This is a genomic window from Halomonas sp. (genome assembly GCF_034520545.1).
Lineage (GTDB): Bacteria > Pseudomonadota > Gammaproteobacteria > Pseudomonadales > Halomonadaceae > Halomonas.
On the sequence record NZ_JAXHNN010000009.1, the window covers coordinates 1 to 57,243 of the forward strand.

Consider the following 57,243-nt stretch of genomic DNA (forward strand, 5'->3'; position numbering starts at 1 on the left):
ACACAAGGGTTTCAGGAGGTTCCATAAGACTTCAGAAACCGCATGAACAGGGGCCTCCGGGCCCCTTTCTTGTGTCTGCACGTTTCATAGCATTCCTTGACATGCCCCCTTCCAAGGGGGCATAAATGGGGGCACAGCGTCGAAGCCAACAGCCTGATGCCCCCAAATACGCTAGAACCCGCGCCAGCCGAGGCCTAGTTGATAGAATGCCCCCATCCTTGGGGGCATCCGGTACCGCCGGAAGGGGGCATGAGCATTACATCATGTCGAGGTGCCCCCATGAGCCGCCAGACCAACAAGCTCTCTGCCACCGCCGTAAAGATGGCCAAGCCCAAAGACAAGGTCTTCAAGATGACCGACGGTGGCGGCCTCTACCTAGAAGTTTCCCCTACCAGCAGCAAGTACTGGCGGATGAAGTACCGCCATGCCGGCAAGGAGAAGCGCCTGGCCATCGGCGTTTATCCCGAGATCTCGCTGGTGGCCGCCCGTGAAGCCCGCGACGAGGCCAGGCGCCAGCTTGCCCAGGGAATTGACCCCAGCACCGCCAAGCGCATCGCCCGCCAGCAGGGCGAGAAATCCGCTGCCAACACCTTCATGGCCGTAGCCGTCGAGTGGCTGGAGAAAGTTCACCAGCACGATGTCGTGCCCGCTCACTACCAGCGTAACAAGCGCCGTCTCGAGCGCGACGCTTTCCCCATCATCGGCAAGCGGCCCATCTCCGAGATCACACCGCCCGAACTACTCGGCTGCTTGCGCCGCATCGAGGAGCGCGGCCATATCGAGACCGCCCACCGAGTGAAGACGCTGTGTGGCCAGGTCTTCCGCTACGGCATATCCACAGGGCGCGTCGAGCGCGACCCGACTCCGGACCTGCGGGGCGCCCTTCGACCCAGCAAGACCAAGCACTACGCGGCTCTGACTGATCCAAAGGAAGTGGTCGGGCTCCTGCGTGCCATCGACGGCTACGGCGGCCAGCCCACCACCATCGCCGCCTTAAAGCTGGCGCCATTGGTCTTCACCCGCCCCGGCGAGCTTCGCCAGGCCAAGTGGGCCGATATCGACCTGGAAGAAGCCACATGGACCTTTGAAGCGAGCAAGACCGGCCAGCCCCTCATCGTTCCCCTCCCCCACCAGGCGGTGACGATCCTGCGAGATCTGCACGGGCTGACCGGGCGCACCGAGTTTGTTTTCCCCGGCATCCGCAGCAGCAAGCGCCCCATGAGCAACGCCACGATCAAGGCCGCACTGGACCGGATGGGCTTCAAGGGCGAGATGACCGCACACGGTTTCAGGGCCATGGCCCGCACGATCTTGGCCGAGAGACTGAATTACCCCGAGCAGTACATCGAGCAACAGTTGGCGCACGCGGTGAAGGACAGCAACGGTCGCGCCTACAACCGGACCTCACACCTGGAACAGCGCCGAGAGATGCTGCAGTCATGGGCCGACTACCTAGACGCCCTTCGAGATGGTGCTGACGAACGTGGTGCCGATCCACACCGGCACCTGAGCCACGCGGCGAACGCCGCCACCGTTGGCCTCGGTCAGAGCCGATCTGGCCGGATGCATGGCTGACATCCCGCCATGTCCCGCCAGCCTTCCTTCAGCTCACTGGAGTGCGTCGAGGAGTCGACGTAGATGGCTGATGAGGAACTTGGCAATTCGGATCGGGACCCGAGATAACGTCGCACGAGTACACCGACATTGCTGGCGCTATATGGAAAGGGTCATAATGAACTTGTTCAGCGGCTCAACGACGAGGTTGCCAGAGCCTTATACGACGAGGGCAGGCAGTTCTTCTGGAGATGCTGGAGCAGATAGGCGCCTGGAACCTGAAAGCGACAGTGCTCCGATGAGGCACTTGGACACGAGTCCGTTATGCGCTGACAGCTGGTGGGGCGCAGCCTGACTGCCGAGCACGAGGAAGCAAATCTCCATGATGACGAGGCCGAGCTGCGTTACTCCGAGGCATATGTATGCCGTGGCCGTACGGTCGGCAGCCATGAAAGCTGCCAAGCACTGTTCAGCACGACGACGTTGCATGTCTCTAATCGCCGGTCCATGCTCGTGGCCATGACGAGGGCAAAAAAATACAGCAGCAGGGCCGAAAGTGGTGAAACAGACAGCTGCTACCCAGATTTCCTGAAAGACCAGGCCCGTAAGGCGCGTCGGCGATGGAGCTTCAAGAAGTGAACGGGGACGCTAATAGGGATCAGCTGATCCGTCGCCATGAGACGGGCGATAGCCGGGCGATGAAAACGCTGGGGGTCTCGGCGGCGATATAACGTGGAGGGATATTCGAAAAATCAATTGTCGGTGTTAAAGGAGGCACCTTGAAGACTATGCGAAGAAGGGTGAGAACGACTACCAACCGAAATATTTTACGAAATCCGAATAAACTAGGCATGTACAGAATCCTAAAATTCTCCATTTTCCCACGATGCGTCATGACGATCCCCCTAGACACTAGGGCGTGGATTCAATTACCGCGAGGAATCATGGGAGCACGCTGGTTCACAGCCCAGCCCTCATCCGCCGCCCCGAGGTTCTGCGCCGCCGTGGCATCTCGAACTCGACCCCTGCACCGGCTCATCCATGCCGGCGACTCTCCGGCCCCGATCCAGCTTGGCCCCCGCGCCGTCGCGTGGGTCGAGTCGGAGGTCAATGGCTGGATCGGGCAGGCGAATTTATGAGAGCCATCGTGGTGCCCAACTGACCAAGTGGGAGGTGGAGTGATGAGCTATCTACGAACCGCTATCCGGATTCAGAGCCTCTCTCTGGCTTTCGATGTGGCCGCGCGGGAGGTCACCGCTGTGCCGATGGCATGGGCAGGGGCTTTACGTTGTGAGCTTCGGTGACGGAGGGCCCGGTGAGTGCGGCCGGCTTATTACCACCTGACCACGTTCTGGTGCCGTCGCGCGCGCTTGCGCCGCGCTTTGGAGTTGTTCTGGCCACCCCGGGCGTTGGTCCTAGCCTCCGTGAATCGATAGCCGAGGAGTTTGCCTGCAGCCCAGGGCCATGGAGGAAGGTCGGCTGACGCCGGCGGTGCGTGCGGCACTCGCACGAGCTGTTACAGCATGAACGTTGCCGGGTGCGATCCATCCACATCGCCAGAAAACAAACCACCGTCGGAGACTGACTGGAGGTAGAAATGATTGATCAACATCCCACTGGGCCTTTCCAGACCAGCAGTCATGGGCAAGATCCCTGCCTGAATTCTGAAGCCCATCCCTCTATTCCTGATCGCGCCTATCTGGATGGCCAGGGGGATCGGCGGGGCCCCTCTGAGACATGACCGGTGCCACCCTCATCAATCCGCTCTACTTCGTGGATGGGCAGATCAGCCTCGAGCACGCGCGAGGCTGGGGCCGATTCCACCCTGAATAAGGCGTCCCCTCGGTGGGAAAGGGCGTATCCGGCACAGTGTCGCTTATCCGACCAGTTGTCGGCAGCCGGTATCGTGTTGGTGGGGGTGCAGTATTCTGCAGGTGCTGCCGCCCACAAGACGACTGGGCTACCTGTCGTGATCGTCCCCAATCTGCGGGAACCTGCCGCCGGTCGCACAGCGGACTGCGAAAAGCTCTTCCGTCAGGAAGTTCTCGGTGGCCACTTTGGTCGAGGATGACAGCAGGGGGTATCACAATCCTGACATCACCAGCGCTGATTTCCTGCAGCCCACGCGCCGCCGCCATGCCACGCAAAACCCAGGAGCCGGAGCAGATCGAGCGCATCTGCTCCGCGGTCGGGTGCCATGGTCCGGCAACTGAGAGCAGATCAGCCGCCCACCGTCGACCATGACCATCGCCGTGAGGCGGAGGAGCAAGTGATCCATGCAGAACTCGGAAACGAAGACGCCCTCCCTCGCCAGAGGGCAGGCGCCGACACCTAATGCCGCGAATATTCGCTATCGGTTTGCCAGCCATCAAATAGCGGGCTGGCCGAGGGCACACCTTGGATTTGCGTCCGATAGTGCTTCATATTAAAGGTGGAGCCGACACCCGTGAAGAAAGAGAGGGAACCGAGGGGGCACAGGGAAGATGGTCCGGGGGTGAGGTCTGGTGCATGGCAAAACTAGTGCGGTTAGATGACACCTACCTTGCTCCCTCTTAGCGAGTGACTCTCAGAGGACGCTAAGGAACCAGCCGTCACCGCACCTGAGCGAGGAGATCGACGCGCGCCAGGAGGAGCCACTTCCTGCCAAAGGAGAAGCGACCCAGCTTCGCCACCCCGCTACGCCAGCTTCGTGCTGGAGGATGGAAAGCGGCGCCCTGCCGGCCTGTGGTGGCACGGGACCAAGCTGCAGGGCGGCGAGTTGGTCAATGTGGACGTGCGCATTGCCCGACCCCATTCGAGGTGGCCGGCCGGAATCAGGCCGCGATGAGCACGGCGGCAACTTTGGTCGGCAACTGCGCTTCGTCAATGCCGAGGGGCAGACCTGCAAGCGCATCTCGCCCATGCGCCTGCTCAGCGAGGGCGGGACCGATCTGCGCCGGCGAGCTTCTGGACATGGGGCAGACCCAGGCAGCCTGGAGCACCGGGCCGAGCTGGCCGAGTTCATCATGGAGAGCAGCCCGAAGGCTCGCATCGTCGCCGCCACCACCACCGGCTGGCACGACGACGTGCCGCGCCTTCGTGCTGCCCCACCCGGACGCTGAGGCGATCAGGATTACAGCTTCAGTGCCGAGGCGATGCGCGCCAGGCTGCTTCGAGAGCTGCGCGGCAGCTTGGACGGCTGGCAGGCGGGAGGTGGCCGGTCGCGCGCAGGGGCAACCCCATTCCGCTCACCTGCTTGCGCGCTGGCACTCGGCGGGGCCGCTGATCTGGCCGGCGAAGCAGCAGGCGGCAGGTGGACTCGGTCTTCACCCTGCGTGGCGCCTCCGGCGAGGGCAAGACCACCGGGCTGCAAGCGGCGGCCAGCGTCTGGGGAAGCCCGCAGTTCCTTCGACCCTGGAGTGCCACTGGCAACGGTATCGAGGCATTGGCCGCCAGCCAGAACGACACCTGCATGGTGCTCGACGAGCTGAGCCAGGCCAGCCCCTTCGAGGTCGGCGGCATGGTGCTACATGGTGGCCAATGGCGTCGGCAAGCAGCGGGCGGCTGCGCACTGGGAGGTGGTCGGTGACGCTCGACGGCTGGCGGCTGGACTGCTGCTGGTCCAGCGGCGAGCGCGCCCTGGCTTCTCACTTGAGCGAGGCCGGCAAGACGACCAAGGCGGGACAGGATGCGCGACTCCCTCGATATCCCCGCCACCGGGCGCCGCCACGGCGCGTTCGATGATCCGCACGGCATGGCCCAAGCGAGCTTCGCCAACGCGATCAAGACCGCGACGGCGGAGACACCTTCGGCCACGCCGGCATGGCCTTCATGGGCGTGCTTGCTGCGGTGCGGGACTGACCTACCCCGGAATCTACCGTGACCTGATGCCGAGACCCCGCCTTCAGCGCCGAGACCGATGGCGTGGCCAGTCGCGCTGCTGGCGCCTTCGGTCTGCTGGCGACGGCCGGCGAGCTGGCCACCGAGGCGGGTATCACCGGCTGGCAGGAGGGTGAGGCGCTGGAGGCAGTGAGCACCTGCTTCGCGCTGTGGAAGGCCGAGCGCGGCAGTCTGCCACCGGAAGATGCCGCGATCCTCAATGGCGTAAACGAGTTCATCCAGCGCCACGGCGAGGCCCGCTTCGCTCCCGTGCACTTCAGATGGCAGCGACCCCAGGCGTACCAATGACCGCGCCGGGTTCTGGTCTGACGCCCAGGACGGCCGCGTCTTTTACTTCTACAGCGGCGCTTTGCAGGAAGCCGTCAAGGGCTTCGACGTCAGAGCAGTCAGCGCCGCACCTCGACCGCAGCCGGGCTGGCTCTATGGGAGAAGAGGGGGCGGCCAGCGTTCGGTCGACAAGCGCGTTTCAGCGCAACACGCAACGTCTCGATGCCGTTTCGCCCCAGGAGGTAGAGTAACGAGTCTTCGAAACCTAGTGCCGGGGGCGGGAAGCGGAAGCCGTCTACCCCTCCTGCTCCCTCTACTTCATGCTCAGGGGGAACAGAAAAATTCTACGAAAATCAGGCGTGTTCCTCTTGTTCCTGATTTCTCGTGAATATGCCGAGGACAAGGTTCGCCCGTCGACAGAAACAGCTGTCAACGATACTGAGTCAGCCGGCCCACAGTCCCGAGCCCGAAGTCGACATCGAGCCAGCTTTTGGATCATGCTGCGTTTCGATGGCCCCGGTGGGAGAGCTCAGGGACGCTGTTGACGACGAGATCGTCGGAGCGGCCGCATGGCGCCCTCCTGCCGCTGGATAACCAGGCCCGCATCGAAGCTGATCAGGATACTCGACGACCTGCTGACGCAACCTGATGATGGTTACCGGGACGCGATCGCGCTCCTGCAGGAGCACGGTGAAATTCAAGAAGGAATGATGGCTGGGTAGATAGGTCCGACTGGATCGACTGGATAAAGCGGAAGTGTCCTTTAATCCTGATGATGTCATTTTCCTTCGAATGGGGCTCTGGGCCTCCTGGCGCGCTGCAAGCGAGCATGGCCTTGCGCTACGTGATGACTTGGTGGGCGGCCGCGAAAATGAGCCGAAGGTTGTCCGGCAAGGATACTGCCGGACGATGTGCTGCCAGTAAGATGCTGCCCCTGTAAAGAATGAGAGAGTCGAGGTGATGCGCAGTCTCAGGCAGCGCTCCCGCTACGGAAAAGTTTAACCCGATTCAGCCCGCTACCGCTGATAGCTCGCTTTAATAACGAGGCCTGGGGGCGAAGAGTGATGTGGTTTCAAGGTTGTCTTGGCGACATTCATTCCTCCCTCCGGGCTGAAGATCAGCCCTGAAAAGCCATCCGGGAGGATCGCACCATGAGCCCTGATGATGGGACGCTATTGAGCAGGACTATCGCGCCGGCCAACTTTCCATCCGCTCATCTCGCCGCCAGGCACGCGGGCATCCCCGAGTCGACCGTCCGCAGCAAGGCCAAGGCCTGAAGGGCTGGCAACGGGACCTGACCGGGAGGTGAGAGCGGCCACTCAAGCCGAAGTCGTCGCGCACCTCGCGCAGTGGAATCCGGCACGCCGATGACGCCGAGATCATCGACCAGGCGAGCAGCGAGGCCGTAGCCCTGGTCACCGAGCATCGCCATGCGGTGGCCCGTTGGCGGCGAATCGCAGACCGCCTGGCCGGGACCCTGGAGGCCCTGCCCATTCGCGAGGATAACGCTGACCGCTTCGCGCGAAGCCTCAACAGCGGCATTGACGCCCTGGCCAAGGCGATTCGCTCAGGCCAGGCCGACAGTATCGATGACGATAGCGGCCCGAAGAGCTCAAGAGCTTCACGGAGTCGATGGCGGAGGTGGCACCAGACCCTTCGTCCAATGAATCGGAGCGATGATGATGCTTTGCTCGGGAACAGCGACCGATGACCTCGGAAGCCAGGCCGACCGCCCATCGGGTCGACCAGCACATCGGTCCAACTGGCAGCCTTGTCGAAGTCGGTCCGAGAGAAAGCCATCCCTGGCAAGAGCAATCCCTGAAGGCCGAGGATGCCGCGAGCTACAGGACGGCCGTGGCCGAAGACTTCCGGCGACACCCTGACTCGTCAGCCTGGCGCACCGTCCGAGTAGCGCTGCTGTAGGATCGGCCGACATCGCCGGCAGTAGCCTGCGGCGCGATCTTGCCCTCCGGCCGACGACATAGCCGAGCTTGTCGCTGGCGCGCGATGTGACGCGTGGACCTTATTCTGCGGCTCAGGGCACATCACAGGGAGGAGTGGGCCATGGAGCAGAGCATCGATGCGTTTGGCACGGGACTGGGTTCGTTGGCTGGTGGATCATCGGGCTATTGGTGGTGCCTTGGATCGCCGTCATCGCCGCCGCCCACGATCAGCGGGAACTCGATGCTGGGGGCGGCCTTCATCGGGCTCTTCGGCACGCCGCTCGATCGGGCTGCTCTACGTCATCGCGCAACCGGTCAACCAGCCGGTGCTGGACGAGCGCGCCATCCGCAGCGGCAAGCTGCGCCGCTGCTCCAAGTGCATGAGCCCTAAGCATCCGTCGGCAGCCTTGTGTCCGCAGTGCGCAACCGGGGATCACCGTACTGATGCCCCCGTATGCGGTCACACCCACCCCAGGCTACACCCAGCTACCGCCCCCCCGCTGACCAGGCCGGCACCGGCCCCGTCAGGCGCTGAGCAAGCGACTCAGGCTCAAGCCGCATCGATGGCTCACATCCTCCAGCACCAGCCGGACCTGCTCGCTGGTCCGAGCCCCAGCAAGCACTGAGGCCGAGGAAGAGGACGAGCGCGCGGTCTCACGACTCCCCTCGACAGCGATCTACCTCACGGCATGACGGTGGACGAGGAGTACTTCGAGCGTGCCGAGACGGATACCTCGGCTGACCGACGAGTTCCGCCGCAAGATGGAACAGCGCCGCGACTAGCGAGATCGCCACAGCCCGTGGTGCCCGAAAGGCAGACTCGGTGATGAGCGGCGGGGTGCTCCTTGCCCCTCACTCGCGCTTCGCCGCGCATGATGGTCTGTCATCCATCCTCGTCGGCGCCAGACAGGCGGGGACGCATCGTGAACACGGAGAGTCACTCTCAGCTGGCGGCCTTCATCTGGTCCGTGGCGGATCTGCTGCGCGGCGATTTCAAGCAGTCCCAGTACGGCCGCATCATCCTGCCCTTCACCCTGCTGCGGCGCCTGGAGTGCGTGCTGGAGCCGACCAAGGCCGCGGTGCTCGACGCCGCCCAAGCCCACCAGGCCAAGCCCGAGGCGGTGCGCGAGAAGCTGCTGCTGCGCGCCGCCGACCAGCCCTTCTTCAACGCCTCGCCGCTGACGCTCGGCACGCTCTCGGACACCCAGACCGCCGACGACCTGATGAGCTACGTGCAGTCGTTCAGCCAGGACGCCCGGGAGATCTTCGAGCACTTCGAGTTCGAGGGCTTCGTCCAGCAGCTCGGCGCCGGCAACCTGCTCTACCAGGTGGTGCAGCGCTTCGCGTCCATCGACATGAGCCCGCAGCGGCTCACCAACTACGGCATGGGCCTGGTGTTCGAGGAGCTGATCCGCAAGTTCGCCGAGAGCTCCAACGAGACGGCCGGGGAGCACTTCACCCCGCGCGACATCGTCCACCTGACCACCTCGCTGGTGCTCACCGGCCAGGACGACAAGCTGCGCCCCCATGGCATCGTCACCGTCTACGACCCCACCGCGGGCACCGGCGGCTTCCTCTCCGAGAGCGACGAGTACATCCAGCAGGTCAGCCGCGACGTCACCGTCTCGCTGCACGGCCAGGAGCTCAACCCCGAGTCCTACGCCATCTGCAAGGCCGACATGCTGATCAAGGGCCAGGGCGTGGACCAGGTGAAGCTCGGCAACACCCTCTCCGACGACCAGCTGCCCGGTAACCACTTCGACTTCATGCTCTCCAATCCGCCCTTCGGCGTGGAGTGGAAGAAGGTGCAGAAGGCAATCACCGACGAGCACAACCACAAGGGCTATGACGGCCGCTTCGGCCCCGGCCTGCCGCGGGTCTCCGACGGCTCGCTGCTGTTCCTGATGCACCTGGTGAGCAAGATGCGCCCGCGCCAGGAGGGCGGCTCGCGCATCGGCATCATCCTCAACGGCTCGCCGCTGTTCACCGGCGGCGCCGGCAGCGGGGAGTCCGAGATCCGCCGCTACCTGCTGCAGCACGACCTGGTGGAGGCCATCGTCGGCCTGCCCACCGATCTGTTCTACAACACCGGCATCGCCACCTACGTGTGGATCCTCTCCAACCACAAGCCCGCCGAGCGCCGCGGCCAGGTGCAGCTGATCAACGCCACCGGCCGGGCCAGCAAGATGCGCAAGTCGCTGGGCAGCAAGCGCCAGTTCGTCGCCGACCGCGACATCGAGGAGATCGTGCGCCTCTACGGCGCCTGCCAGGAGAGCGAGGAGAGCAAGACTCTTCCCGGTGGAGGCCTTCGGCTACCGGCGCATCACCGTGGAGCGCCCGCTGCGCCTCAACTTCCAGGCCAGCCCCGAGCGCCTGGCCAAGCTCGATGACGAGAAGCCGCTCCAGAAGCTCGCTGAGGCCGAGCGCGAGGCGATCAAGGCCGCCTGCGCCACCCTGGACCCGGCAAAGCTCTATACCAACCGCGACGCCTTTACCAAGGCGCTGAAGGCCGCACTCAAGTCGGCAGGCATCAAGGTCGGCGCCCCGGTGCAGAAGGCCATTCTCAACGCGCTATCCGAGCGCGACCCCGAGGCCGACATCTGCCTCGACAAGAACCGCAACCCCGAGCCCGACACCGGCCTGCGCGACAACGAGAACGTGCCGCTGGACGAATCGGTGTTCGACTACTTCGAGCGCGAGGTGAAGCCCCACGTTCCCGACGCCTGGATCGACGAGGACAAGCGCGACCCGCTGGACGGCCGCATCGGCATCGTCGGCTTCGAGATCCCCTTCAACCGGCACTTCTACCAGTTCACCCCGCCGCGCCCGCTGGAGGAGATCGACGCCGACCTCAAGGCCTGCACCGACCGGATCAAGCAGATGATCGAGGAGCTGTCGGCATGAGACATGCGCTGCCGTTTTGTTGATGGAGCGTGAACTCCAGAGGTATTTTTGATTGATTAAAATCTGCCCATCGGCACCGTCAACAGCATCAGGAAGCAAGCCGGGCTGAAGTAGCCCTGCGCGCAGGGCTTCACCTCGGCAGGAGAGAGAACAATGCAATATCCCATCGCCATCGAATGGGGTGACGAACACACCGCCACCGGCATCCTGTTCCCGGATATTCCCGGAGCCATCACCGCCGGCGACACCGTCGAGCAGGCGTACGAGATGGCTGTCGAGGTCGCACACATCCAGTTGGAAGAGCGCGCTGCCGCTGGGGAGGCGATTCCCATGCCCGGCGATATCGCCGAGCACCGCCAGAACCCCGATTTCGCCGGCTGGGGCTGGGGGCTGGTCGAGATCGATATCACCCCCTATCTGGGCAAGACGGAGAAGGTCAACGTCACCCTGCCTGGCCGCGTGCGTGAAGCAGATCGATCAATACGTGACCCTACACGGCATCAAGAGCCGCTCGGCCTTCCTGACCCGAGCGGCCCTGCATGAGCTGGAGCGCAACGCCGAATGAGCTTTCCGAAATACCCCGAATACAAGGACTCCGGCGTCGAGTGGCTGGGGGAGGTGCCGGTGCACTGGCAGATCGTACCCCTGAAGTAGTTGCGACTTACAATGACGAGGTATTGCCGGAGAGCACGCCTGACGACTACCTCATCAAGTATGTCGAGATTTCAGATGTGGATGAGCAGCTCGGCATCACCGGCTGGTCCGAACATTCTCATGCATCAGGCGACCACGAGGTACGCGTCGAGTCCGAAGGATGGAGTTGTCACTGACTCAACGGTGGCAACTATCTGCGCGCTACTGCTCCGGTGGTAGAGCCACCTTGGATGTTGCTGGAAGTATCCACAGGGATTTTGCGATGTCAGCTGGCATGCACCAGTCGGCGATTACTGCCATTACTCGCATTGTCTGGGATATCACGCTTTCAGTGTCTGAGTCGAGTTCATGCATCAAGCTATCAATCGATCTGCGAGTTGGCGTTAGCTATCGAGCGATCAATGCGTGAGCATCTGGCAGTGTGCCTGCTCGCCAGTCCCTCCATGGAAAGAGCAGCAAACCATTGCGTCCTTCCTCGACCACGAAACCGCCCGCATCGACGCCTTGGTGGAGGAGCAGCAGCGCCTGATCGAGCTGCTCAAGGAGAAGCGCCAGGCGGTGATCTCCCATGCCGTCACCAAGGGGCTGGACCCCGATGTGCCGATGAAGGACTCCGGGGTGGAGTGGCTGGGCGAGGTGCCGGCGCATTGGGATGTAGTTGCCGGCTATCGTACGATATCCGCTATGGAGATGCAAGACGGGACTCTGGCATAGTGGACTGATATACCTGTGCAGATGTCCATACTTCTGAGTATTCCGATGTTCATGATGGGGGCTGATCAATGCACAGGGTCTGCCACTTATCGATCTTCGATCAAGTGATAAGTCAGACGGCAACGCTTTCAGCTCTCGGAAGACGGACTTGGTCATTAGTGAAGGTGGCAGCTATGTCGGGCGCTCTGCCATCTGGCGTGGTGAGCTGAGTGAGGTTGCATGACCAATAAAGCACTTATCAGGCTCCGGCCTCAGACTCCACACTGTGAATACAGAGATTATTCGTGCTTCTTTATCCGCTGATGCAGATGTCGACGCTCAAAGGTTGTATCTGTTGCAAGGCTGATCCGACGATCAACTATTGATCATCTCACAGCTGAGCAAGTCAGATGCCAAGGTTGCCTGTTGCCTCCTCTGGGTGAGCAGAAGGAAATAGCACGCTATTTGGAAAATGTCAGTATCAAACTGGAGCGTCTGACTGAAGAGGCTCAAGCGGCAATGATGCTCGCTGCAGGAGCGCCGCTCCGCCCTGATCTCCGCCGCCGTCACCGGCAAGATCGACGTCCGCGGCTGGCAACCGCCGGCAGGCTCATCAGTTTCCACTGAAACCAGCCAAGCGGAAGTGGTATGACCGAACTTTCACCGGATACGCAGGAAATGCTCGATAGCCTTCGTGCTGCCGTGACTGAAGAATTGGAGCGCAAACAGCGTATGGGACACTATGCCGTGTTCTGGCAGGACGGGAAGCCCGTCTTCATCGGTGAGGATGCACCGCACTATCCTGATGATACTGATAGCCAACCGCGCTGACGGAGCTTTCCCATGTGCGGCCGCTTCGCCCTCTACAGCGACTTCCCCAGCCTGGCAGCCTCCCTCAAGCTGCCGCTGGTCGAGGGCGAGCTGACGCCGCGCTATAACGTTGCGCCGGGCACCTGGATTGCGGCAGTACGTCGGCATGACGACAGCGGCCAGTTGAGCCTGGATGCGCTGTGGTGGGGCTATCGTCCCCACTGGGCCGATGACAAGGCCCCGCAGCCGATCAACGCCACCGTCGAGAAGGTCGCTACCTCTAATTACTTCCGCGGCGCCTTCGCCCACCATCGGTGCCTGGTGCCGGCAAGCGGCTGGTACGAATGGCAAACCGTCGATGGCCACAAGCAGCCTCACTACTTGACCCGCCGCGACGGCGAGCCGCTGTGGTTCGCCGGCATCTGGACGGAGCGGCCAGACGGCCAGCCCGGCTGCGCGATCCTCACCGAACCTGCTCGTGGTGTGGCGAAGGAAATCCACCCGCGCATGCCGCTGATACTGGACCAGCAGAGCCTCGAGCCCTGGCTCGATCCAGATCTGACCGAACGCGAGACGATTCGCCAATGCGTTCATCATCTGGACCACGAGCAACTTACCCACTGGCCGGTGAGCCCTCGGGTCAATAAGCCGGTGGAGGATGATCCGGCGTTGGTCAGAGGCTGTGTAAGGTTGGCGGTGGCTTTTGTGCGCTTGTCACCGACGGCGTAGGCTAAGGGAAACAAAGACCGATTCGCAGGGGATCGTATGGCGGACAGCAGGGAAGCCCGCTTCCAGCAGGACATCATCGAGGCCATGACGGCCCACGGCTGGAAGGCCGGCCCGGCCGAGCGGCTATGACCGCGCCTCGGCGCTCTACACCGAGGATCTGCTCGGCTATGTGCGCGAGGCCTGGCCGGAGCGCTGGGAGAAGTTCTGCAAGGCCAATCCCCAGGCGCCCGAGCAGGTGTTCGTGCAGAAGGTCGGTCCGCGAGCTGGAGCAAGCGCGGCACGCTGGAAGTGCTGCGCCACGGCTTCAAGGTGCCGGGTGTGAAGTTCGACCTCTGCAGCTTCCAGCCCGACCACGGCATGAACCCGGAGGCCCTGGCGCGCTACCGCGCCAACCGCCTGCGGGTGGTGCCGGAGGTGTCCTACTCGCCCCATGCGCGGCGCGGGGAGTACAACCCGCGTCTGGACCTGGTGCTGTTCGTCAACGGCATCCCCACCGCCACGCTGGAGCTCAAGAGCGCGTTCAAGCAGTCGGTGGAGAACGCCAAGCGCCAGTACCGCCACGACCGCCCGACCGAAGGATCCCATCACCCGCAAGCCCGAGCCGCTGCTGACCTTCCGGCGCGGCGCGCTGGTCCACTTCGCCGTGAGCCAGCAGGAGGTGGCGATGACCACCCGGCTGGCCGGCAAGGAGACCACCTTCCTGCCCTTCAACCAGGGCACCGAGGACGGCGGCGCCGGCAATCCCCCGCCCCCGGACGAGCAGAACTACGCCACCGCCTACCTGTGGGAAGAGGTCTTCGCCCCGGACGCCTGGCTGAAGGTGCTCGGCCGCTTCCTGCACCTGGAGAAGACGACCAGCGAGGACTTCCACGGCCGGCGCACCACCAAGGAGACGCTGATCTTCCCGCGCTACCACCAGTGGGACGTGGTCAACCGCCTGGTGCAGGCCACCGCGCGCCGAAGGGGCCGGGGCAGCGCTACCTGGTCCAGCACAGCGCCGGCTCGGGCAAGTCCAACTCCATCGCCTGGGTGGCCCACCAGCTCGCCATCGCTCTACGCCGACGACGGCGGCCAAGCTGTTCAACTCGGTGATCGTGGTCACCGACCGCACCGTGCTCGACAGCCAGCTCCAGGACACCATCTACCAGTTCGAGCACGCCCACGGCGTGGTGCGGCCCATCACCCGCGACATCGGCAACCAGAGCAAGTCGGAACAGCTCGCCGAGGCGCTGGCCAGCAACACCCGCATCATCATCGTCACCATCCAGACCTTCCCGGCGCTGTTCGATGCCCTGGACAAGCGCCCGGAGCTGGCCCGTGGCCGCTACGCGGTGATCGCCGACGAGGCGCACTCCTCGCAGACCGGCAGCTCGGCCAGCAAGCTCAAGGCGCACTCGCTGCGGCGGTCGAGGCCAGATGCCACGAGGGCGAGGAGAGTCGAGCGCGCGAGGAGCTGCTGGACGCGGCGTGTGGACGCCGCCGGCCGCACGCCCACCGAGCGCATCAGCTACTACGCCTTCACCGCCACGCCCAAGGGCAAGACCCTGGAGCTGTTCGGCCGGCCGCCGGATCCCGATCTACCGGCCGGCGCCGACAACCTGCCCGAGCCCTTCCACCTCTACTCCATGCGCCAGGCCATCGAGGAGGGCTTCATCCTCGACGTGCTGCAGAACTACGTCACCTACAACACCGCCTGGAAGCTGGCCCACCCGGACGGCGAGGACCAGGAGGTGGATGCCGCGCAAGGCCTCGGCGCACGCTCGCCCGCTGGGTGCGCCTGCACCCCTACAACATCAGCCAGAAGGTGGAGGTCATCGTCGAGCACTTCCGCAAGAACGTGCGCCACCTGCTGGACGGCCAGGCCAAGGCCATGGTGGTGACCAGCAGCCGCCAGGAGGCGGTGCGCTACGCAGCTGGCCATGCGCGCAATACGTCGAGCAGCAGGGCTACGACGACGTCCACCCCCTGGTGGCCTTCTCCGGCAGCGTGCCGCCGGACGAGGTGATCCCCGAGGAGGTCACCGAGCACAGCGCCCTGCTCAACCCCGGCCTCAAGGGCCGCGACATGGCCGAGGCGTTCGACACCGACGAGTACAACGTGATGATCGTCGCCAACAAGTTCCAGACCGGCTTCGACCAGCCCAAGCTCTGCGCCATGTACGTGGACAAGAAGCTCCAGGGCGTGGACTGCGTGCAGACCCTCTCGCGGCTCAATCGAGTCTTTCCCGGCAAGCAGACCTTCATCCTCGATTTCTTCAACGACCCCGAGGAGGTCCTCGCCGCCTTCGCACCCTACTACCGCAGGGCCGAGCTGGCCGACGTCTCCGACCCCAACGTCGTCTTTGATCTTCAGCGCAGCCTGGATGCCAGCGGTATCTACCACTGGCAAGAGGTGGAAGCCTTCGCCACGGCCTTCTTCGACCCCAAGGTCCCGGCGTCGAGCCTCAGCTATTACTGCCGCCCCGCCCAGGACCGCTTCAAGCACCGCTACCAGTCGATCCTCGAACAGATCCGGACCTGGCAGGAAGAACGGCGCCAGGCCGAGCGCAACGGCGACAACAAGGGCATCAAGCGCGCCGACCAGGAGCTCAAGGACGCCGGCACCACCCGCGACGAGCTCGACCTCTTTCGCAAGAACCTGCAGAGCTTCGTGCGTACCTACGAGTTCCTCAGCCAGATCGTGACCTTCGACGACCGCGAGCTGGAGCAGCTGTGCGTCTTCGCCCGCCACCTCCACCCGCTGCTGCGCATCGACCGGCTTATGGAAGAAGACCCCATCGACGTCAGCGAGCTCGACCTCACCCACTACCGTCTCACCAAGCGCGCCGAGCATCGCCTGCAGCTTGAGCAGCAAACCGGCGACTACGGCCTCAAACCAGTCAGCGAGGTGGGTTCCGGCAAACCCCATGACCCCGAGAAGCAGCGCCTCGCCGAAATCATCGACAAGCTCAACGACCTCTACGGCGCCGAGGTCAGCGACGACGACAAGCTGCACTTCGCCAACGGCATCGCCGACCGCATCGAACGCGACGAGGCAGTGATGGCCCAGGTACGCAACCACAACGAAGACCAGGTGATGCATGGCCTCTTTCCGAAGCGAGTCACCGACGCCGTGCTCGACGCCATGAACGACCACGAGAAGCTCTCCATGCCTTTGCTGGAGGATGAGGAGACAGGACGGCAGTTTGCGCTGTTGATACTGAAGCTAATGACAGAGAGGACCGGGGGAGATGTGAAGCCAAGTACGTGATTTTTCCGCCTACGGGGTAATGAGGGTCTGTCCCCGATTATTGTATTGTGCGATTATTGGTGCTTAGGCTCGAATAATTTTTCTAGATATCTGGGTTTGAAATTTGGAAAAGCAGCGTGGGATGTCCCTAATATTAGCTTTTGAAACTGAGCAGCTCAGGGAAATATGCCGCAGTGAGGTAGTTGCCTATAGGCTGCTGCCACTACCTGTGGTAAAGATGTTGCTCCGTAGGATTGCTGATATTAGGGCAGCAACCTGCATTCTAAGAATCCCGGTAGGAAACCCAACTCAGGTTGACGGAAAACCTCCAGGAAAAGTATATATTGATCTTTGCGACGGTTACTATTTGAATATTGTAGCGCAGCCCACCATAAAATTCCTTTAGATGAGCATGGGAATGTGGCATGGGATGATGTTTCAAGAATAAAGCTTCTTGATATTGGAGGCCGCTATGAATAATTCACATGCTTTCCAGCCTAACTGGGCTTCACCTCCTGGAGAAACAATTCAGGAGATAATGTCAGAAAAGAAGATTACTGTTTCTGATTTTTCTGAAAAGGCTGGCATTGGTATAAAGTTTGTAAATTCTTTGCTTTTAGGCAATGAGAAGATTACGGGCGCGTTAGCGGACAGGCTAGCTGATATCTTCGGAGCTGATAGCGACTTTTGGCTCAATAGAGAAGCTCAATACCGCGAAGATATTGAGAGAATATTCAAGGCATTGAGTGAAGAAGAGGAGAGTTGGCTAAATAAGTTTCCTGTAAAAAGCATGCAAAAACTTGGATGGCTTCCAGAGGAAAAAGTTCAGGCAAAGAAGTTTTTGCATTGTCTAGATTATTTTAACATTGACAATATTGAACAATGGAGGGATCTTCAGGAAGCCCATTACGGGAATATAATGTTCAGAACATCCAACATTTGAACAAGAGGACGGAGCAGTAGCTGCATGGCTTCGGCAAGGAGAAATACTTGCAAGCCGTATTGACTGCAAGCCGTTTAGCAAAGCTATTCTTCACGATAGCATAAAGGATATTCGAGCTTTAACAAATAAAAAAGATCCTGAAATTTTTGTTCCTGAACTAAGAGAAATATGTTCGAAAAGTGGTGTAGCTATTGTAGTGGCAAAAACTCCAAGATGGCTGTAGAGCTAGTGGAGCAACTAAAAAGTTTAGTGGCAATAAAGCTTTGCTGATGCTTAGTTTTAGATATCTCTCAGATGATCACTTTTGGTTTACTGTTTTTCATGAGATTGGACACTTATTGTTACATGACATTGCTGACGTGCATATTGAAGGCATGGACGATGAGGATGATGTCCAAGAGCAAGAGGCTGACTTTTTTCGAATGATGTCTTGATTCCTCCTGAATATAAAGAAGCTTTCTTTAATCTTAGGAACGATTATAGAAGCGTTATAAAATTCTCTAAAAAAATTGGAGTTGCTCCAGGTATTGTTGTTGGTCAAATGCAGCATCGCGAGATGATTGAAAAGAATCATCTGAATAAACTTAAAGTTTCGTTATTCTTGGAGAGATATTTTGTCTACCCTCTAAATTTAATGTATCTGCCCGGAGTCTTTTGCCAGTTGCAAAGAGAGTCCTCCAGAACTTGCATTCCAACTTGGAGGATCTCATCTATTTCAGTAAGCCTTTGTTCAAGGAGATCATTATTGATGTTAGCTGATGTTGTACCTCCAAAAAGTAGTTTGGCTCCGCTTAGCGGACCTGTAGCTTCCTTCAAGTAAGCCTGGTCGGCAATGATGTTTGCAATTCCAACTTTAGAAATCATTGTCAAGTAATCGAATTTTGCGGTTCGACCGAAGCGATTAACGACATCCATAGAATGATAAAGCTTATTAAATGCTAAGCGCGGGTCTCCTCCTGCATCAGTTATTGTATCGTCAAATAAATCGTAATGAGATCCATGTTCTGTTACCCAGTCTACATAACTCTCTATCACAGCACCGGTCCACCCCCGCTTTGCTGGAGTTAAAGATTCGTATTTCCTATGATTTCCAAACTTTCTTCCGCCGCTTTTTAATATCTTTTGGTTGTGAGCAATCCAATTTGAGAGCGCGAGAGGATTTTTTGAAACTGTTTGCCAATCCCAAAGACCGTTTCCTAAGCATCCATAAATATCCTTAATTAACAGCCAATCTGTACCAAGTGCTTTGCCAAAGTGAATTGATAAAAAAATTAACCAAGACGCTTCTTCATTATTTCCATGCTGCTGATACCATACAGCTGCCCGAATAGGGTCGAAAGCTGTATCATTTGGATTAGTTCTGTTTCTACTTACTTGGCGTGACCTAACCGTAGAGACATACTCAATGCGCCTAATGCTGTCTACCATTTGAGCTACTAAGGCATCTTTATTTTCAGGAGGTTGAATGCCGGGCATTAGCATGCCTTGTTGTTCTAAGGTAGTCAATCTGGAGTTAATCTCGTTTTCAAGCGTTACCCTATTCATTCTAAAAGACTTCCTCTGCATTTTTAGTTATCCATGATTGTATCTGTGCCCTGACTTGCGCTGTTACACCAAAGCTGCTCTGAATGTTGTGGTTATAGCCAAGAACTTTTATTTTGCGGTCCATTGGTATTCCCGATATTTTACTCAACTCTCCTTCATAGGCAATACCAGAAACGCCATGGCCACCTGTTTCTCGGCAATATCCACTCTTCTTTAGGATAAGAGTGGAGGTTAATATCCGTCATTTTGGAAAATGTTTCAACAACCGTCCTTCCGTTAAGAATAACAATCTTTATTGGAGAATTCTTAATGGTTTCACCTAAAAATATTTTTGAGGCTTTTAGTAGTTCAGCTTTTTGTCGTGATGAAAGGTCCGCCCATTTTTTCTCAGTCGCATACGGTATTAGGTCTGATAATGACAAGCATGGAATAAAGGACTATAAAAAGAAAAGCTTGTATTTCCTATAATCTTATCTAAGGCTTTAAACCAACCATCATAAGGATTGTTAAAAAATATCTCTGTGCATGAGGTATATATGCTATATAGATGTTCTTTTGTAACATGAATCCCAGCTTTGAATTTTCAACGAGTTAAGAGTATGAAATCGTCTTTCACTACCAGCTAACTCAACATTATTAGGTAGAAACAAACTCTCTATTGCTAGGGTTTAGCCCGACAGTTGCAATCTCTGCTTTGCTAGGATCGCCAAAATAAGGTATTGGACTTGCCCACTCAATGATTTCGAGATTTGACCTCAATAAAGGAATCAAAGTTTCAACCATTTTATTTAGGGTCGATAATTGAAAGTCATTAAATTTTGATTCAGTCTTAGAGGAAGGCATAGCTTTCATCCTTATTTTTGATGTATCTGAGTCGCTTGTCTAAGTAATGGTTGTATATATTATATTTAAGAGACGATTTGATTATTTTTAACTCATAAATATTGTTATGATTATGGCTGTGCCAATAGAACTGAAGAAGTTTACCTATGTCCGACCAATACGGGGAGCTCGAAGTAATTTGCAACATCTACTTGATTCCCGTGGCGTACGTTAGTTTCAAATCTTATCAGGTTCCTTATGTTTGTTTCAATGTTGGCTGTAGGCATAATAGGCATTTCTTCTAAATCTTGCCAGCCTTCTCTCATAAAACGCATAGCGGCTTCAATGTCACACTCATATAAATGCATACTTGTCACATAATGATTATAAACACCTAATTTTAAGCCAAGCCTTCGAGCAACTATCTGTTCGGATCATATGAAGAAAATGTCATGAGGAAGACCTCTGTACATATCATTTGAGCGCATACAAGTGAATAAGTGGAGTTTTTCATCCCTGATCATGAACTGGAGCGTACATGTGCAGGGTACATCCTTGTGAGTTTTTTTTTATATCTTTGCCTGAAAAGATTTGGACAACAGCTTTCCTACTACTTGGGTTTTGTTTGAGTATTTTTATTATGTTTTCGATTTGGCTTTTTTGGGACCAAATAGTCTAGGTCCATAGCCACCATAAATGGTTTTTCCATCATCTGAAAAATGATGATAGTCTTTTAAATAATACTGTATTTGCTTAAGGTTATTTGATCCACTTAAATACCAAATTAATTCGCCAAGACAACTGAATATAGTACCCTTTCCCTCTGTCATACTAACCCTGGAGCGGGGGTTGTTGAGTCTTATTAGCACTGATTGCTTCTCGTAATTAGGTCCTTTTGTCGAATTAACATAATCCCATTTCCTCGTGGAAAATTTTCCGTAGAGTCGCATCAAAATGTCATCTAAAGACTGTTCTTCTAAGTACATGTCTTGCTTCCCCCTAGCGTAGCTTATTAAAAACCTAGTTTAAGCTGGGCTTGAGTGTGGTTATTTTTTTTATTTTGCTCTTCTTTCAATCTTTTTGCACAATATATAATTTGTTTTTTTGACCCTATTTTAGCGCCTTTGGCAAGAGCAATGCTTCTTGTCTTTAATGTGATATCATAATGAGGGTATGAGGCTGATGGTTGGAACCATTTTCTTTTTAACCCAATGTCGTCAGCAAACGCATGGAGTTCCATCTAAGTTGTCTGCTACTAAATGACACCAAATTTTGTTCGCCCAAATAATTCTTGCGTTATCTACATATATGGCCATTTTGTCTCTTGCTTATTGGGAGTTCTTTATGAATATCGATAGTTGTTTCATGATACTTTATACGCTGTTAAAAATCTAGGGTTTGATTTCAGTGCAACAAGTTGTTTTTGGTTTTGTTTGTTAGAAAATTGGGCCGTACCCCAATATCGCTCCGATATCGAAAAGGCAAGCTGTAGCTCGAAGACAAGCGCGGCCATGTGGTCAAACGGGAAATCGGGGTACCCGAGTTCGACACTTCCAGGCCGATTTTGACCGGAAATCGGTACCTGCGGTCTGAGAATTCAGCCACTTAGCCAATTTCGGCCGAATTCTTGTAGTGACACGTTTTTCTCTTGGATCCTTGCCAGCAGTGACATTGGGGGTCTATGGTGATGACATGTTCGTCAAAGTCACCAAATCCGGCCCGCGTCGCTATGTGAAGCTCGTCGAATCCTTCCGCGACGAGGCCGGCAAGTCGCGCCAACGCGTGATCGCGACGCTGGGTCGCCTCGAGGCCGTCACTGCCGGGGAATCCAGCGCGCTGATCAACGGCTTGCTGCGCGTCTCCGGCCAGCCGACGCTCGACGAAGGCACCGGCGAGACCGACTTCGCGCCGGCGCGCTCGGTGGGTGACACCTGGCTGCTGACCTCGCTCTGGAAAGAGCTCGGATTGGATGACGCCTTCCGCCGCGTGCTGCGCACCAAGCGGCAGTTCGATGCCGAGCGGCTGCTGCGGGTCATGGTGTTCAACCGTCTCTGCGATCCGGAATCCAAGCTCGGTGTGCTGCGCTGGCTGGAGGATGTGCTGGTGCCCGATGTCGACACGGCCTCGATCAGCCATCAGCAGCTGCTGCGCACCATGGATACCCTGTCGGAGTGCAGTGAAACCCTTAATGACGTGCTGGCTCAGCAACTCAAGCCGCTGATCGATCAAGAGCTGTCGATCGTCTTCTACGACCTCACCACGATCCGAGCCGAAGGCCAGACGTCACTCGAGGGTGATGTCCGCCATTACGGCCCGTCGAAGGAGGGCGGGATCGCCCGCCAGTTCATGTTGGGTGTCGTGCAGACGGCAGAAGGGCTGCCCATTCATCACGAGGTATTCGATGGCAACATGGCGGAAACCAAGACACTGTTGCCGACCATCGAGACCGTGACAAAGCGCTTCAAGGTGCGGCGTGTGGTGCTGGTCGCCGACCGTGGCCTGCTCTCCCTGGACAACCTGGAAGCCCTGTCCGCCGTGCGTATCGAGGGTCGTCCCCTGGAATTCATCCTGGCGGTGCCCGGCCGACGTTACGGCGAATTCGATGACCTGCTGAAGACGTTTCATCAGACGCATTGTCAGGACGCCGATCACGAAGCCTACGGCGAGATGGCCTGGCAGGGGCATCGCCTGATCGTGGCGCACCGCCCGGACGTCGCCAAGGCGCAGACAACCGCGCGCGATCAGAAGATCGAGGCGCTACAGGCCGATGCGCGGCAGTGGTTCGAGAAGCTGGACAACCAGGATGCCGGACGTCGCTATCGCGGCAGAAAGCTCTCCGATCCCGGCGTGACGGCCAGGTTCTACAAGGCCGTCACCGACGCTCACCTCGGCCATATTCTCAAGGTCGACCTGACCGCTGAGACGTTCAACTACGTGCTCGATCAACGGGCGCTGGATCGCGCCAGGATGATGGATGGCAAGCTGCTGCTGGTCACCAACATGGCCGACCATGCGCCTGAGCAGATCGTCGAACGCTACCGGGCGCTGGCAGACATCGAGCGTGGCTTCCGGGTGCTGAAGAGTGATATCGAGATCGCGCCGGTCTACCACCGGTTGCCGGAGCGTATCCGCGCCCATGCGCTGATCTGCTTCCTGGCCTTGGTGCTTTACCGCGTACTGCGGATGCGGCTGAAAGCCAGTGATCACACGCTTTCGCCGACGCGGGCACTGGAAATTGCCCGCAAGATCCAGTTCCACCAGGTCCTGCTTCACCGTCGCGAGACGGCGAGCGGCCTGACCAAATTGAAGCCTGAACAACGCGACCTTTTCGAGGCGATTGGCCTGCCGGCACCTGCCGCATCACGCTTGTAGTGCCAATTTTGAAAAGGCGTTTCCAGGTTAATCAATAGTTTACGCTTCTATCTGTCGAACTCGGGGGGGTACGTCCCCGATTTCCTTGCTAGTCGCACTTAGGCACTGAAGTCGGGCTTCATGTCTCATCCGCAACATGCCGATGACCGAGTTTTTCTCCCCACAGCATGCCGATGGGTACGGCGTTGCAGCCTGGCACTTTCAGCTTCACGCAGTGGCGGCCGGTGTAGATTAGCATGCCGCCCTGGAATTGCTTGCCGGCCTGGTCGGCGAGGCGAGCGAGACCGGCGGCGTCCTTGGCCTGAACGCTCGCGGAGCGTTTGACTTCGACGCCTCATATTTCCTCGTAATAATCGGGACGTACCCCGATTTCCTTGTCTGTCGCCCTCAGGGGCTCTGGCGGTCGGGCTTCAAGGCTCAGTCACAACATGCGCCTTGGACAGCAGCAGGAGGATGGCGGAGCCGGTAAGCAAGAAGCGCCCCGGCGAGCGGTCTCGGTCCTCCACCGACTTGATCGCCAGTAATAACTCGGGTGCGCGTTGGTCCTCGTCCAGGGTGACGCGCTCAGGCAGGTTTTCGATGAAACCAATCTCGGTCTTTTTCTGTGACCTGCATCACACATCGAAGTCATCGAGCGCTTCTTCGGCTTGCTGCGTAAGTAGGTGAGGGAAGGCTCGCTTCACGGCGTTCGTAGTGGGTAGCTCCTTGAGTTCATGGTGGAGGAGGGTGGCGACCAGTCGTGCCTGGGCTTCATCACGGTGGCGTTTCAGGGCGTCGCGGTCGGGTTGCTGGCTGACGTGCCACTTGTGCAATACGAAGGCTCTGGGATCTATCGTGGTCAAGCGCAGTGGCATGCCGCGCTCGTCGAATACCACGGCCTCGAAAAGTGGCGAGGCCAAGGCCCACTTGAGCGAATCGATCCCCACGGGCTTCAGATCGCCGGCGTCAAGGTGGCGTTCGAACTCACTGACCGCCATGGGCGAAGTCACCTGGGTGATCAGATCGATCATATAGCCCTTGGCGTTGGCGGCGCGAAACTCGAAGGGGCCCGGAGTCATGGGTTTAAAGCTGCGATCACTCGCCTGAATGATGGATAGCAGTGTTTTCCCCTCGAGAGCGGTAACGATGCGAAGGCCCTGGCGAGCATCCATCAACACGTCCATGTCCGCCGTGGCCAGGTGTTGGGGCTCGATCATCACGCCGGCACGGGCTTCAAAGGCGTAGAGCGCGCTGGTACCGATGATGCGAAAGGGGATGCCGTGCCGTTGTAGGGCGCGGATCACCCTCGCTCCGGGAGTCGGGAAGCGGTTCAGCCGGTTTGCGCGTACATAGGCGGCATGCAAGAGCAGCTGTTCCTTCAAGCTCGCATCGCGGGTCTTGAACTCGGCCTTACCGGCATCGAATGTCTGCTTGATACGCTCCGTTTCTTCCGAGCGGGGCCCGATCGAGTGGTTCTTGCCGCCGGTGTAGCAGCGGTAGAGGTAGTCGCGGCCCTTGATCCGCTTCCAGTGCATCGATCCCTCCACTTGCCGTGCCTGGGCGCGATGTTGCTCCAGCGCCTCGAATAGCTGGATGGCGTTGACAGCCACACGGGACTGTTCGGGCTGTAGGCGAAGGTAAGACATGGAAGCGTCGCGTTAACAAATATAGAATGCAGTATCGGATAAAATTTGTTAACACGCCAGGGTCGTGCGTTGTGGCGGTGAATGATTCCGTCCAATTGCTGGCTATTGCAGCGTCCAATTGTGGGTTACTTCGAATTATCACCCGTTACAGCGATTTGAGATATTCCAGCACCGCGCGACGCTCCTGTTCGCTCAGGTCGTCGCCGAAGTCATGGCCGCCGTTGTCGTAGCCAGGTAGCGTGGTGTCGTAGATATTGACTCGCTCGGCCGAGTCGGCGGCGGCATCCTTGCCGGACTCCAGCACCTCGTGTCGCCAGCCCATCGCCTCCGCGTCATGCTCGCGCGTCTCGGCATGGCGCCAGTAGCGGGGGCGCAGCCGGCTGTCGAGCAGTGCTGCGAGGCTCGGCACCGAGCCGTTGTGCAGATAGGGCGCCACCGCCCAGATCCCGTCCAGGGGAGGGGCAATATATCCTTCCGCCGGCGCGGCCCGCACGGTGCCGCCATGTGGCGAGCGGTCTACCCATTTGTAGAAGCGGTCGAGGCTGCCATCGGTCATGGTCGCGGCATAGAGCGGATCGGTCCCGATTTTGTCGAGTGGGATGACGCGATTGGGATAGCTGGGGGCTTCGCCATAGGTGCCATGGCAGCTAGCGCAATTCGCCTCGAATACAGGCCGCCCCTCGGCAGCGAGCGCCTCGTCGATTTCCCCCGGAAAGGCGGGAGGCGAGAGGCTTTCGAGATAGGCGCGTATGTCCGGGGCGTAGGCATCGATCTCGTCCAGTTCCTCGACTGTATCGGCGCACAGGAGTGAGGCGAACAGCATGTAGCGCGAATGATCGCCACGGCCGATGGTGGTGTAGAACATGGCGTTCTTCTTGCTCATCCACCACCAGGGCGGGGTGCGAAGCGGCACCGGCGTCTCGGGCGGCGGTTCCAGCAGCGGGGTGTCAGACCAGGCCATGGTGTCGGGGTCGCGATGCGCCATCAGCGCCCAACTGAGGTTGGTGGCCGGATTCATGCCGATGGTGTCGGTCTGTATATAGGGTGCGATGCCCTCGATCCGGTCGGCCCAGTGCTGCCAGGCGGCGGTCTGTGCCGGGCCGCGCACATAGCGGCCCACCTGGTTGACCAGGCTGCGCGCATCGACTGTGAAATCGGCGAATGGATTGCCCAGCCCGACCACTACCTCGTCGCCGATGGGTGCCGCATGGCAGACCAGGCAGTTATTGGAAATGATCTCGATGCCGTCGGCATTGACATGGGCGGTGAGGGAATAGGGCAGCTCGGCATTACGGCCTTCACGACCGGGCAGCAGGTCGGATGAATCGGTTTCGGGCGCCAGACGACTCCAGGCCTCTTGAGGCATGCCGCAGCTGACATAGGGTTCATTGACCAGTGCATGGTAACCCGCTTCAGGATCGCCCGGACGCTGCTCGGTCGCCGGAACCTCCCCGGTGGGCGAGCGATGTCGCTGCGGATCGGCGCCGAATTGGGAAGGCAGAAATCCGCCCAGCCAGGCAACCGCCAACCCCACGACAGCCAGGGTGACGACGGTGCCGCCGATCACGATCCGCTTTTTCATGGCGCTCTTCCCATCATCAGTTTCCGTATCCCGTCAGCTGCAAGGTCCCCAGCCCGGAGACCGGCCGGTCGCCACGTTCTCCTTGCGCTCGTACCAGCCCCGACCAGACACTCACCATGAAGTCATGCTCCTGCGCATCCATGACCGGCGTTATGGTGAGTTGCAGATCTCCAAGCCGCAGTTGCCAGTCCACGGGCCAGGTGGCCTGTGCTCCTTGCCAGCGGCGCGACAGTTCCAGTTGTGCTGTGTCGTCGTCGTAGGCGACGGCGGTGCCTTCCGCATCGATCAGGAGCGCCTCTACCGTCGGCGTGCCCGTCCCGTCGAGGCGGCGCGAGCGGAAGACCGAAAGCTCAGATCCGTCATCGAGCTGCACTTGCAGCCGGTCCGATGCCACGGGCGTGCCGCCGGGGATCGGCAGCTCGCCCCACAGATGCTCGAACCATACGGTACCGGAAACCGACCGCCGGTACTCCTTCTTCTCGACGCTGCCCTCGGCGCGCAGCCGGCTGAACGCATAGCCGCGAAAGGGTAGGGCGTCACCGTCGACCCGAAGGGGCTCCTTTTCGGGTGTCAGGTTCAGTTCGACCCGGATATCACCAATGTCTGTGTTCAGGGTCCACTGATCGGCATCCGCCCGGTCCGGAAAGTCGAGCGACCAGTTCTCAATGCGAAGCTCTCCGAGGTTTTCCTCAAACCCGGCAAGACCCGCCATGCCGCGAGCGAACCTCTCCTCGGCGACGATGGTTTCGTCAGCTGCCTCGACCAGCACGACGTGGCCACGGTAGAGTTCGCGCGCCTCCCAGGGCGAAGTTGGCGGCGGGGCATCGGGTCCGGCGAGACCGATGCGAAAAAGCAGGAACTGGACGCCGACGGGTTGGCCATCTTCATCTGCCAGGTGCGCCGACACTTGCCATAGCTCCGTGCTGGCTTCGGCGTGTACGCCATGATCCGCCGGAAGCGTGAGTTCCCACGGACCCGCCAGACGGTCGAATTCTTCTACCGCAATGTCCGCAGCAGCCGAGACCCAGTCGGATTCCTGCAATGGCGCAGATGGGGTCGGCTCGGTACTCTGCGGTGCAGCCAGAAAGTACGATATGGCAATGGCGGCGATCGCTGTCACCACCGCGACCACGCTCCAGCTGCGCCGTGTCATCATCTTCGTTCTCTCTTTGTTCTTCCGATTTCCTCGTGATTCCCCCTAAAGGGAAAGCTGGTGGCGGAAGGAGGCACTGAGGTCGTTCCATCCCCATCCGATGGTCTGCCCCCTGTTCACTGACGAAGTTGCCATCTTTGCAACGTTCCTTGCGCGATCCAGGATCGCGGGGGTATTAGTCCGTTCAGGCCAGGTCGAAGAGCAGGATCTCCGAGGCCTTCACACCGACCGCCTCGATGGTCTCCCCCGGCTGGAAGGCGACGGCATCGCCGGCTGAGAGCCGCTGCCCGTTGATCTCCGCCTCGCCACGTACCACCTGCAGCCAGGCGTGGCGCACCGCAGGCGTAGGCGCTCGCTCGCCGGCATCGAACAGGCCGGCGTAGAGGTTGACGTCCTGGTTCACGCTCACTGAGCCGTCGCGCCCCTCCTGGGACACCACCAGCCGCCACTGCCCCTGGCGCTGCTCGGCGGGAAAGGCTTTCTGCTCGTAGTCGGGGGCGATGCCTCGCTCTTTCGGCTCGATCCAGATCTGCAGGAAGTGCAGCTCACGGTCGGGGGCGTTGTTGAACTCGCTGTGCCGCACGCCGGTACCGGCCGACATGCGTTGCACATCGCCAGGGCGCATGACCGCGCCGTTGCCCATGCTGTCGCGGTGGGCCATCTCGCCTTCCAGCACGTAGGAGAGGATCTCCATGTCCCGGTGGGGGTGGGTGCCGAAGCCTTGGCCGCCCTGAACGCGATCCTCGTTGATCACCCGCAGCTTGCGAAAGCCCATGTGATTGGGGTCGAAGTAGTCGGCAAACGAAAAGGTATGTCGAGACTTCAGCCAGCCGTGATCGGCGTAGCCGCGCTCGTTGGCGTGACGAATGATCATCGAAGTTTCCTCCATGGGGATGCCGGCATGGGAGTGATGGCAAGGTGAGTGCGATCTCATCGCCGTTGTTGCCCATGGTCAGGCCACTGGTGAAATGCACGCTGAAGATTGCCATCAGCATGGCGGTGCTTTCAAGGTATGCCACCTTCTCGGCACCTTCTTACGGAGTGACCCGGCACTGGCGCTGGAAAATGATCCATGGAGCGCACCCCGGGAAATGCTGCTATCGTCAAGCTTGGTCGTGTTGGCAGCCAGGCTCGATGACGTTTCTCTTTACGCCTATGCCCCTAGCGTTGCGAACTCCCGTCACCCGTCTTCATGGGAATCGCTTGAACGATGGTTAAGTCACAGTCCAGTACCCTGATTCGTTGCCCGGTGCCCGATGTGTTCGGCTTCGTGGTGACCAATTTTGTCCGCAACTATCCGCGCTGGTCGCCCGAGGTCCAGAAGCTGACGCCCCTGAGCAGCGGGCCGCTTGCCGTTGGTTGGACAGCCCGGCAGGTGCGAATCGATCAAGGGCGCCGCTCCGAGGCCGATTTCAGGGTTATCGCTCTCGAGCCAGAGCGCCGCGTGTGTTTCAGGGGTATCAAGGATCCGTTCGAGATCAACTATTTCTTCGAACCGCAGCAGGGGCATACGCGGCTGACCTTCAGCTTCGAACTGGCGAAGCTGAACTTTGCCATGCGCCCGTTCGAAAAGCTCATTCGCGTGGCGGTCAAGGACGCTACGGAGCGCGTTGTGCGCGACCTGCGCGTTCTGGCCGAGCGGGAGCTCGGTCAGAAGCCGACGGACTAACTCGTTTACCCAGCGCCCTGGGTTGGAGACACCATGCTATTCATTCCCGAAAAAGATACCGGCATCATTCCGCATGTCCTGACGCAGATCCTGGATACCTGCGTGAACGGCGTGACCCTCTCCGACCCGGACCAGCCGGACTCTCCCATCGTCTACGCCAACAGCATCTTCGAGCAGCTGACGGGCTACAGCCAGGAGGAAATCCTGGGGCGCAACTGCCGCTTCCTGCAGGGCGAGGATCGCGACCAGCCGGCGCTCGATGAGATTCGCGCTGCCCTTAAGGTGCATGAGCCCGTGGAGGTGACGCTGCGCAACTACCGCAAGGACGGCACGCTTTTTCACAACCGCTTGTCGATTCAGCCGCTGCGTGATGCCTCGGGCAAACTGATTTACTATCTCGGCGTGCAGTATGACGTCAGCGAACTCGTCAACGCCCGCATCGAGATCGCGCGTCTTGAAAACATGCTGAACGCGTCGTCAGAGGAGTGACCGATCTCCGATCGAGGTGCCCCTTTCGTTCGTGATATCCGTGGGTCGAGCCAGCCTCGTCCTCAAGGGTGGCATGGAAGCGCTTTTCTTATCGTCTCCCGTTCTCTCATGCGATGAATAAATCGATACTTTCAAGGCGCTGTGTGGTGATTACCGGCGCCAGCAGCGGCATCTGTCGCTGGACGCCATCCGTATCTGCTGGCGATCATGCGCTACGCGCACCCTTCACATAGGAGGCAGCATGCCGCTCTATACCAACATCGAAGATCTGCGACGTCACTACGTGAGACGCACGCCGAAGATGTTTTACGACTACGCCGAATCCGGCAGCTGGACGGAGCAGACGTTTCGCGAAAACAGCAGTGACTTCCAGCACATCCATCTCAAGCAGCGCGTGGCGGTGGATATGGCCGGGCGCACCACGCAAAGCCGGATGATCGGGGAGGACGTGGCCATGCCGGTGGCGCTGGCACCGGTCGGGTTGACGGGGATGCAGTCTGCCGACGGTGAGATCAAGGCGGCGCGAGCGGCCGAGGCATTCGGTGTACCGTTCACGCTCTCGACCATGTCGATCTGCTCGATCGAAGACGTGGCTGCGCACACCTCCAAGCCCTTCTGGTTTCAGGTCTACACCCTCAAGGATGACGACTTCATGCGTCGTCTGTTCGAGCGTGCCAAGGCGGCCAAGTGTTCCGCGATTGTTGTCACGGTCGACCTGCAGGTGCTTGGCCAACGCCATAAAGACATCAAAAACGGGCTATCGGCCCCGCCCAAGCTGACGGCGCGCTCGATCGCCAACATGGCCACCAAGGTGCCCTGGGGTCTGGAGATGCTGGGTACCAAGCGCCGCTCCTTCGGCAATATCGTCGGCCATGCCCAAGGGGTGACCGATCCGTCGTCGCTCTCCACCTGGACGGCAGAAGCGTTCGATGTATCGCTGAATTGGGAGCGTATCGCCCAGTTCAAGAAGTGGTGGGGTGGGAAGATGATCGTGAAAGGCATCATGACGCCGGAAGATGCTCGGCGAGCCGTCGAGGTCGGCGTCGATGCGATCATCGTCTCCAATCACGGGGGACGCCAGCTGGATGGTGCCGTCAGCTCCATTCGCATGCTGCCATCCATTATCGAGGCGGTAGGGGATGAGGTGGAGGTGCACTTCGATTCGGGCATTCGCTCCGGTCAGGATGCACTGAAGGCGCTGGCGCTTGGGGCCAAGGGAACCTATATCGGCAGGGCGTTCACCTATGGTCTGGGGGCGGCGGGCGAAGCAGGTGTGACCAGGGCACTCGAGATCATCCACAAGGAGCTGGATGTCAGCATGGCGCTGTGTGGTGAGACAGACGTCAAGAACCTCGGGGAGCACAATCTCTATGTGCCCAAGGGATTCGGGGATCCGACCGTCAAGCTCTAATAGCTAGCGACAGGGCTGTACAGTCGCTGCCATTCAATACTTTTCATCCCGTTTCGGGAGTTCCCATGGATATTCCTTCATTTCCCACACGCGCCGGCTTCCTGGCCGGCTGGCTCTTACTGCTGGCTGCTGCGGGTCCCGCCATCGCCGATAGCGCTTCCCCGGTGCTGACCGTGACGGAAGGCATGGAGTCCCGCGAGCTCACCCTCGAACAGATCGAGGAACCGGGCCTTCATGAGGTAAATATGCGCCATCCAGAAGGCCCCGAGGGCACCTTCGCGGGGGTCTGGCTGGATGACTTCCTCGCCGCCCAGGGCCTCGAGGAGGCGCGGCGCGTCAGGTTCCTCGCCTTGGATGGTTACACGACCTTCCTTACACCGGCCCAGCGGCAGGAGAAGCGCTACTTGCTGGCCACGCGGCTCGATGGGGAGCCCCTCAGTGAAGATGTGCTGGGGCCCTTGATGCTGATCGTGCCCGAGGACGCCGCCGGCGCGATGGAGGGTAACGTGTCGATCACGCGCTGGATCTGGGCGATCCGGGAAATCAGCGCCCGATGAACGCTTCTAGCCGGGGCCTGGGGATGCGTCTGGTCGTGGCATTCAGCCTGATCGCTACGCTTTGTGCCCTGGCATTCGGCTACTACGTCTCCGAGGCACGTCGGCATGTGGGGGCCGACTACACGGCGCTGGTCACCGACGTGGTAAGGGCTCAGCAGGATCCCGCTGCATTACGCATGGCCCTGGAAAGCCTGATCGACCATCCGGAGCGGATGCATCTGGGACAGGTCCATGATGTCTTGTGGCGGATTCCTCGCCGTGTCGAGAGTGTCCAACGGCAGCTTCGCCGCAGCGAGATCGTGCCGGCCAGTTATAGCCAGCTGTTCGAGGAGTTGGCTTATGTGGAGTCGCGGCTGCCCGCCTTGGAGGCGGCCGTCGATCGCGCTTCCGAGGAGGGGTTCGACGAGGCGGATGGCGAGGCCATCCTGGTGCTGGGCTTGGAGATCGAGGAGGGCCTGGCCTGGGCCTACAGCGAACTGAACGAGCAGCTCCACCAGGCGTCCGCCGAACAGCGCCTGTTGATGGAGCGGCTGACCCTTGCCGTGGCGTTGCTGCTCTTGCTGCTCCTGCTGGCGGTCGGCGCGGTGATGCTGATGCTGCTTCATCTGGATCGTCAGCGGGAGACCATGCGCCTGCAGAGCCGGACCGACGAGCTGACCAGCCTCAGCAACCGCCGCTGGCTGCGGGAAATGGCTGAGCAGGCGTTCGAGTGGCGTCGACGCCACGGTACGCCCCTGAGCCTGATGCTGCTGGATCTGGATCACTTCAAGCGCATCAACGACGACTTCGGCCACCCGCTTGGCGACACGGTGCTTTTGGGCTTTTCCCGTACCCTGGAACGGCATGTGCGGCGTGTCGACACCGTAGCGCGAATGGGAGGCGAGGAATTCGCAATCCTGATGCCCGACAGCGATCTGGCGGGAGCACAGATCCTGGCAGAGCGGATCCTGCGGGCGACTCGAGCGATGCCGTTACCCGGGCCGGCGGCCGACCGCCGGCTGACGGTTGAGCATCGGAGTGGTCGAGGCAGAGGATGAGACGGGCTTCGATCGGCTCTACAGTCGTGCTGATCAACTGCTCTACTTGGCCAAGGAGAGCGGACGTGACCGGGTCGTGACCGAACGCGAGCACGCGGCGGCGGCCTCTTACGTCGGCGGTGCGGACCGCCATGATGGTATGGACATCGTCCAGGAGCCTCGGGCGGGAGATTGATGACGATGTCGCAGAACCGCGGGATGTGCTGAGTAACGTCTATCTCGTGGGAAACACCCGGCGGCCTCGGCCCGGCAAGGTACGAGGCCGCCGTCGTGGTGTCAGGCCTGCAGGCGCTGGGCCACGGCGTCGAGGAAACCTTGCATGTCGACGATGGTTTCCGCTGCGGGGTCGGTGGTCTTGCCCTTGAGATCGCCGGTGATGACGCCGTCGGCAACGGTATCGATCAGCGCGGCCTTGAGGCGTGTGGCGTAATCGATCAGGGCCGCGTTGTTCTCCCGCTCGCCGAGGGTTTCCAGGGCATTGGCCACGGCGAAGATCAGCGCCGAGGAGTTGAAATGCGCCTCCTTGCCGTCGCTCTCCAGGTACTTCAGGTAGAGGTCGTGGGCGGTGCCGTGGGGTGCCTCGAAGAGCATGGTGCCGCTCTTGCTCTCGATGATCGAGCTGGCGGTGGCCAGGCTGCCGCCGAGCGCCGCGGAGATATCCGAGAAGATGTCGCCATCGAGGTTCTGCGCCGGGTAGAGGGCGTTGCGCGGCGGATCGGTGATCATCTTGATGAGCTGGCTGGAGGGCCGCATGATCATGAACGATGGCGGCGGGGTATCGGCCTGGGCGAGCTCCTTGCGCACATCGGTGATCACGGTGCTGAACACCTCGTCGTAGTTCATGTACTCGCGCTTGAGGCCAAAGTAGACCTCCTTGTCCTTGCGCGACGCGTCACGGAACACCTGGGTGATCCAATCCTTGATGGCCTCATGATCGTTGGACATCAGCAGGATGGGGTCGCCTCGCTTGACGTGGCGCGCATGCTTCTCTTCGCCGTCGACGATCACCTTGAGGATGCCGTCCTCCATGGCGGGGGCGTTGTAGCTGCCGTACTGATCGCCGCCGCCGGCACTCATCCGCGACAGTGAGACGTGCGCCTTGCGGGTGGGGATGCCATGTTGCTTGAGCTGCTCGACCAGCTTGTAGAGCTTGCGACCGGTGGTGTTGTCGGGCACGCCCCACAGCGCCCGCTCTGGCGGATTGGCGACGATGCGTGCAGCCTGGGCGTCGATCAGCTCGTAGTGGTAGCTGAGCCCCAGCGCCTCGACCTGTGCTCGATAGTCGCTCTCGTAGATGTCCTCAATGGCGGCGCGCATCACGCCGTCGTAGCCGGCGATCACGGTGTCCTTGAGGCCCAGGTAGATGTTGCGCTTTTCGTCGATGGCGCGCTGGAAGAAGCGGTGTGCCCAGGCCTTGATCTCGTCGATTTCGTTGGTGGCGAGCAGCCAGGGGTCACCCTTCTTGACCTCGCGGCGGTGCAGCTCCACCGGGTCACCGCTGGCGCCGACGAACATCAGCTTGACGATGCCGGTAGCACGGGAGAGCTCGTTGAAGCTGTCCTTGCTGCCGCCGACCTCCATGGTGTCGACCTCGATATCGCGGCCGATCCATTCCGGCTTGATGAACTGCAGGTTGCGGAACTGGATGTCTTCGCGGGTGATGTTGCCGCCTATGCCCTTGCGGATGGCGCCGTTGGGCGACTTGGTGGCCAGCGGATGCAGGGTGGTGCCATCGAGCTCGGGATGGGCGGACAGCAGCTCACCCAACTGGGTGCGGTTGACCGTCATTCCCGCATTCTTCACACCCACGCCATAGCGCTTGAGCGCCTCGATGGCATCGATCACCGCCTGGCCGTTGGTGACCAGGCGGTTCTCCGCTGTCAGGTCGACCTCCACCAGCTTGATGTCCAGTGGAGAGATCACGAAGGTGTCGAGGATTCGCTCGAAGGCCACCTGCGCCATCTCGTCGCCGTGCAGGATGACCAGGGGGGCTGTCACGTTGATCTTGCTGCTCATCACTTTTCCCTTGTTGAGACGATGAAAACCGCTGCAATGATGAATGTGCATAGGGTACGCCTGCCGCCAACCGTTCGCCAGGCGGTCAGGGCATGGGTCAATGCCCCTCGGGGTCGGTGGCCCAGCGCTCGTCCGGGTGAACCTCGTTGGCGGGCAGTACCGGGTCGTAGCCCTCGTCGCGCAGTGCGGCGATCACCTCGCGTGTATGGTCGCTGCCCAGCGTCTCGAGAGTGGCCTCGACCTCGGTGGCGCGCAGCGAGAGGTCGGTGAAGGTGCGCTGGTGGGCGATCTGGATGACGTTGGCCCGCTGTTCGGCGAGCAGGCGGGTAAGTTCGGCCAGCGACCCCGGCACGTCGGAGATGCCGACCCGCACCCGCACGATACGCCCGGTACGTACCAGGCCGCGCTGGATCACCGAGGAGAGCGCCAGCATGTCGATGTTACCGCCGCACAGCACCAGCCCCACCTTGCGGCCGCGGTAGCGCGCCGGGTCGGTGAGCAGGGCGGCGAGGCCCGCGGCGCCGGCGCCCTCGGCAACGCTCTTCTCGATCTCCAGCAGCAGCAGGATGGCGCGTTCGATCTCGGGCTCGTCCACCAGCACGATGTCGCTGACCAGTTCACGCACGATCTCCTGGGTCAGTGCGCCGGGCTGCTTCACGGCGATGCCCTCAGCCAGGCTTGCCAGGCCGCAGTGGATCGGTTCGTTGGCCAGCGCCTGCTGCATGGCCGGGAAGCGGCAGGTCTGCACGCCGATCACCTCGATATCGGGCTTCAGCGCCTTGGCGGCCACGGCGTTGCCGCTGATCAGCCCGCCGCCGCCGATGGGGATCACCAGGCAGTCGAGGTCAGGGACATCTTCGAGCATCTCCGGGGCGATGGTGCCCTGGCCGGCGATGATCCGTTCGTCGTCGTAGGGGTGCACGAAGACCAGATGGCGCTCCTCGGCCAGGCGCCGGGCGTAGGCCCCGGCCTCGTCGACCCCGTTGCCCTCCAGGTGCACCTCGGCCCCGAAGTTGCGGGTGTTGCGGACCTTGAGGTTGGGGGTGTGGCGGGGCATGACGATAGTGGCTTGGATGCCTAGCCGGGTGGCGTGATAGGCCACCGCCTGGGCGTGGTTGCCCGCCGACATGGCGATCACTCCCCGGGCACGCTCCTCGGGGCTGAGCGAAAGCAGGTGGTTGAGGGCGCCGCGCTCCTTGAAGGAGGCGGTGAACTGGTGGTTCTCGAACTTGATGTAGACCTCGCAGCCGGTGAGCTGCGAGAGGGTGGTGGAGTGCAGGCAGGCGGTGCGCTCCACGTTCCCCTGGAGTCGCGCGGCGGCCTGTCGGACGTCGTCGAGGGTCACGCTCATGGGAGGGTCGTCTCCGTTTTCGAGATGGTGTCGGGCATCAGGTGTCTGCCGGGTGTGGCAGGCGCGCTGCCAGGGCGAACACGTGGGGATCGTCCACGCCGAGTTCGCGCAGGGCCTGGGCCAGGTTGACCAGGTAGTCGCGGTTGGGGCCGCTGGGGCCGTGGGCCACGGCGATCTGCTCGGCGATGGCGTCGAGCGGGGCGTCACCGAGGAAGGCGGCGTTGTCCTTGGTGGCGAGGTACACCAGCCCCTCGGCGCTCAAAGGCGGAGCAGCGTCGTCGAAGTGCAGCCGGGTCACCTCGCGCAGGTAGCCGTTCTTCTCGCGTACGTCGAGCGGGCCGAGCACCTCGGGGGTGATGCGATAGGCCATGCCGTGGCAGGTAGCGCCGGGCGCGCGCACCAGGGTGACCACGCGACCCGGCGCCTCGGGGGTGCCGCGGTGGTCGTGGGAGCCCTGCCAGAAGCGGCGCACCCAGCCATGGATAGACGCCGGGCGGCGCTCGAGGAAGGGAAAGTCGGCCTTCCAGATCAGTGAGCCGTAGCCGAACAGCCAGATCTCGTCGTGGCCGTCGAAGTGGGTCATCTGCCGGTTGCGGTGGGTCGTGTCGAGGGTCATCCCTGAATGATGCGTCGCTCGGCGATGAATGTCGACGCAGCCGCCATCGACGTCCGCCGGGCCGGCGGGTATCTTGGCGGCTTCTCGGCCGGTACCGGCCGCAACATGCATCGTGCAGAGGCGGGAAAGATGGATAACGTCGTGATGTGGTTGGCCACCGGCTTGGGGACGGGACTCTCGCCCTGGGCGTCGGGCACCGTGGGCTCCCTGCTGGGCCTGCCGCTGGCGTGGTGGCTGCTGGGGCGCACTCGGCGAGCGCAAGTGGCTGTGACGCTGGTGCTGCTGCTCGCCGCGGTACCGGTGTGCCATCTGGCCGAGCAGTCACTGGGCGCCAAGGATGACGGACGCATCGTGCTCGACGAGATCGTCGCCTTCCCGGTGGCGGTACTGGGCCAGACGGCGGCACGTCAGCCCTGGGTCATGGCCTCCGCCTTCGTGGTCTACCGGCTCTTCGACGCCACCAAGCCGCCGCCCATCCACCTGGCCGAGCTCGTACCCGGCGGTGCCGGTATCGTCCTGGATGATGTGCTGGCCGCACTCGTCTCCTGGCTGGTGGTGGCCGGTGGCCTCATCCTGTGGCGGCGGCGTCAGGCGTCCTGATCGCGGGGCGGGAAGGTGACGTCGTAGCCGCGGGCATCGAGCTGGCGGATGTCGCTGGGCCTTCCCTGGTCGTCGAGTTCCACCAGGCCGATGCCGCTGCCATTCCAGAGTCGTTCGCCGGCCTTGGCGCGATCCGGGTCGCGCGGGGTGATTTCCATCCGCCGGCGCTTGGTGAACCAGTTGAGCGGCGAACGCGGCGCATAGAGCCAGCGGTTGGCGCGGTCGAACCAGTCGAGCAGGGTGTCGGGGAAGGCGTTCTTGATGCCGCTGGAGGTGATCTGCCAGAGCCTGGGACCCTCGCGACGGTGACGAATGCGGATGTCGTAGGCGAAGGAGTAGTGCACGTCGCCGGAGAGGATCACGTAGTGCCCCGGGGTGCGGGAATGGCGGAAGATGTTGAGCATCACGCTGGCCGCCCCGCGATGGGCCATCCAGTTCTCGGCATCCACCATCAGCGGCTTGCCGGCCAGGGTGAAGAGCTTCTGGATGACCTCGATCAGCTTGACGCCGAACATCGGGGCCGGCGAGACGATCACCACCGAGGGAGCATCGAGAATATGTTGTTGCAGCTCCGAGAGGGCCTCCCAGTCCATCAGGCCGGAGGGGCGTTTCGGGCTGCGCTCGCTGCGCCAGCGTCGGGTGCGAGTGTCCAGTACCACCAGCTTCGGCTCGCCCTCGACCTCCACTTCCCAGCCCTGGAAGCGCAGCAGCCGTTCGATGACGGCGTCCTGCTCCTCGGCGGGCAGCCAGCCCTCTTGATTGTTGGCCAACTCCAGCAGCGTGGCGGCCTCGGCCAGGGGCTCGGCCAGGCGGTCCGGGTCGTTGCCCCAGCCCTGGCAGAGCAGATAGGCGAGCAGGGCGTTGCCGATGATCCGCTTGGAGAAGGGATGCCCGTAGGCGGTGCGCTCCCACTCGGCGGTGAGGTTCCAGTCATCGGTGATGTCGTGATCATCGAAGATCATCAGTGAAGGCAGATGGGCCAGCAGCCGGGCTCCATCGGGAAGTCCCTCGACGAAGCGCTCGATGACCGCCTGTTCGCGTTGGAAGAGCGTCGTCTTTTCTTCGTCCAATGTCGGCTGAGTGACCTCGATCAGTCGCCAGGGCACCGGCGACCAGACCAGCAGATACATGGCGATCACCTCGGCGAAGCTCATCAGGTGGTTGTGGGCATTGGCCGAGGTGAAGACCGGCTTGCGCACGCCGCCGAAGAAGCGTTCGCGTAGATCGGCACTGCTCTCGACGTCCGGCAGCAGCGCCTCGCGGCGATAGTAGGTCGCCTCGCTGCCATAGAGCCCCTGGCTATCGGCCACGGTGGCGCCTTCGAGTGACTCGTCGAACAGGCCCAGGCGCTGGATCAGCGCGTGGATGGCGACCAGCAGGGGGCCGGCGACGTCATCGGCATAGATCTGGTCGCCGGTCATTAGCAGCCAGGCGGGCCAGGCCTCGGGTGCTTCTCGGCGCTCGGCCAGCCAGGCATCGGCGCGCACCAGGCCATCGGGGCCGTCGTAATGGGGGCGGCGGCAGGAGCCGTGTAGCAAGCGCCGATGATCGGAGGCTAGGACGAAGCAGGGATGCGTTGCGCCTTCGTGCAGCAGGTGAGGCGCCCAGTCGGCGATGCTGCCGCCGCTCCCGCTGCCGCTGCCGCTCTCTTCCGGGGCGATCTTCAGGTCATAGTCGATGCGCACGCCGCGAGGCAGTGGCTTGCCGAGGGCCACGTCGATCAGGTGCAGCCAGGCATGCCGGCCCAGCGGCAGGCGCTGCAGCCGGCGCGCGTTGAGGGTCAGGCGACGCGGTGGTTGTCCGGTCGGGTGCAGCATCAGGCTGAGGTCGAGGGGTCGCGAGCCCACCAGCCAGATCACCAGGCGCTCTGCGCTCAGGCGCCGCAGGATGGGACCGGCGAGGACCTCGGGCAGGGGAGCGGTATCTCGGGACATGGCAATCCTTTGCGTCGTTGATGCCGTTGCGCTCGACGGCACTGGTCGTGTTCAGGCCAACAGACTAGGCTGGCTGCGGTTTCGTTCCACATTGACCTTATCCCCTGATGGAGACTTCGACCATGACCGTGATGATACTCGGCCTGCTGATCTTTCTCGGTATGCACTCGGTGCGCATCGTCGCCGACGATTGGCGAGCCACCCAGATTCAGCGAATGGGCGAGCTGCCCTGGAAGGCGGCCTATTCGGTGGTTTCTATCATCGGCCTGGCGCTGGCGATCTGGGGCTATGGCCAGATGCGGCTGGACCCCGTGCTTGTCTGGCAGCCGCCGGTGGGCCTGCGCCATGTCGTCTCGTTGCTGATGATTCCTGCCTTCATCCTGCTGGTGGCAGCCTACGTGCCGGGCAACCACCTCAAGGCCAAGCTTGGCCATCCGATGATTCTGGCGGTGAAGCTCTGGGCCTTCTCCCACCTGCTGGCCAACGGCCGGCTGGGCGATATCGTCTTCTTCGGGGCCTTCCTGCTGTGGGCGGTGTTCGACTTCCGCGCGGCTCGTCGTCGTCCGCGGCCGGATACCGCCGCCCCGGGCATGGTCGGCACCGTCGCGACCGTGGTCATCGGCCTGGTGGCCTACTATCTCTTCGCCTTCCACCTGCACATGTGGGTCACCGGCGTGCCGGTGATGTGATCGACTACATCAAGATGGAGCACAACAGCTGCCGGTTCGACTCAATCCTGGGCTACCCGATGCCAAGGGAGATTGAATCGGCAGCTGCGCCTTGGAAATATGTTCGCTCTGACTTGGCCAGACTATGGTCTAGGTTGTGGGTAACTATTTCTAGAAAAGGAGTGTCACACTTATGATTATTGAGGCGATTCAAAACCTCATCGACACTTGGTTGGGACTCGGTACTTGGCTGGCCCTTGTCGTCGCCTGCGTGGCTTGGGTGGTTTACGATCTGCGCACCCGCAACAGCCACATTGCCTCCATGATGCAATGGGTCTGGACGTTGACCGTACTCTACTCTGGCCCCATTGGTGTACTGATCTACCGCTACTCTGGACGCAAACAGATTCCGACGGACAGTTTGTCCCGGAAGGGCTTCCGCTCCGTGGCGCACTGCTATTCCGGCTGCGGTATCGGTGAGATCCTGGGCGTGATTATCTCGGTCGGCCTGTTTGCCATGGGAAATTTCTGGGCTGCCATCATCACTTTCATACTGGCCTACATCTTCGGCTTTGCCCTGAACATCGGTCCCATGATGCAGAACGGCATGCCATTCAAGGAGGCATTCAAGGGTGCGTTCGTAGCTGAAACCATCAGCATTGTCGTGATGGAATCGGTGGCTATAACCACCGACCTGTATCTTGGCGGAAAATCCACCATGGGTGATGCGTTATTCTGGTCTTCGCTCTATGTGTCCCTCTCGCTCGGCCTTTTTGCCGCCTGGCCTGCCAACGTGCTGTTGATCAAATATGGCCTGAAAGGTGGTATGGGTGATCCGAGAAACGAAGAGCAGTCAGCGCACTGTCACTGATATCTCAGTGCTGTCGCTGGCCTGGCTGGCCGGTGGGCTGCTCGTGGCGCCTCTCGTCGGCTGACGGGGCAATCGGCGCAGAGAGACCGCGCGAAGGGTGACAGCTGCGTTATGCTGGGGGCCTGGCAAGGGAGGGCTCATGGCTCACGATCACGACCATTCACATCAAGCCGGGCACGACAGCCAGCGTCGGCTATTCTGGGCGATCTTGCTCACCGGTGGCTTCATGGTTGCCGAGGTGGTGGGCGGCATCATATCCGGCTCGCTGGCACTGCTGGCCGATGCCGGCCACATGCTCACCGACACCGCCGCCTTGGGGTTAGCCTGGTTCGCCGCCTGGATCAGCCGACGCCCGGCAGATGAGAAGCGCAGTTACGGCTACCACCGGGTGCAGACTCTCGCTGCCTTCGTCAACGGCCTGACGCTGATCGCCATCGTGGTGTGGATCGGCATCGAGGCAATTCGCCGTTTCATGTCACCGATGGAGGTGATGGGCATTCCCATGCTGACCATCGCCTTGCTGGGGCTGGTGATCAACGTGGTGGTGTTCGCGATCCTCCATGGCGGAGATCGCGATAATCTCAATATCCGCGGGGCCGCCCTGCATGTGCTGGGTGACCTGCTTGGCTCGGTGGCAGCCATCGTTGCGGCCCTGGTGATACTTGCCACCGGCTGGACGCCCATCGACCCGCTGCTCTCGTTGCTGGTGGCGGCGTTGATCCTGAGGAGCGCCTGGAAGCTGACCCGGGAGTCCGGCCACATCCTGCTGGAAGGTGCCCCGGAGGGCCTGGACGCCGCGACGCTGCGCTGGGAGATACCCGAACAGCTCGAGGCCGTCTGCAACGTGCATCACGTGCATGTGTGGTCACTGACGCCGGGCCGCCATCTGGTCTCGCTGCATGCGGCCATCGATGAGAGCGAGGATCGCGAGGCCGCGCTGCTGGCGATTCGCACCCTGCTGGCGGAGCGCTACGGTCTGGATCATGCCACCATCCAGCTTGAGAGCCAGGGCTGTTGTGCCGATGAACCCGAGGAAGACGCGGGCCGCCAGGGCTGAAGCATGACGGCTGTTCAGCCCGTCGAGCTAAACAGCCCCACCACGCTGACCAGGATGAGGACTCCACCGAGTACCCGGAAGTAGAGGTTCGTTTGGCTGGCGAGCATGTGCTGGTGGGCGCGCTCGCCCAGCAGGTGGCCGATCAGGGCGCAGGGCAGCAGCCACAGCTGGTGGATGAGCTGCAGGTCGACGCCGGCGATCACGAAGGAGACCATCTTGATCAGTACCAGGATGAACCACAGCACGAAGAGCGTATCGCGCAGCTGGTGGACGGCCACGTGGGTGGCAAAGACCGCGACGATCAGCGGGGCACCGATCAGCGAGGTGCCGCTGACGTAGCCGCCCAGTGCCAGCAACAGCGCATCTACCCATCGGTTGCGGCTGCGAAAGGGCTTGTCGAGCACATAGCCGATCGCATAGACCATCACGATCACGAAGATGATGTTGGTCAGGACGTTGCCCGGCAGGGTCAGCAGGCCGACAACCCCGATCAGCTTGGGGATGATCATCACCTTCATCGACTTGAGCAGATAGCCCCAGTCGATATTGCTCTCGGTCGGCGCCTGGCCGCCGTTTATGGCCACTAGCTGTCGGTGGCCGCGCCAGGCGATCCAGCTGGAAAAGATCAACAACTGTATGGCGATGATCGGCAGGAAGACCAGCGGCTCGTCGAGCACCAACAGCAGAAATGGCAGCGACAGCACGGCGCCGCCAAAGCCAAGGCTGGTGCGCACGAAGCCGCTCCATACGAAGATCAGCCCGATCAGCACAAGCTGGTGAATCTCGAGATCGGCCATCAGGGCACTCCTTTCCCGTGTCTAAATGATGTCATGGCGCCAGTGCTCCCCAGACGCCGGTGAGTACTTCCAGCGCCTCGGCGATCACCGCCTCTTCGCCACGGTCGCGTCGCCAGACGAAGCTGAGCGCGCAGGGTAGGCGCATGCCTTCGGCGACCACCAGGCCGCGCTCCTGGCGCTCCGCCATGGCCAGGGCGTCGCGGGCCAGGCTGAGGCCCACGCCGGCTCGCACCAGGTCGAGCATGCAGGCTTCCTGATCTACCTGGGCCACACCATTGGGACCGATGCCCAACGGGTCGAGCACGCCGTGCAGCAGGCGGTGATGGGCGGAGTTCTCGGGCGTGGTAATCCACGGCAGGCTGGCCAGACGGGGCCAGTCGGCGCCGGCCAGGCGGCTGCCCCAGCCGGCCGGGGCGATCACGTGGTAGTGAAAGTGTGTGAGCTCATGGTGGGCGACCTCTGGGATGCCCGGCCCCTCGCCGGGCGGTGCTAAAAAGAAGCCGACATCCAGCTCACCGCGACGCACCCACTCCAGTACGCTGCCGCTCATGCCGTGGTGCAGTTCGGTTTCGAGTTGCGGGGCGCGCTCCACCAGGCGGCGCAGGAAGGCCCCCAGGCGGATGAACTCCGGGTCGACGATGGTACCGATCTTGAGTCGGCCATGCAGCGTGCTGTGCAAGGCACGGGCGCTCTGCTCGAAGGCGGCCATGGCCGCCAGCGCCTTCTCGGCGGCGGGCAGCAGCGCGCGACCATCGGCGGTGAGCTCCAGCCCCTGGGGGCGGCGCTGGAACAACGTGAGGCCAAGGCTTGCCTGAAACTGCTTGAGCTTCAGGCTCACCGCGGGCTGGGTCAGGTGCAGTCGTTCGGCGGCGCGGGAGACGCTGCCTTCCCGGGCCACGGTGACGAAGGCACGCAGGGTCTGGAGGTCCTGCATGGTGTCGCTTCCTCGACATGGAGTGATATCAGCTGAACTTATACGCTGGTTTTGAATTACTCAATTGAACCTGGCGTTGAAGGGGCTAACCTTGGCACCAATGGGGTCAATTCTGTGACTCCCCATCCCCGAAAACGGACGTCCATCCCCGATTCCGACAACGACGAGACGAGGCCGCCATGAGCACAGCCAGTATCCAGCATTATATCAATGGGCAAATGTCAGCCGGTGAATCCGGCCAGCACCAGGCCGTGACCAACCCGGCCACCGGTCAGGTGACCGGCCAGGTGGCGCTGGCCTCCCAGTCCGATGTAGCCACCGCCGTGGCCGCCGCCGAGGCGGCCTTTCCGGCCTGGGCGGATACCCCGCCGATCCGCCGCGCCCGGGTGATGTTCAAGTTCCTCCAACTGCTCAATGAGCACAAGGATGAGCTGGCCCGCGCCATCACTCTGGAGCATGGCAAGGTGTTCAGCGATGCCCAGGGCGAGGTGGCGCGCGGCATCGACATCGTCGAGTTTGCCTGCGGCATCCCGCAGCTGCTCAAGGGCGACTATACCGAGCAGGTCGGCACCGGCATCGACAACTGGACCCTGCGTCAGCCGCTTGGCGTGGTCGCTGGGGTCACGCCGTTCAACTTCCCGGTGATGGTGCCGATGTGGATGTTCCCCCTGGCCATCGCTGCCGGCAACACCTTCATCCTCAAGCCAAGCCCGCTGGACCCCAGTGCCTCGCTGCTGATGGCCGACCTGCTCGCCCGTGCCGGGCTGCCGGACGGCGTCTTCAACGTGGTGCAGGGCGACAAGGACTCGGTGGAGGCGTTGCTCGACCATCCCGACGTCAAGGCCCTCTCCTTCGTCGGCTCAACGCCGATCGCCAACCTGATTTACGAGCGGGGTGCTCGCCACGGCAAGCGTATCCAGGCGCTGGGCGGCGCCAAGAATCACATGGTGGTGATGCCCGATGCCGACCTCGACAAGGCCGAGGATGCGCTGATCGGCGCCGCCTATGGAAGTGCCGGGGAGCGCTGCATGGCGATCAGCGTGGCGGTAATGGTGGGTGACGTGGCCGACGAACTCGTCCCGCGCCTGGCCGAGCGTGCCCGCGCGCTCAAGGTCAAGAACGGCCTGGAGCAGGATGCCGAGATGGGCCCCATCGTCACCGCCCAGGCCCACCAGCGCATCACCGGCTACATCGAGAAGGGCGTGAGCGAGGGCGCCGAGCTGGTCGTCGATGGCCGCGACTTCGATACCGCCGCGACCGGTGAGGATTGCAGCGAGGGTTTCTGGATGGGAGGCTCGCTGTTCGACCATGTCACACCGGAGATGACCATCTACAAGGAAGAGATCTTCGGCCCGGTGCTGGTCTGCGTTCGGGTGCCCGATATCGCCACCGCCATTCGGCTGATCAATGATCACGAGTACGGCAACGGCGTCAGCTGCTTCACCGAGAGCGGCAGCGTGGCTCGCGAGTTTGGTCGCCGCATACAGGTGGGCATGGTCGGCATCAACGTGCCGATCCCTGTGCCCATGGCCTGGCACGGCTTCGGCGGCTGGAAGCGCTCACTGTTCGGCGACACCCACGCTTACGGCGAGGAGGGCGTGCGCTTCTACACCAAGCAGAAGTCGATCATGCAGCGCTGGTCGGATTCGATCAACGCCGGCTCCGAGTTCGCCATGCCTACCCACAAGTAAGTCCGGCCACCCAATGCCCAGGCGAGAGGCGCCGGTTTCTCCTCTCGCCGATTGCGAAGTGAGAGCACGCCATGGCTGAACAACTCCAGGCCAAACAAGAATTCGATTACATCATCGTGGGCGCCGGTACGGCCGGCTGCCTGCTCGCCAACCGCCTGAGTGCCGACCCTGCCAACCGGGTGCTGCTGATCGAGGCGGGTGGCCGTGACAACTACCACTGGATCCATATCCCCGTGGGCTACCTCTACTGCATCGACAATCCGCGCACCGACTGGTGCTTTCGCACCGAGGCCGATCCCGGCCTCAATGGGCGTTCGCTGATCTATCCTCGCGGCAAGACCCTGGGCGGCTGTTCCAGCATCAACGGCATGCTGTATATCCGCGGCCAATCGCGCGACTACGACAGCTGGGCCGAGGCCACCGGTGACGACGCCTGGCGCTGGGAGAACTGCCTGCCTGACTTCATGAAGCACGAGGATCATTGTCGTCTGGATACCGGCGGTGACGGCGACGCGGCGCATCGCGATTACCATGGCCATGGTGGCGAGTGGCGGATTGAGAGGCAGCGCCTCAGCTGGCAGGTGCTCGACGACTTCGCCACCGCAGCCGTGGAGGCAGGCATTCCCCGGACCCGCGATTTCAATCGCGGCGACAATGAAGGGGTCGACTACTTCGAGGTCAACCAGCGCGCCGGCTGGCGCTGGAATACTTCCAAGGCCTTCCTGCGTGGGGTCGAGAAACGCGACAACCTCATGCTCTGGCACTCCACCCAGGTGCTGGGGCTCGATGTTCAGCGAGAAGACGAGGCCGGCCAGGGTGATGAGCCGCGCTGCACAGGCGTGCGCGTCGATCGCGGCGGCGAGTCGATGACGGTGCGAGCCAATCGCGAGGTGATTCTCTCTGCCGGCGCCATCGGTTCGCCCCAACTGCTGCAGCTCTCGGGCATCGGTCCGGCCGACTTGTTGCGCGAGCACGATATTGCGGTGATCCATGACCTGCCGGGGGTCGGCGAGAATCTGCAGGACCACCTACAGATCCGCTCGGTCTACAAGGTGAAGGGCGCGAAGACCCTCAATACCATGGCCAACTCGCTGGTGGGCAAGGCGAAGATCGGTCTGGAGTATGTTCTAAAGCGTTCCGGCCCCATGAGCATGGCGCCCTCGCAGCTGTGTGCCTTCACGCGCAGCTCCGACGAGGTCGAACATCCCAATATCGAGTACCACGTCCAGCCGTTGAGTCTTCCCGCCTTCGGTCAGCCGCTGGATGACTTCCCGGCGATCACGGCGAGTGTGTGCAATCTCAATCCGACCAGCCGTGGCACGGTACGCATCAAGAGCGCCGACCCACGCCAGGCGCCGGCCATTGCCACCAATTACCTGAGCACTCCCGAGGATCGCAAGGTCGCGGCGGACTCGCTGCGGGTGACGCGGCGCATCGCCGAGCAGCCGGCCTTCGCGAAGTACTCACCCGAGGAGGTCAAGCCGGGCCTGGAATATCAGAGTGACGATGATCTGGCCCGCCTGGCGGGCGATATCGGTACCACGATCTTCCACCCGGTAGGCACCACGAAGATGGGGCGCGATGACGACCCCATGGCGGTGGTGGATGCGCGCCTGCGTGTGCGCGGGGTGGCGGGTCTGCGCGTGGTGGATGCGGGTGTCATGCCCACCATCACCAGCGGTAATACCAACTCCCCGACGTTGATGATCGCCGAGAAGGCGGCGCGGTGGATTCTCGACGAGGGGTAATACGGAAGTCATTTGTCTCAATTAGTGTTTGACCTGCGCCCGGCATCGGCGCACTATGCGCGCAGTAGGTTAGCAACTGGAACATCGCAAGTGGTCATCGAAAGCTCATAGCGTCGATCTCCCGGTGTAAGTTTCTTGTTTTACCCACTGCAACTCGGGTATTTCCCGGCACTATCTAACGCTATTCGAGGAATTCGAAAATGGCTACTGGCACAGTTAAGTGGTTCAACGACACCAAAGGCTTCGGCTTCATTTCTCCGGACGACAACGGTGACGACCTGTTCGCTCACTTCTCCGAGATCAAGGCCGAAGGCTTCAAGTCCCTGCAAGACGGTCAGAAGGTTTCCTTCGACGTCACCCAGGGCAAGAAAGGCCTCCAGGCTTCCAACATCCAGGTCATCGGCTGAACGTCGACCGACCCTGATGTGACTGCCTCACCGTAGTGTAAGGCAGTGTAGAGAAAGGCCCGCGAAAGCGGGCCTTTCTCGTTATGGGTGTTCGACTTTTATATTCTATTAAATTATAGATAGATTTCTAAAAATAACTTTTTAGAATATCTAGCGGCGGTCACAATGGAGGCCTTTACCTCTTCGCCACCGGATCTGCCCATGCCGCTGGATGCCTGGCTCTCTCTCGTCGTCGTTACCGCCGTCTTCCCGCTGATGGCCTTCTCGCGACTAGGCCCCGATATCGTGCTGCTTGGTGCGGTGATCCTGCTGCTGACGCTGGGAGTGATCAACCCCGGCCAGGCCCTGGCGGGCTTCTCCAGTACGGGCTTGTTCACCGTGGCCTTCATGTACGTGCTGGTCACCAGCATCCGCGAGACCGGCGGCATCGACCTGATCATCCGCCATGTGCTGGGGCGCCCCCGCAGCGAGGCGCGGGCGCTGATGCGCCTGCTATTGCCGGTGGCCTCGTTGAGCGGCCTTATCAACAACACTCCCGTGGTGGCGACCTTTATTCCGGCCGTGCTGAGCTGGAGCCGGCGCGTCGCCATACCGGCGCATCGTTTGCTGATGCCGCTCAGCTTCGCCTCCATCCTCGGCGGCACCATCACCCTGTTCGGCACCAGCACCAATCTGGTCGTGCATGGCCTGCTGATCGATCGTGACCCGGCGTTAACCATGGGGCTGTTCGATATCGCCTGGGTAGGCGTGCCGGTGGCGGTGGTGGGTCTGGCTTACCTGGTTCTGCTGGGACCGCGGCTGCTGCCGGCGCGGCGCGGGGCGGAGGCGGTCTTCGAGAATCCTCGCGAATTCACCATCGAGATGGAGGTGGATGCCGACGGCCCGCTGGTCGACCGCACGGTGGAGGAAGCCGGGCTGCGCCACCTTCAGGAGCTGTTCCTGGTCGAGATCGAACGTGAGGGCAACATCGTCAGCGTGGTGGGACCGGGTGAGAGACTCAAGGGTGGTGACCGACTGGTGTTCGCCGGTACCAGCGAGGGCGCCGTAGAGTTGCAGCAGATCCGCGGCCTGGTGCCGACCCGGCAGGGCGAGTCGAACCTCGAGAAGGACTTCAAGGAGCGCCGCCTGGTGGAGGCGGTGGTCTCCGACCAGTGCCAGTTCATCGGCCGGCGCATTCGCGACGGTCACTTCCGGACCCTTTATGGCGCCGCGGTGCTGGCGGTGTGCCGCGGCGGCGAGCGGGTCGCTGGCAACCTCGGCCAGATCCGTCTGCAGCCCGCCGATGTGCTGCTGCTGGAGGCGCGCCCGCCCTTTATCGAACGTCATCGCCAGTCACGCGATTTCCTGCTGATCAGCAAGGTCAACGGATCGGCACGCCCGGTCCACGAGAAGGCCTGGCTGGCCTGGGCCATCCTGGCCGGCGTGGTGCTGCTGGCCACTCTGGGCGTGACCAGCATGATGAATGCCGCCATGCTGGGCGCGGCCCTGGCGCTGGCCACCGGCTGTTGCACGGTGGGAGCGGCCAAGCGGGGACTGGACACCCAGGTGCTGCTGACCATCGCCGCCTCCTTCGGCCTCGGCGCGGCGCTGGAAAGCTCGGGGGCGGCAGCCATCCTGGCCGATATGGCCCTGGGGCTGGCCGACGGCAGCCCCTGGCTGCTGCTGGGCGCGGTTTACGTGTTGGTGACCCTGCTGACGTCACTGGTGACCAACAACGCCGCCGCGGTGATCACCTTTCCGGTGGTCATGGCCAGCGCAGAGAATCTCGGCGTGAGTCCGATGCCCTACGTGGTTGCGGTGATGTTTGCCGCCTCGGCCAGCTTCCTGACACCCATCGGTTACCAGACCAACCTCATGGTCTTCGGTCCCGGTGGCTATCGCTTCGCCGACTTCCTGCGCCTCGGCGGGCTCTTGAACCTGCTGACCGCCGTGGTGGCCCTGGCCCTGATCCCGCTGATTTGGCCCTTCTGACGTCGCGCCTCGCCGTCCGCTGGCTATTGCGGTAGGGTGTCGCTTTTTGATCGAGCATGGAGACCTGATCATGAGCCAACCCGATGAATTGATCATCGAGCCGAGAAGCGGCAAGCCCGCTGATGCCTGTGTCATCATCCTTCACGGCCTGGGCGCCGACGGGCACGACTTCGAACCGCTGGTGCCGGCGCTGCCCCTGCCCGACGACGCCGGGGTGCGCTTCATTCTGCCCCATGCGCCCCGTCTCCCGGTGACCCTCAACGGCGGGATGGTCATGCCGGCCTGGTACGACATCAAGGAGATGAGTCTCGACCGTCAGATCGACGTGCCACAGCTGATGGCCTCCGCCGAGCGTATCCAGGCCTTGATGCGGGAACAGATCGCTGAAGGCATCGACAGTCGTCGCATCATCCTGGCGGGCTTCTCCCAGGGTGGCGCAGTGGCCTACCAGGCGGCCCTTTCCTTCGAGTCGCCGTTGGCCGGGCTGCTGGCTCTCTCCACCTACTTCGCCACGCCCGATAGCATCGAGCTTTCCGAGGCCAATCGTGGTCTGCCCATCGAGGTGCATCACGGTAGCTTCGACCCCGTGGTCCCCGAGTCGCTGGGCAAGGCCGGCTTCGAGAAGGTCGAATCGCTCGGCTATCCGGCACGCTATCGCCGCTATCCCATGGCTCACGCGCTCTGCCCGCAGCAGATCAGTGACATCGGCCGTTGGCTCGCCGAGCGACTCGCCCGCTGAGCGTTTTCGTCCGAGTCATTATGGCGGATGCTTCGTGACGGCGACCCAGTCCTCTCCCGATGGGTACCTGGCGTTGATCAACCTCGGGCTCTGGCTGGCGGCCTCAAGCTTCGGCGAAGGTCGTCTCGACAGTTCCGCGGACGCGGGGCAGGATGTCAGGCCATTATTTTGCATGCCGTCAGGATCCAGACCATGAGCACTTCCCCTTTCACCAACCTGCCCGACGCGCGGGGCTATTTCGGCCGTTTCGGTGGTCAACTGATTCCCCCGGCGCTCAAGGCGGTGATGGATGAGATCGACGCCGCCTACGAGGAGATCCGCGTCCGCGAGGACTTTCGTAGCGAACTGGCCAACCTGTTCGCCGATTACGTGGGTCGTCCGAGCCCGATCTTCCATGCCCGGCGGCTCTCCACAAAGCTGGGCGGCGCCCAGATCCACCTCAAGCGCGAGGACTTGAACCATACCGGCGCCCACAAGATCAACCACTGCCTGGGCGAGGCGCTGCTGGCCAAGTTCATGGGCAAGACCAAGGTGATCGCCGAGACCGGCGCCGGCCAGCATGGCGTGGCGCTGGCCACCGCCTGCGCTCTGGTGGGCATCCCTTGCGAGATCCATATGGGCCAGGTGGACATCGAGAAGGAGCATCCCAACGTCACCAAGATGAAGATCCTGGGTGCCACCCTGATCCCTGTAACCCGTGGCACGGCGACCCTCAAGGACGCCGTGGACAGCGCCTTCGAGGAGTACCTCAAGGATCCGCAGCACTATATCTATGCCATCGGCTCGGTGGTGGGGCCGCATCCCTTCCCGAAGATGGTTCGCGACTTCCAGGCGATCATCGGCCGCGAGGCCCGTGGTCAGTTCCTCGAGCGCCATGGCCGCTTGCCGCATCACGTTACCGCTTGCGTGGGCGGGGGCTCGAACGCCATCGGCATGTTCACCGCTTTCCTCGAAGATGACGACGTGCACCTGGTGGGGGTGGAGCCCGCTGGGGAGGGACTCGATACTCAGCGCCACTCCGCCACCCTGACCCTGGGCAGCCCCGGCGAGATCCATGGCATGGCCTGTTACGTGCTGGAGGACGCGGCGGGCCAGCCCATGCCGGTGCACTCCATCGCTTCGGGACTCGATTATCCGGGGGTCGGGCCCCAGCACAGTTACCTCAAGGAGTTGGGCCGAGTCGACTATCAGAGCGCCGATGACGACGAGTGCCTGGAGGCCTTCCTGACCCTGTCGCGGGTCGAGGGGATCATCCCGGCGCTGGAGAGCGCCCACGCAGTGGCCTGGGCCATGCGCGTGGCGCCGACCCTGCCGGCCGGCGAGCATATTCTGGTTAACCTTTCCGGGCGTGGCGACAAGGACGCCGACTATGTGGCGGATCGGTTGAAGCTCTAGTCATGAGAAGACAGTGTCGTTTTGCATGTGCTGCCTGCCATCCTGGGGTAGGGTGTGAGAGATAGGAGGAAGGAGTCTCCTTTTCGAAACCGATGGGTAACTCCCAGGGTGGGGCATGGCACGAATCAGGGACATGTGGCAGACATGGAGAACGCAAAGGGTGGGGCGGGGGTCGTTGGCAGAAGCGCTGCTCGATGACTTCCCGGGTGTCGCTCTGCTCACCGATATTTACGGTGTCATCCTGCGCGTCAATCCCGGTTGCGAGCTGTATATCGGCCATCCCGCCGAGGCCCTGATCGGTCGCCGCATCACCTTCCTCGACGTTGACCCGTTGCATGGCGACATCAGCCATGCCCTGGCTCACTGTGTCGCACGTCGCCGGCCCTGGCAGGGCATGCTGCTGTGTCGCCGGTTCGATGGACGGCTGATTCACCAGGATGGTGTCTTCCAACCCCTTGCCGCTGACGCGAGCGAGCCGTTGCGGCTGCTGGTGACCCTCCATGACGTCACCGAGTTGCGTCAACGAGCCCTGCACGACCACACCCTGCTGGAGCGCCTGCAGGGAACTCTCTCGCGGCTTCCCGGCGTGGTCTTCCAGCTTCGCCAGGATGCCCGGGGCAGGCTCGACTTCCTCTACTTCAGCGACGGGCTGCGAGCGCTAGCCGGCTTGTCCGCTGGCTCGGTGATGCACCGCGCCGACGCGCTGCTGGAGCGGGTCTATAGCGAGGACCGGAAGGCCCTGGCTGCCTCCCTGGCGCAGTCGGCGGTGAGCCTGGAACCCTGGGAGCTGGAGTTCCGTCTCGACACCCCTGAGGGTTTCCGCTGGCTCGAGGGGCGGGCGAGCCCTACTCGCCGTGGCGATGGCATTACCCTCTGGGATGGACTCCTGCTGTGCATCACCTCGCGCAAGCAGGAAGAGCAACGCACCCAGCACCTGGTCAGCACCGACATGCTTACCGGGTTGTTCAATCGCCGGGCCTTCTTCGATTTCGGCGAAGCCGTCCGCGCCCGTGCCGCCCGCCAGGGCCGCTCGGTGCCCCTGGCGATGCTCGACCTCGACCACTTCAAGCGTATCAATGACACCCATGGTCATGCGGTCGGTGACCTGGTTCTGCAGACCTTCGCCATGACCTGTCGTGACTGCCTGCGCCCCTACGATATCTTCGCCCGCCTCGGCGGTGAGGAGTTTGTCGTCATGCTGGTGGACACCTTGCCCGAGGATGCCTGGAGCGTGCTCGACCGCCTGCGTGCCGAGGTGGAGGCGATCGAGCTCGAGGTGGCAGACACCACGCTGCGCATCACGGTGAGCCTGGGGCTGGCGGTGCTGCCGCCGGAGGGCAGCCTGGACCTGGCGCTATCCCAGGCCGACCAGGCGCTCTACCGGGCCAAGCATGAGGGGCGCAATCGACTGGTCGGACCTCTGGACTTTCCCGGGATCGACGAGGGTGAACGCCAATGAAGGGCCGAGTGGCTGGAGAATTGCTGCCGATGTCGGCAGGATAGGGACTATCCACAACGCTACACGAGGAGCATTGCCATGTCCCTGTCGGAAGATTTTCGCTTGCCGGTTGCCTGTCCGAGCTGCGGCAGCCACCTGATGCGGGTTTCACAGGTGAAAAATCCCGATGACGAGGTGCACTGTGCCTCCTGCCATCGCTACATTTGCCTGTGGCATGAGGCCCAGACGATATTGAAGAAAGGGCCCGGCAGCGAGAGCGAGGCGCTGCTCGAAAAGGCGGTCAACCGCGGTAACCGCTGAGTCGACGGTGTCGCTGTCGGGGGAGCTCTTTCCGGCCAGCCTGCTGGTGATCCTGGCGGCGGCTTGTCTCCTGGACCGTCACCTGCTGCGTGCCTGCCTGGCTTTCATAGCCTTCGCGTTACTGATGTCGCTGGCCTGGTGGTGGCTCGATGCACCCTTGCTGGCGCTTGTCGAGGCTGTGCTGGGCGCGCTGCTCACCGGTTTCGCTCTGTTCCACGGGCTGGGCCGTCCGGGTTCCCCGTCCTCCCTTCCTCTGCGTGACCAGCAACGTCGCCCCCGCCACCAGGCCCCGGTTCGCTGGCTAGCCGCCTTCGTCTGGCTGACCCTGGCTGGGGTGGCGGTATGGGGAATTTCGGGAGATGGCGAGCTCGTCGCTTCGGACGAAGCGACGCGACGCCCGCTGTTGGCCACGGGGTTGGTGATCATGGCCCTGGGTCTGTGGGCCTTCGCTTATCACCTGCACCTGCTGCGTCGCCTGCTAGCCTTCAACGTCCTGGGTTCAGGGGTCTTCCTGCTGCTTGCCGGCCTGGCAGGCCCCGGGGGCGAGGTTCAGGGACTGATCCTGGTGGGGTTGGTGGTGGCCCTGATCGGTTCGGTACTAGGTGCAGCGCTCCTGCGTCGTCTATACGCCCTGGACGGTCGTGTGACGCTTGGCGCTGAAGCGGCGGACTAGACACGATGAGTGTGTTATCGGACGTCCCTCTGTCCGCGGAGGCCGCGGTGCTGTGGTTGGCGCTTCTGGCTCCGTCGCTGCTGGGTCTGCTGGCGTGGCGTTTTCCTCCGCAGCGCATGCTGTCGGTGTTGCTGGCCAGCACCCCCTTGCCGCTGGCGACTTTCTGGCTGCTGCATCGCGTCGCTGAGGGGGGCGAGTTCGAGGGCGTCTGGTCACTGGGTGAGTCGTTGCTCCACTGGCGCCTGAACGGCCTGGCGGGCTTGCTGCTGCTGTTGACTCAGCTGCTGTTGTTGGCCAGCGCGACCTATGCGGTCGGGCACCGGCGGGCCCTCGCAGTGGCCGAGCGAACTTTCGCCGGCTTCTGGCCACTGTTGGGCGGGCTAGCCACGGCGCTCGGCGTCATCTGGGTAGCCGCCGACCTGCTGACTCTCTATGCGGCACTGGAGCTGATGGGGCTGTGCGCCGTGGGCATGATGCTGCTGCCCGGCAAGCAGGAGGCCCTGGTAGCGGGCATGCGCTATCTGCTTTACGCCCTGGTGGGCTCGCTGGCCTGGTTGCTGGGCGTGGCACTGCTGCTGGGGGTCTCGGGACGGTTGGACCTGTCCGGGCTGGCGGCCACCACCCAGCCGGGTCCGGTAACCAGCATCGCCATGGCGCTGTTGGCCGCCGGCCTGCTGCTCAAGGCGGCAATCTTCCCGCTGCACGGCTGGCTGGCGCCGGTGCACGCCAGTGCCTGGACCCCGGTGAGCGCTCTGCATGGCGCCCTGGTGGTCAAGGCATCCTTCTTCATCCTGATGCAGCTGTGGCAGCGGCTGGTGCCGGAAGCCGTGGCCGCGGCCTGGCTGTTCGGGCTCCTTGGCAGCATGGCGGTACTCTGGGGCGGGCTGCAGGCCTGGCGGGCCAATACGCTCAAGCAGGTGGTGGCGTGGTCCACTGTGGGTCAGCTGGGTTACCTGATGCTGGCCTTCCCGCTGCTGGCCGCCACCTCGGCGGCGGTGGCGACCCTGGCGTGGCAGGCCACCTGGCTGCAGCTGGCTGCGCATGCCCTGGCCAAGGCCGCGATGTTCATGGCGGCCGGCAACCTGGTGCTGGCCGCCGGCGAGAGCCGCCTCGCGGGCCTGGCGGGAACCAGCCGTCAGCTGCCGTTTCCGCTGATGACTTTCGGCATTGCCGCGGTGACCCTGATGGGGCTTCCGCCCAGCGCTGGTTTCACCGCCAAATGGTTGCTGTTGCAGGCGGCTATCCTCTCCGGGCAGTGGCTGTGGGTCGCCGTGCTGGTGGCCGGTACTCTGCTCACCGTCGCCTATGTCTTCAGGGTCTACCGCTGCGCCTTCGTCGAGGACGCAACCCGCCATGAGCTCCGGCCGTTGCCCGTGGGCATGAACTTCATCGCCCTGCTGTTGGCGCTGGGCGCCCTGGGGCTGGGGCTCGGCGCCGAGTGGCCGCTGGCGCTGATCCGCGCGGGAGGCATGCCATGAGCGGTGGACTGCTTCTGCTGGCGACCCTGTGCACGTCGCTGTTCACTGCGTTGCTGATCTTCCTGCTGCCCGAGCGGGCTTTCCGGGCGCGTACCGGCCTCAACCTCGGTGCGGCCCTGGTCAAGCTGAGCCTGGTGGTCTGGATGGTCTGGGGGCTCAGCCGCGGCCATGAGTACACTCTCGAGTTCCCGGTCCTCGAGGGACTGGCTTTCGTGTTACGCGCCGACGCCCTAGGGATCATGTTCGCGGGGCTCTCCTCGCTGCTCTGGCTGTTCACCACTGTCTACGCCATCGGCTACCTGGAGGACTCCCCCAACCGCAAGCGATTTTTCGGTTTCTTCAGTCTCTGCGTAGCCAGCACCCTGGGCATCAGCCTGGCCGGCAATCTCTTTACCTTCCTGATCTTCTACGAGCTGCTGACCCTCTCCACCTATCCCCTGGTGGTGCATCGGGGCACCTCGAAGGCGCTGGCCGCAGGCGGGGTCTACCTGCGCTTCACCCTGACCGCCGGACTGGTGCTGATGGTCGGGATGATCGCCCTGCACGTCCTGGTTGGGGACATCCGCTTCGGTGAGCGGGAGATTCTCGCGGGGCTCGATCCCGACCGCCGCCCACTTCTGGTGGGCCTCTTCTGGGTGCTGATCGCCGGTTTCGGCGTCAAGGCGGCCCTGGTGCCGCTGCACGGCTGGCTGCCGCGGGCCATGGTGGCGCCGGCGCCGGTCAGCGCTCTGCTGCACGCCGTGGCGGTGGTCAAGGCCGGTGCCTTCGGCATCGTACGGCTGGTCTACGATATCTACGGTATTGAACTGAGTGCCGAGCTCGGACTGCTGACCGGCCTGGTGGCCGTGGCCTCGGTGACCATCCTCTATGGTTCGCTGCGTGCCCTGGCCCAGCAGGAACTCAAGCCGCGACTGGCCTACTCAACGGTAAGCCAGGTCGCCTATGTCGTGCTGGGCATCGGCCTGTTCGGCCCGCTGGGTACCATCGCCGCATTTTCTCATCTGCTGCACCAGGGCCTGATGAAGGTCACGCTGTTCTTCTGCGCCGGTAACTACGCCGAAGAGCTTGGTATACACCGCATCGACGATCTCGACGGCGCCGGACGGCGCATGCCGCTGACCAGCCTGGCCTTCACGGTGGGGGCGCTGGGCATGATCGGTCTGCCGCCGGTGGCAGGGTTTTTCAGCAAGTGGTACCTGGGCACCGGAGCGATCCAGGCCGGCATGCCTTGGGTGATCGCCGTGCTGGTAGCCAGTAGCCTGCTCAATGCCGGCTATTTCCTGCCGATTCTCGGTCGGCTGTGGTTTCGTCCCGGACCCGATCACGGTGTGGGAGAGTGGCCCGAGGAACGCCGTCTGGGCCGGCTGGAGACGCATGCTTGGCTGCTGGTGCCGGCGGTGGCTACGGCGCTGTTCAGCCTGATGGCCGGCATGCTGGCGGGCATGCCCTTCAGTCCGCTGGAGTGGGCGACCCGGGTGGTCAACACGGAGTACCTGCCGTGAGCGATGCGCTCCTGGTCCTGCTGCTGCCGGCCATGCTGATCTGGCCGCTGCTGCTGATGTTGCGGGTGCCGCTTATGGCGGCTCTGGCCGATCGCGGACAGCCGCGATTTCCGCTGGATGGGCTCTGGTGCACCGCACCACTGCCTGCTCTGGTGCTGGCCCTGGGCGTC

General features: G+C 61.8%; 56 protein-coding genes (1 of these 56 only partly in view). 44 read left to right on the top strand and 12 right to left on the bottom strand.

Going from position 1 to position 57,243, the window contains the following annotated elements; genetic code table 11:
• Positions 1-279: 279 nt before the first annotated feature.
• The 21 genes from U5L98_RS05000 to U5L98_RS18700 all read left to right on the top strand — a co-directional run bounded on the left by U5L98_RS05000 (position 280) and on the right by U5L98_RS18700 (position 18,038).
• Positions 280-1,575 carry a tyrosine-type recombinase/integrase gene (locus U5L98_RS05000; RefSeq protein ID WP_322557247.1) on the top strand — a complete coding sequence of 432 codons (1,296 nt, stop codon included), beginning with the start codon at positions 280-282 and terminating at the stop codon, positions 1,573-1,575.
• Positions 1,576-2,498: 923 nt separating this feature from the next.
• Positions 2,499-2,693, top strand: a complete 195-nt coding sequence (locus tag U5L98_RS05005) for a helix-turn-helix transcriptional regulator (protein ID WP_322557248.1) — start codon at positions 2,499-2,501, stop codon at positions 2,691-2,693.
• Between the two features lie 1,641 nt (positions 2,694-4,334).
• Positions 4,335-4,655: a DUF927 domain-containing protein gene (locus U5L98_RS05010; RefSeq protein WP_322557249.1), complete on the top strand. Its 321-nt coding sequence runs from the start codon at positions 4,335-4,337 to the stop codon at positions 4,653-4,655.
• A gap of 191 nt (positions 4,656-4,846) precedes the next feature.
• A complete protein-coding gene (locus U5L98_RS05015) occupies positions 4,847-5,122 on the top strand; it encodes a DUF927 domain-containing protein (protein ID WP_322557250.1) in 276 nt (91 codons plus the stop codon).
• Positions 5,119-5,277 carry a hypothetical protein gene (locus U5L98_RS05020; RefSeq protein ID WP_322557251.1) on the top strand — a complete coding sequence of 53 codons (159 nt, stop codon included), beginning with the start codon at positions 5,119-5,121 and terminating at the stop codon, positions 5,275-5,277. The genes U5L98_RS05015 and U5L98_RS05020 overlap by 4 nt, the downstream gene beginning before the upstream one ends.
• 180 nt (positions 5,278-5,457) lie before the next feature.
• Positions 5,458-5,721 (top strand): hypothetical protein, encoded by a 264-nt coding sequence (locus tag U5L98_RS05025; protein ID WP_322557252.1) that lies wholly within the window; start codon positions 5,458-5,460, stop codon positions 5,719-5,721.
• 548 nt (positions 5,722-6,269) lie between these two features.
• On the top strand, positions 6,270-6,422 hold the full coding sequence (locus U5L98_RS05030) for a hypothetical protein (protein ID WP_322557253.1): 153 nt from the start codon (positions 6,270-6,272) through the stop codon (positions 6,420-6,422).
• Positions 6,423-7,764: 1,342 nt separating this feature from the next.
• On the top strand, positions 7,765-8,034 hold the full coding sequence (locus tag U5L98_RS05035; RefSeq protein ID WP_322557254.1) for a hypothetical protein: 270 nt from the start codon (positions 7,765-7,767) through the stop codon (positions 8,032-8,034).
• Between the two features lie 532 nt (positions 8,035-8,566).
• The gene (locus tag U5L98_RS05040; RefSeq protein WP_322557255.1) at positions 8,567-10,033 is read left to right on the top strand and encodes a class I SAM-dependent DNA methyltransferase; all 1,467 of its coding nucleotides are present in this window, start codon (positions 8,567-8,569) and stop codon (positions 10,031-10,033) included.
• The gene (locus U5L98_RS05045) at positions 9,942-10,547 is read left to right on the top strand and encodes a hypothetical protein (RefSeq protein ID WP_322557256.1); all 606 of its coding nucleotides are present in this window, start codon (positions 9,942-9,944) and stop codon (positions 10,545-10,547) included. The genes U5L98_RS05040 and U5L98_RS05045 overlap by 92 nt, the downstream gene beginning before the upstream one ends.
• Positions 10,548-10,700: 153 nt before the next feature.
• Positions 10,701-11,090 (top strand): type II toxin-antitoxin system HicB family antitoxin, encoded by a 390-nt coding sequence (locus U5L98_RS05050; RefSeq protein WP_322557257.1) that lies wholly within the window; start codon positions 10,701-10,703, stop codon positions 11,088-11,090.
• A gap of 516 nt (positions 11,091-11,606) precedes the next feature.
• Positions 11,607-11,915 carry a hypothetical protein gene (locus U5L98_RS05055; RefSeq protein WP_322557258.1) on the top strand — a complete coding sequence of 103 codons (309 nt, stop codon included), beginning with the start codon at positions 11,607-11,609 and terminating at the stop codon, positions 11,913-11,915.
• 345 nt (positions 11,916-12,260) lie between these two features.
• Positions 12,261-12,521 (top strand): hypothetical protein, encoded by a 261-nt coding sequence (locus tag U5L98_RS18695; RefSeq protein WP_416208207.1) that lies wholly within the window; start codon positions 12,261-12,263, stop codon positions 12,519-12,521.
• A gap of 21 nt (positions 12,522-12,542) precedes the next feature.
• Complete coding sequence (locus U5L98_RS05060) at positions 12,543-12,725, top strand: hypothetical protein (protein ID WP_322557259.1); 183 nt, start codon at positions 12,543-12,545, stop codon at positions 12,723-12,725.
• A gap of 12 nt (positions 12,726-12,737) precedes the next feature.
• Positions 12,738-13,433, top strand: coding sequence for an SOS response-associated peptidase (locus U5L98_RS05065; RefSeq protein WP_322557260.1), 696 nt, complete (start codon positions 12,738-12,740; stop codon positions 13,431-13,433).
• 169 nt (positions 13,434-13,602) lie between these two features.
• Complete coding sequence (locus U5L98_RS05070; protein ID WP_322557261.1) at positions 13,603-13,755, top strand: hypothetical protein; 153 nt, start codon at positions 13,603-13,605, stop codon at positions 13,753-13,755.
• Positions 13,752-14,525 carry a type I restriction endonuclease gene (locus U5L98_RS05075; RefSeq protein ID WP_322557262.1) on the top strand — a complete coding sequence of 258 codons (774 nt, stop codon included), beginning with the start codon at positions 13,752-13,754 and terminating at the stop codon, positions 14,523-14,525. Before U5L98_RS05070 ends, U5L98_RS05075 begins: the two co-directional genes overlap by 4 nt.
• Positions 14,522-15,313, top strand: coding sequence for a DEAD/DEAH box helicase family protein (locus tag U5L98_RS05080; RefSeq protein WP_322557263.1), 792 nt, complete (start codon positions 14,522-14,524; stop codon positions 15,311-15,313). Before U5L98_RS05075 ends, U5L98_RS05080 begins: the two co-directional genes overlap by 4 nt.
• Before the next feature lie 88 nt (positions 15,314-15,401).
• Positions 15,402-16,682, top strand: coding sequence for a type I restriction enzyme subunit R domain-containing protein (locus tag U5L98_RS05085; RefSeq protein WP_322557264.1), 1,281 nt, complete (start codon positions 15,402-15,404; stop codon positions 16,680-16,682).
• A gap of 451 nt (positions 16,683-17,133) precedes the next feature.
• The gene (locus tag U5L98_RS05090; RefSeq protein ID WP_322557265.1) at positions 17,134-17,604 is read left to right on the top strand and encodes a helix-turn-helix transcriptional regulator; all 471 of its coding nucleotides are present in this window, start codon (positions 17,134-17,136) and stop codon (positions 17,602-17,604) included.
• A gap of 263 nt (positions 17,605-17,867) precedes the next feature.
• Positions 17,868-18,038 (top strand): ImmA/IrrE family metallo-endopeptidase, encoded by a 171-nt coding sequence (locus tag U5L98_RS18700; protein ID WP_416208177.1) that lies wholly within the window; start codon positions 17,868-17,870, stop codon positions 18,036-18,038.
• Positions 18,039-18,222: 184 nt separating this feature from the next.
• On the opposite strand, the gene U5L98_RS05095 is transcribed toward U5L98_RS18700, so the two are convergent.
• Entirely contained in the window at positions 18,223-19,149 is a 927-nt protein-coding gene (locus U5L98_RS05095) for a hypothetical protein (RefSeq protein WP_322557266.1), read from the bottom strand.
• Positions 19,150-20,983: 1,834 nt separating this feature from the next.
• A complete protein-coding gene (locus U5L98_RS05100) occupies positions 20,984-21,211 on the bottom strand; it encodes a DUF4031 domain-containing protein (RefSeq protein ID WP_322557267.1) in 228 nt (75 codons plus the stop codon).
• Between the two features lie 452 nt (positions 21,212-21,663).
• On the opposite strand from U5L98_RS05100, the gene U5L98_RS05105 reads away from it, so the two are divergent.
• The gene (locus U5L98_RS05105; protein WP_322557268.1) at positions 21,664-23,343 is read left to right on the top strand and encodes an IS1634 family transposase; all 1,680 of its coding nucleotides are present in this window, start codon (positions 21,664-21,666) and stop codon (positions 23,341-23,343) included.
• 614 nt (positions 23,344-23,957) lie between these two features.
• Here U5L98_RS05105 and U5L98_RS05110 read toward each other — a convergent pair.
• The 4 genes from U5L98_RS05110 to U5L98_RS05125 form a co-directional block, all read right to left on the bottom strand.
• On the bottom strand, positions 23,958-24,968 hold the full coding sequence (locus U5L98_RS05110) for a GSU2403 family nucleotidyltransferase fold protein (RefSeq protein WP_322557269.1): 1,011 nt from the start codon (positions 24,966-24,968) through the stop codon (positions 23,958-23,960).
• 145 nt (positions 24,969-25,113) lie between these two features.
• Positions 25,114-26,550 (bottom strand): c-type cytochrome, encoded by a 1,437-nt coding sequence (locus U5L98_RS05115; RefSeq protein ID WP_322557270.1) that lies wholly within the window; start codon positions 26,548-26,550, stop codon positions 25,114-25,116.
• A 16-nt stretch (positions 26,551-26,566) separates the two neighbouring features.
• Complete coding sequence (locus tag U5L98_RS05120) at positions 26,567-27,706, bottom strand: lipocalin-like domain-containing protein (RefSeq protein WP_322557271.1); 1,140 nt, start codon at positions 27,704-27,706, stop codon at positions 26,567-26,569.
• Positions 27,707-27,887: 181 nt separating this feature from the next.
• A complete protein-coding gene (locus tag U5L98_RS05125) occupies positions 27,888-28,577 on the bottom strand; it encodes a pirin family protein (protein ID WP_322557272.1) in 690 nt (229 codons plus the stop codon).
• A gap of 336 nt (positions 28,578-28,913) precedes the next feature.
• On the opposite strand from U5L98_RS05125, the gene U5L98_RS05130 reads away from it, so the two are divergent.
• The 6 genes from U5L98_RS05130 (at position 28,914) to U5L98_RS05155 (ending at position 33,041) form a co-directional block, all read left to right on the top strand.
• A complete protein-coding gene (locus tag U5L98_RS05130) occupies positions 28,914-29,372 on the top strand; it encodes an SRPBCC family protein (protein WP_322557273.1) in 459 nt (152 codons plus the stop codon).
• Positions 29,373-29,405: 33 nt separating this feature from the next.
• Positions 29,406-29,861, top strand: coding sequence for a PAS domain-containing protein (locus tag U5L98_RS05135; protein WP_322557274.1), 456 nt, complete (start codon positions 29,406-29,408; stop codon positions 29,859-29,861).
• Positions 29,862-30,102: 241 nt separating this feature from the next.
• Positions 30,103-31,272, top strand: coding sequence for an alpha-hydroxy acid oxidase (locus tag U5L98_RS05140; RefSeq protein ID WP_322557275.1), 1,170 nt, complete (start codon positions 30,103-30,105; stop codon positions 31,270-31,272).
• 65 nt (positions 31,273-31,337) lie between these two features.
• Positions 31,338-31,829: a molybdopterin-dependent oxidoreductase gene (locus tag U5L98_RS05145; RefSeq protein ID WP_322557276.1), complete on the top strand. Its 492-nt coding sequence runs from the start codon at positions 31,338-31,340 to the stop codon at positions 31,827-31,829.
• Entirely contained in the window at positions 31,826-32,866 is a 1,041-nt protein-coding gene (locus tag U5L98_RS05150) for a GGDEF domain-containing protein (RefSeq protein WP_322557277.1), read from the top strand. The genes U5L98_RS05145 and U5L98_RS05150 overlap by 4 nt, the downstream gene beginning before the upstream one ends.
• Positions 32,847-33,041: a hypothetical protein gene (locus U5L98_RS05155; RefSeq protein WP_322557278.1), complete on the top strand. Its 195-nt coding sequence runs from the start codon at positions 32,847-32,849 to the stop codon at positions 33,039-33,041. Before U5L98_RS05150 ends, U5L98_RS05155 begins: the two co-directional genes overlap by 20 nt.
• Positions 33,042-33,142: 101 nt before the next feature.
• On the opposite strand, the gene U5L98_RS05160 is transcribed toward U5L98_RS05155, so the two are convergent.
• The 3 genes from U5L98_RS05160 to U5L98_RS05170 form a co-directional block, all read right to left on the bottom strand.
• On the bottom strand, positions 33,143-34,882 hold the full coding sequence (locus U5L98_RS05160) for an isocitrate/isopropylmalate family dehydrogenase (protein WP_322557279.1): 1,740 nt from the start codon (positions 34,880-34,882) through the stop codon (positions 33,143-33,145).
• 97 nt (positions 34,883-34,979) lie between these two features.
• Positions 34,980-36,233: a threonine ammonia-lyase gene (locus tag U5L98_RS05165; protein WP_322557280.1), complete on the bottom strand. Its 1,254-nt coding sequence runs from the start codon at positions 36,231-36,233 to the stop codon at positions 34,980-34,982.
• A 37-nt stretch (positions 36,234-36,270) separates the two neighbouring features.
• The gene (locus U5L98_RS05170) at positions 36,271-36,849 is read right to left on the bottom strand and encodes a gamma-glutamylcyclotransferase (RefSeq protein WP_322557281.1); all 579 of its coding nucleotides are present in this window, start codon (positions 36,847-36,849) and stop codon (positions 36,271-36,273) included.
• Between the two features lie 6 nt (positions 36,850-36,855).
• Between U5L98_RS05170 and U5L98_RS05175 the strand changes: the two genes are divergently transcribed.
• Entirely contained in the window at positions 36,856-37,449 is a 594-nt protein-coding gene (locus U5L98_RS05175) for a phosphatidylglycerophosphatase A (protein ID WP_322557282.1), read from the top strand.
• Here U5L98_RS05175 and U5L98_RS05180 read toward each other — a convergent pair.
• Positions 37,437-39,383, bottom strand: a complete 1,947-nt coding sequence (locus tag U5L98_RS05180) for an alkaline phosphatase D family protein (RefSeq protein ID WP_322557283.1) — start codon at positions 39,381-39,383, stop codon at positions 37,437-37,439. The genes U5L98_RS05175 and U5L98_RS05180 overlap by 13 nt on opposite strands.
• Before the next feature lie 122 nt (positions 39,384-39,505).
• Here U5L98_RS05180 and U5L98_RS05185 point away from each other — a divergent pair, with 122 nt between their 5' ends.
• The 3 genes from U5L98_RS05185 (at position 39,506) to U5L98_RS05195 (ending at position 41,979) form a co-directional block, all read left to right on the top strand.
• Positions 39,506-40,072: an NnrU family protein gene (locus U5L98_RS05185; RefSeq protein WP_322557284.1), complete on the top strand. Its 567-nt coding sequence runs from the start codon at positions 39,506-39,508 to the stop codon at positions 40,070-40,072.
• 172 nt (positions 40,073-40,244) lie between these two features.
• Entirely contained in the window at positions 40,245-40,922 is a 678-nt protein-coding gene (locus U5L98_RS05190; protein ID WP_322557285.1) for a DUF4396 domain-containing protein, read from the top strand.
• Between the two features lie 139 nt (positions 40,923-41,061).
• Positions 41,062-41,979, top strand: coding sequence for a cation diffusion facilitator family transporter (locus U5L98_RS05195; RefSeq protein ID WP_322557286.1), 918 nt, complete (start codon positions 41,062-41,064; stop codon positions 41,977-41,979).
• A 14-nt stretch (positions 41,980-41,993) separates the two neighbouring features.
• On the opposite strand, the gene U5L98_RS05200 is transcribed toward U5L98_RS05195, so the two are convergent.
• Both U5L98_RS05200 and U5L98_RS05205 read right to left on the bottom strand, forming a co-directional pair.
• On the bottom strand, positions 41,994-42,776 hold the full coding sequence (locus U5L98_RS05200) for a TSUP family transporter (RefSeq protein ID WP_322557287.1): 783 nt from the start codon (positions 42,774-42,776) through the stop codon (positions 41,994-41,996).
• 31 nt (positions 42,777-42,807) lie between these two features.
• Positions 42,808-43,710, bottom strand: a complete 903-nt coding sequence (locus tag U5L98_RS05205; protein ID WP_322557288.1) for a LysR family transcriptional regulator — start codon at positions 43,708-43,710, stop codon at positions 42,808-42,810.
• A 179-nt stretch (positions 43,711-43,889) separates the two neighbouring features.
• Between U5L98_RS05205 and U5L98_RS05210 the strand changes: the two genes are divergently transcribed.
• From U5L98_RS05210 to U5L98_RS05265, 12 genes are all read left to right on the top strand, one after another.
• Positions 43,890-45,401, top strand: a complete 1,512-nt coding sequence (locus U5L98_RS05210) for a CoA-acylating methylmalonate-semialdehyde dehydrogenase (RefSeq protein ID WP_322557289.1) — start codon at positions 43,890-43,892, stop codon at positions 45,399-45,401.
• Between the two features lie 71 nt (positions 45,402-45,472).
• Entirely contained in the window at positions 45,473-47,149 is a 1,677-nt protein-coding gene (locus tag U5L98_RS05215) for a GMC family oxidoreductase (protein ID WP_322557290.1), read from the top strand.
• Positions 47,150-47,349: 200 nt separating this feature from the next.
• A complete protein-coding gene (locus U5L98_RS05220; protein ID WP_040185674.1) occupies positions 47,350-47,556 on the top strand; it encodes a cold-shock protein in 207 nt (68 codons plus the stop codon).
• 201 nt (positions 47,557-47,757) lie between these two features.
• Positions 47,758-49,527, top strand: a complete 1,770-nt coding sequence (locus U5L98_RS05225; RefSeq protein WP_322557869.1) for an SLC13 family permease — start codon at positions 47,758-47,760, stop codon at positions 49,525-49,527.
• A gap of 70 nt (positions 49,528-49,597) precedes the next feature.
• Complete coding sequence (locus U5L98_RS05230) at positions 49,598-50,266, top strand: alpha/beta hydrolase (RefSeq protein ID WP_322557291.1); 669 nt, start codon at positions 49,598-49,600, stop codon at positions 50,264-50,266.
• 192 nt (positions 50,267-50,458) lie between these two features.
• Positions 50,459-51,661 (top strand): tryptophan synthase subunit beta, encoded by a 1,203-nt coding sequence (gene trpB / locus U5L98_RS05235; protein WP_322557292.1) that lies wholly within the window; start codon positions 50,459-50,461, stop codon positions 51,659-51,661.
• Between the two features lie 175 nt (positions 51,662-51,836).
• A complete protein-coding gene (locus U5L98_RS05240) occupies positions 51,837-53,120 on the top strand; it encodes a diguanylate cyclase (protein WP_322557293.1) in 1,284 nt (427 codons plus the stop codon).
• Between the two features lie 78 nt (positions 53,121-53,198).
• The gene (locus U5L98_RS05245) at positions 53,199-53,420 is read left to right on the top strand and encodes a hypothetical protein (protein WP_322557294.1); all 222 of its coding nucleotides are present in this window, start codon (positions 53,199-53,201) and stop codon (positions 53,418-53,420) included.
• 7 nt (positions 53,421-53,427) lie between these two features.
• Positions 53,428-54,093, top strand: a complete 666-nt coding sequence (locus U5L98_RS05250) for a Na(+)/H(+) antiporter subunit B (RefSeq protein ID WP_322557295.1) — start codon at positions 53,428-53,430, stop codon at positions 54,091-54,093.
• A 5-nt stretch (positions 54,094-54,098) separates the two neighbouring features.
• Positions 54,099-55,571: a complex I subunit 5 family protein gene (locus U5L98_RS05255; protein WP_322557296.1), complete on the top strand. Its 1,473-nt coding sequence runs from the start codon at positions 54,099-54,101 to the stop codon at positions 55,569-55,571.
• Complete coding sequence (locus tag U5L98_RS05260; protein WP_322557297.1) at positions 55,568-57,073, top strand: complex I subunit 5 family protein; 1,506 nt, start codon at positions 55,568-55,570, stop codon at positions 57,071-57,073. The genes U5L98_RS05255 and U5L98_RS05260 overlap by 4 nt, the downstream gene beginning before the upstream one ends.
• Positions 57,070-57,243: the start of a complex I subunit 5 family protein gene (locus tag U5L98_RS05265; protein ID WP_322557298.1), read on the top strand. The gene runs 1,641 nt beyond the window's last position; only the first 174 of its 1,815 coding nucleotides appear in the window; it begins with the start codon at positions 57,070-57,072; its stop codon lies beyond the right edge, outside the window. Before U5L98_RS05260 ends, U5L98_RS05265 begins: the two co-directional genes overlap by 4 nt.

Bases quoted from the DNA above. Each gene is read 5' to 3' on its own strand.
- U5L98_RS05000 (WP_322557247.1), top strand. From the start codon at position 280: ATGAGCCGCCAGACCAACAAGCTCTCTGCCACCGCCGTAAAGATGGCC.
- U5L98_RS05005 (WP_322557248.1), top strand. From the start codon at position 2,499: ATGGGAGCACGCTGGTTCACAGCCCAGCCCTCATCCGCCGCCCCGAGG.
- U5L98_RS05030 (WP_322557253.1), top strand. From the start codon at position 6,270: ATGGCGCCCTCCTGCCGCTGGATAACCAGGCCCGCATCGAAGCTGATC.
- U5L98_RS05035 (WP_322557254.1), top strand. From the start codon at position 7,765: ATGGAGCAGAGCATCGATGCGTTTGGCACGGGACTGGGTTCGTTGGCT.
- U5L98_RS05050 (WP_322557257.1), top strand. From the start codon at position 10,701: ATGCAATATCCCATCGCCATCGAATGGGGTGACGAACACACCGCCACC.
- U5L98_RS05060 (WP_322557259.1), top strand. From the start codon at position 12,543: ATGACCGAACTTTCACCGGATACGCAGGAAATGCTCGATAGCCTTCGT.
- U5L98_RS05065 (WP_322557260.1), top strand. From the start codon at position 12,738: ATGTGCGGCCGCTTCGCCCTCTACAGCGACTTCCCCAGCCTGGCAGCC.
- U5L98_RS05090 (WP_322557265.1), top strand. From the start codon at position 17,134: ATGAATAATTCACATGCTTTCCAGCCTAACTGGGCTTCACCTCCTGGA.
- U5L98_RS05095 (WP_322557266.1), bottom strand. From the start codon at position 19,149: ATGAATAGGGTAACGCTTGAAAACGAGATTAACTCCAGATTGACTACC.
- U5L98_RS05100 (WP_322557267.1), bottom strand. From the start codon at position 21,211: ATGGAACTCCATGCGTTTGCTGACGACATTGGGTTAAAAAGAAAATGG.
- U5L98_RS05105 (WP_322557268.1), top strand. From the start codon at position 21,664: ATGTTCGTCAAAGTCACCAAATCCGGCCCGCGTCGCTATGTGAAGCTC.
- U5L98_RS05110 (WP_322557269.1), bottom strand. From the start codon at position 24,968: ATGTCTTACCTTCGCCTACAGCCCGAACAGTCCCGTGTGGCTGTCAAC.
- U5L98_RS05115 (WP_322557270.1), bottom strand. From the start codon at position 26,550: ATGAAAAAGCGGATCGTGATCGGCGGCACCGTCGTCACCCTGGCTGTC.
- U5L98_RS05120 (WP_322557271.1), bottom strand. From the start codon at position 27,706: ATGATGACACGGCGCAGCTGGAGCGTGGTCGCGGTGGTGACAGCGATC.
- U5L98_RS05125 (WP_322557272.1), bottom strand. From the start codon at position 28,577: ATGATCATTCGTCACGCCAACGAGCGCGGCTACGCCGATCACGGCTGG.
- U5L98_RS05130 (WP_322557273.1), top strand. From the start codon at position 28,914: ATGGTTAAGTCACAGTCCAGTACCCTGATTCGTTGCCCGGTGCCCGAT.
- U5L98_RS05135 (WP_322557274.1), top strand. From the start codon at position 29,406: ATGCTATTCATTCCCGAAAAAGATACCGGCATCATTCCGCATGTCCTG.
- U5L98_RS05140 (WP_322557275.1), top strand. From the start codon at position 30,103: ATGCCGCTCTATACCAACATCGAAGATCTGCGACGTCACTACGTGAGA.
- U5L98_RS05145 (WP_322557276.1), top strand. From the start codon at position 31,338: ATGGATATTCCTTCATTTCCCACACGCGCCGGCTTCCTGGCCGGCTGG.
- U5L98_RS05150 (WP_322557277.1), top strand. From the start codon at position 31,826: ATGAACGCTTCTAGCCGGGGCCTGGGGATGCGTCTGGTCGTGGCATTC.
- U5L98_RS05160 (WP_322557279.1), bottom strand. From the start codon at position 34,882: ATGAGCAGCAAGATCAACGTGACAGCCCCCCTGGTCATCCTGCACGGC.
- U5L98_RS05165 (WP_322557280.1), bottom strand. From the start codon at position 36,233: ATGAGCGTGACCCTCGACGACGTCCGACAGGCCGCCGCGCGACTCCAG.
- U5L98_RS05170 (WP_322557281.1), bottom strand. From the start codon at position 36,849: ATGACCCTCGACACGACCCACCGCAACCGGCAGATGACCCACTTCGAC.
- U5L98_RS05175 (WP_322557282.1), top strand. From the start codon at position 36,856: ATGATGCGTCGCTCGGCGATGAATGTCGACGCAGCCGCCATCGACGTC.
- U5L98_RS05180 (WP_322557283.1), bottom strand. From the start codon at position 39,383: ATGTCCCGAGATACCGCTCCCCTGCCCGAGGTCCTCGCCGGTCCCATC.
- U5L98_RS05185 (WP_322557284.1), top strand. From the start codon at position 39,506: ATGACCGTGATGATACTCGGCCTGCTGATCTTTCTCGGTATGCACTCG.
- U5L98_RS05190 (WP_322557285.1), top strand. From the start codon at position 40,245: ATGATTATTGAGGCGATTCAAAACCTCATCGACACTTGGTTGGGACTC.
- U5L98_RS05195 (WP_322557286.1), top strand. From the start codon at position 41,062: ATGGCTCACGATCACGACCATTCACATCAAGCCGGGCACGACAGCCAG.
- U5L98_RS05200 (WP_322557287.1), bottom strand. From the start codon at position 42,776: ATGGCCGATCTCGAGATTCACCAGCTTGTGCTGATCGGGCTGATCTTC.
- U5L98_RS05205 (WP_322557288.1), bottom strand. From the start codon at position 43,710: ATGCAGGACCTCCAGACCCTGCGTGCCTTCGTCACCGTGGCCCGGGAA.
- U5L98_RS05210 (WP_322557289.1), top strand. From the start codon at position 43,890: ATGAGCACAGCCAGTATCCAGCATTATATCAATGGGCAAATGTCAGCC.
- U5L98_RS05215 (WP_322557290.1), top strand. From the start codon at position 45,473: ATGGCTGAACAACTCCAGGCCAAACAAGAATTCGATTACATCATCGTG.
- U5L98_RS05220 (WP_040185674.1), top strand. From the start codon at position 47,350: ATGGCTACTGGCACAGTTAAGTGGTTCAACGACACCAAAGGCTTCGGC.
- U5L98_RS05225 (WP_322557869.1), top strand. From the start codon at position 47,758: ATGCCGCTGGATGCCTGGCTCTCTCTCGTCGTCGTTACCGCCGTCTTC.
- U5L98_RS05230 (WP_322557291.1), top strand. From the start codon at position 49,598: ATGAGCCAACCCGATGAATTGATCATCGAGCCGAGAAGCGGCAAGCCC.
- trpB (WP_322557292.1), top strand. From the start codon at position 50,459: ATGAGCACTTCCCCTTTCACCAACCTGCCCGACGCGCGGGGCTATTTC.
- U5L98_RS05245 (WP_322557294.1), top strand. From the start codon at position 53,199: ATGTCCCTGTCGGAAGATTTTCGCTTGCCGGTTGCCTGTCCGAGCTGC.
- U5L98_RS05255 (WP_322557296.1), top strand. From the start codon at position 54,099: ATGAGTGTGTTATCGGACGTCCCTCTGTCCGCGGAGGCCGCGGTGCTG.
- U5L98_RS05260 (WP_322557297.1), top strand. From the start codon at position 55,568: ATGAGCGGTGGACTGCTTCTGCTGGCGACCCTGTGCACGTCGCTGTTC.